The sequence below is a fragment of the Rufibacter sp. XAAS-G3-1 genome, from assembly GCF_013623775.1.
Lineage (GTDB): Bacteria > Bacteroidota > Bacteroidia > Cytophagales > Hymenobacteraceae > Nibribacter.
On sequence record NZ_JABFAM010000010.1, the window covers coordinates 57,672 to 115,342 of the forward strand.

Consider the following 57,671-nt stretch of genomic DNA (forward strand, 5'->3'; position numbering starts at 1 on the left):
CCGTTGTCAATCAAAATAAGCCGGTTGCCGGCTTCCACCAGCAGGCAGCGCATGGCCCAGGAGCAGAGGTTGTTTTCGTCTGCCGGGTTGGTGCGCTGCCAGATGGATTTAGGAACCACGCCAAACATGGCACCACCGTCTAATTTGAAATTTCCGGTATGAATGGGATACAGATTCAAGGCCATGCCTGGGTATTTTTAGTCTGTTTTCTGAAAAAGAGGGCTAAAATAGAATTACTCTGTAACCACGCCCATCTCGCCGAACTTCTCAATGCGTTGCATGATACGGTCTTCGGGCGAAAAGGCTTCCAACTTTTCAAGGGTGGAGAAAATCTTTTTCTGCAGAGTCCTGATCATTTTCTCGGGGTCAACGTGTGCGCCTCCCAGCGGTTCTTTGATGATGCCGTCAATTAATTTATTGCCCAGCATGTCTTTGGCTGTGAGTTTCATGGCTTCCGCAGCCTGCTCTTTGTAGTTCCAACTTCTCCAAAGAATTGTGGAACAGTTTTCCGGTGAAATCACCGAATACCAGGTATTTTCCAGCATGAAAACTTTATCGCCAATGCCAATGCCCAGGGCTCCGCCCGAGGCACCTTCGCCAATGACAATGCAGATTACCGGCACCTTGAGCATGAACATCTCTTTCAGGTTACGGGCAATGGCCTCGCCCTGTCCTCTTTCCTCCGCTTCCAAGCCCGGGAATGCGCCCGGGGTATCAATGAAAGTAATGATGGGCTTGTTGAATTTCTCGGCTAGTTTCATCAGGCGAAGCGCCTTGCGGTACCCCTCGGGGTTGGCCATCCCGAAATTACGGTACTGGCGCTCTTTGGTGTTCCGGCCTTTCTGCTGACCGATGAACATGACCGTTTTGCCGTTGATCTCGCCAAAACCACCTACCATCGCTTTGTCATCGCGCACATTGCGGTCGCCGTGCAGCTCTATAAAGGTGGGAGAAAGTCCCTTTATATAATCTAAGGTGTAGGGTCTCTCTACGTGCCGGGAAAGTTGTACCCGTTGCCAGCGGGTAAGGTTGGCGTAGGTCTCTTTCTTAAGCGCCTTAATCTTCTCCTCTAGTGCCGTAACCGCCTCGCTCACGTCCACCTGGCTCTCAGAGGCCAGCTTTTTCATTTCGGCTAATTTTCCTTCCAGAGAAGCAATGGGTTGTTCAAAATCTAACAGCATAGTAATGCCCCTTACGTTTAGCTAAAGTGTGACTACAAAGGTAAACGAAACTTGCAAAGTTTAGTAGTACGAGTTTTTTCAAGTTTTTGACTTAAAATTTTCGGTTTGACAGTGAACCGGTTAGCATTTAGTACCTCTTTCTTTTGGCCTTTTTTAGGGGTATTTGTTGTGCGGTAACAATCTGCCCCCCATATTTGCATCATCAAACGGAGACAACGGGTCTCCGGAAGATGTTGGTCCGGTAGTTCAGTTGGTTAGAATGCCGCCCTGTCACGGCGGAGGTCGCGGGTTCGAGTCCCGTCCGGACCGCAGTTTAAAAGAGTCCCTTCACTTCTTGTGAGGGGACTCTTTTGTTTTAGGTGCCTTTGGCTCCGCTCAAACGGCTTGATGCTTGTTTAGCGAAGGCGTTAAATGCTTTAAGCTGTTTAGAAGCCTCTTTTCAGAAAACAGCCCTAAAACAGACACTTTCTTAATAAGGGTGGCTTTATAGACACTGATGATACATGTGAAATACACCTATGGGGCCAGAGGCGAGCTAAGGAAATCTTTAAAGGTCTTGCGAATGAATCACAGGCACACAAAATAGTGTAACCAGTTAATTGCCAAGGCAAAACCGAGTCTTCACACTATATCAATAGAGAGTAAAGCACTTACTCATTCTCCTGAAACAGCTTCTCTATTTTAATATTTGGAAACTTTATGTTGCATCGTAAAAATTAACTCTACATATTTGCAGCATCAAACGGGGACAACGGGTCTCCGGAAGATGTTGGTCCGGTAGTTCAGTTGGTTAGAATGCCGCCCTGTCACGGCGGAGGTCGCGGGTTCGAGTCCCGTCCGGACCGCAGTTTAAAAGAGTCCCTTCACTCCTTGTGATGGGACTCTTTTGTTTTAGGTGCCTTTGGCTCCGCAAATAAACGATTGAACCACCTCAGAGTTTTTATGTTTAAATTTCATCTTTGCGCTGCAAATGACCATAAAAAGAACCTGCGGTTGCGTCGCATCGTGGCGCTGCTACGCTGCTCAAAAACGCTTCTGCAGAACCTTTCTCTGGTTAACTGAGCCAGCAAACCTCAAAATTAAACAAGCTCTAAGGACTGGTTTCAATACTAAGGAGGAGCATCAAAGTAAAACATACAGATTGTCATCCTGGAAGGATTCTGTGGGCAAGCGAGAGAGTCATTTGGTTAGCACTACTGCCGTTCGCCACCAAGATCCTTCCAAGATGACAGTAAAAAAGAATGTTCCTTATTTCTGACCTTGTACTTAACCCTGATGTTACGCGGGAGCCTAGCCCCCCCCTGCGTAGAAGAGGAGCTAGGCTCCTGCGTTTGGGGGCTGTTTTGCGAAAAATGAGCCTAAAACGAAGAAACCTAACCTATAAGGTCTTTAAGACTCACAGGTGTGGAACCCACTATTGTTGTGCGTAGAGTTAGCCAGAGCGCTCTACGCACCTTTGGACAGCCAATCTCCTGATGGGCGAGCCATCGGCGCAGACGCTCGCAGGTCTTCCAGACGCTACGAGGCCTTATGGAGCGAGGTATTACAGGGGAGTAAGCCAACAAAAAACTGGCGCAAGTCTCAGAACTCGTGACAAAGGATGAAGCGCGTCTCCAGACTCGCCGGGAACCACTGGCACGTTTGCGTAACGGCCGTTAACTTTAGGATAAGAGCTTGTTTGAATCTTGGCTTCGTAAGCTCAACTAGCTAGAGTGAGGTTCTGCGGATTGGTTTCTGAGCCTCGTAGCAGCGCTACGAAAGAAAGGAAAGCGTTTTCGCAGGTTCTCTCTATGGCCGTTTGCAGCACGAAAGACAAAATTTAAACATGCTCTAACAGGCATAAAACCGTGCTATTAAGAAGGATCAAAACTTTCGAAGCTTCCGTCTGAGTAGAAAAGCATCACCTTCACTAGCCTTTTAGTTTCTGCGTCTTTTACATCTTTTATCGCAGAACCCGCCCTTTCACTTCTTTGCCCCCTACCTCTATCCTGATCTAAGGAATTGGACACCCCATTTCTGACGTGGGCAGACGGCTGTTCCTTATAGTTTGCCCCCCTATTAGAAGTAGACGGTATGCCACCTAACATGTCCCCTTCACCTGAGAGGAGCCACATGGGAGAGATGTCAGGAAAACGGGAAATCATTTTCTGCACCACCTCCAGACTGGCCTTGTTCCTGGCAGATAGAATGTGGCTAATGACAGGCCTTGCGACGCCAATCTCATCAGCAAAAGCAGTCGGCCCTAAAGAGCTCCAACTAATTACTTCCTGAATTCTAGATAATAATTCTGACACGTTAACTTGATATTAAAAGCAAACCAAATGTAAACAGATTTTACTTAATGCTGCGTCATGCAAGGTGGAATTTACAAAATATTTTCAAAACATAAGTAAATTTCTTTTATGAAACACAAATGTAAACTGACGTTAATTTACATTTATGAACTACAAAAATAACAAATATTTACCTTTATTTAGTATTTACATAAGTTAATTAACTAATAGTTTACATTTGTTAAGCACATTCTCCCCACGATTATAGCCTATCCTGCTGGATCACATCAACAGAAAAACTTTCACCAACAGCATCAGGCACTCCTGCATTCTATGAACCTGTTTAGTATTTTTCATTAACCGGCATTTAACGCCGTTTCTCTGCGGCAAGTGTTCGCTGGTGCCGTCGTTTTTAGGCTATTTTCATGAAAACAGCCTAAAAACAAATGGTTTATCTGTGCATTATTGCATACATCCGCTGGCACCCCGTTTATAGGCTTCTTTTATGAAAACAGGCCAAAAACTCTAAACAGCTTCTATGTTTAACCTGAAGATTGAAGAAGAACTTCAGCAGAGGTCTACAAACGAGATCAACTTTTGAAGACACAATTTAATAAAAGCTGAAGGAAGCAGTTTGGAGCCTGCCATTTTGTTTCTGGCGCAAGCGCCCGCTTGTGTCCGCACGCATTGCATATCTCTGCTCCAGTTAAGGCTGTTTACAGCCTACTTTTGGGAAAACAGGCTGTAAACAGATTCAATTAATGATTTGATGAGGACGCTTGCCCCAGAAATTGCTTGCAATACAGCTATTGCATGATGTATGCGCCTTGGAAGGAGATGGTGGAGCGCCAGAACCCACCCTTACTCCTCCAAGAGGGGAATACGCCTTCGCCGGGGATTACATTTTTGGAAAGATAGGAATGCGTGGCAGTGACAAGGCAGTACCTAGTCTCTACAGGTTCTATCATCACCACTATTGCTACTTCTTCCAGTTCCAGTCTTCCCCGAGCGCGCCTCGCTTTTGGCCCTGAACAGACACCAACTAAGAGCGAATATCTTCTCAGGCCGAAAGGGCAGTGCGAGAGGGGAAGACGGGGCCCCGCGGCCGTGAGCGCATACCGCCAAAGATGAAACAATACAGTACTTGCACCCACGCAAAAGCAGCCATGCCAAGGGAACAGCAAAAGGCGTGCACCCACCAATACCCACGCAAAAGCGGGCAAGCCAAGACAACACCGTAAGGCGGGCCCCACCAATCTCCCTAATGAAGCCAGCCCCGGGCAAAAGCCAAAGTGCAGAAAGAAACCGACAAGGGTCTAAATCGGCTTTTGAAACCCTAAACAGGTTAGTTGCTGATTCCTACCCTACAAAACCTGAGCCTAACAGCAGTGGCTTATCAGCCTTTAGATATATATTTTACACCCTGTAGAGACCACATGAAGCCGGTAGGGCCACCCACTTGCTTAAACTATAAGCAAGTGGGTGGCCCTACTGGTGGTACCTGACTTCAAGTAACTTATCTAAAATAAGCCATCTCTAAGTCACGGTCATGGTTGTAGATATCATCGCGGAAGTGGATAGCACCGTTGTCATCTACCCATGCCGTGAAATACACAATGTACACCGGCACTTTGGCCGAGAGGTTCACATACTTCTCTTGCCCGCCGTGCATGGCCGCTTGAATAGCAGAGGGTGTCCACTGTTTCTGGTCTTTCAGCAGGTACTGGGCCATCTCAAAAGGCTTCTCAATCCTGATACACCCGTGGCTGAACCCACGCTCCGTTTGGTTGAACAAATGGTCTGCAGGCGTATCATGAAAGTACACGTTATGCTCATTGGGGAAGATAAACTTCACGAATCCCAAGGGGTTCTTACTGCCCGGACGCTGCCGCACCCTGTATTTGAACTTCTCATCTACGGAGTACCAGTCCACCGATGACGGGGAAAGCACTTCTACTTTATTATTGCCAATGTCTTTCACCAATTCCATGTCATTACTGGCTAAGTAATTGGGGTTTCTGGCTTGGGCTGGAGCTATTTCTTCGGCCAGAATCTGGGGAGTGACGTTCCAGTAAGGGTAGAAAACAATGTACTCCAGTTTGTCACTGAAGACGGGCGTGGCGTGCATTTCTTTTCCTACCACCACTTTCATACTCAGCACTTCCTTCTCTTTCTCATACACGTGCAGCATGTACTCCGGAATATTGATGAACACATACTTGTCTTCAAAGCGCTTGGGCACCCAGCGCCAGCGTTCCATATTGATGATGATCTGGTCAATCCGTTCCTCAATGGGGATATTCATCACCCGCAACGTCTCTCCGCCCACTACGCCGTCAGGTTTCAGGCCATGGCGTATCTGGAAGCTTTTCACCGCCGTAGCCAAGGCAGGGTCATAGATTCTGCTCTGGGGAGAGTTGTCACCCGGTTTACCAAGTATTCTGTGCCGAAGCGTCAAAACCGCCGTGGCAGAGTCGCCGGGCTTTAGCATTTTAGTTTCAAGCTGAACCTTGGGCCAGCCCCCCTGTTGCTTGACCAGTCTGTACTGCTTCAACGCTTCGCGTAAACGGATGTACCCCGTGTGCAACGCCTCAAACTCATAGTAAGGGTAGCGGCTTTCCCGTTCCTTGAGAATGGTTTGCAGGGCCTTATGCAACTTTATTTTGTTTTTCTTTACCGCCCAATCAATATTATCTACGCTGCGCGGATCTACCGTTCCGCGGTAAAAGTCACTGGCGTAATTGAAATAGGAAGCGGTTAAGGTCACATCCAGTTCTTCCTGCAGTTTGTGGCGCACAGAATCACCCTTGGCCTGCTCCAGCGCCTGAAACATTTGTGTAAGATCCTTTCTGACATAGTCCTTGGGGTCTAACCCTTCTTCGTGGGCTCTTTTGATCACTTCCACAAATTTGAAGGCCTGGGGCACCAGCTCACCGTCTTTAAACCAGGCGAAACGGTATTGCCGTTCCCGGTAAAACAGTTTCATCAAGTCCAGGTGTTTCTTGAACGCAGGATCGCTTTTGGTGAACGTCACCACGTAGACACTGTCGGTCTGCTGGGGAAACTCTTTGGACGCCGCCAACGCTATTTTCTTTTGTTGCTTATCGCCAGACTTCGCGCAGGCCGTCACCAGCACCAAGGTCATCATCAAAAGCAGGAGAAGAGGAAAAAGTGATCTATTTGATTTCATAAGGGTTGATTCTATCATAGAGATGTGGTACTTATACCTTCAAAGACCTAAAAAAGTTAAGTGACAGCAAGAGGATATAATTGGACTAAAATAATAATTCCTGTAGCTACACTCAACCAAACGCAAGAGGAGGATCTCTTAAGCCAAAACGATGCCAGACATGTGACTGAAGCACAGAAACCTTTCTTTTCAAAAGTTTTATTCTTGCCTCTGCTTCCGTGTCAGCTTAGTTCTCTCCTGTAGGGCTCTACCTCTATGATCGCTCACTTAATTTAATTAAAATGGATTTTAGCAACAATCCCCAGACCAAACCGTTCCAAGACCCGCACAGCTTTTCAACGCCCGAAGAAGCTGTACTCCAGCATGTAGACTGGCACCTGACCGTAGATTTCCGGCGGAAGAAGATTACCGGCACCGGCGTTTACCACATCCAACATCGGCAAGCCGACCAGATCATTTTTGACATCCATCACCTGCAGATCACGCACGTCTGGCTGGAGGAGGAAGAAAAGGAAACGGAGTACACCTTCACAGAAGAAAAGCCGTTTCTGGGCCAGGGATTGAAAATACCGCTGAAACCAGAAACCAGGAAAATTCAAATTGGTTTTGAGACTACGCCGGGCTCAGCGGCTTTGCAGTGGCTGGAACCTTCCCAAACCGCCGGTAAAACGCAGCCCTTCCTGTTTACCCAGTCGCAGGCCATTCTGGCGCGCACCTGGCTCCCGTGCCAGGACAGTCCCCGCGTTCGGTTCACCTACACGGCCCGGGTGCAGGTGCCTTCTCACTTGCTGCCCCTCATGAGCGCCCACAACCACCAGGAGAGAAACAAGGACGGAATCTACTTCTTCCAAATGGCGCAGCCCATTCCGTCTTACCTCCTTTCTCTGGCGGTGGGAGATCTGGTTTTTGCCCCCCTTGGCGAACGGTGCGGGGTGTACGCAGAACCAGCCACCCTGGAAGCCGCTACGTATGAGTTCGCGGAGACCGAGCAGATGCTGGCCGCCGCCGAGCAGTTGTACGGCCCTTACCAGTGGGGACGGTATGACCTGCTGATATTACCCCCCAGTTTTCCCTTCGGTGGCATGGAGAACCCCAAACTTACCTTCGCCACGCCCACCATCATAGCCGGAGACCGCTCCCTCACCAGTTTGGTGGCCCATGAGTTGGCGCATTCGTGGTCGGGCAATCTGGTGACCAACGCGACCTGGAATGATTTCTGGCTCAACGAAGGCTTCACCGTTTACTTTGAGCGCCGGATCATGGAAGCCCTCCACGGCCGTGACTATGCCCAAATGCTCCACACGCTGGGGTATCAGGAGTTACTGCACACCTTAGACGAACTAAGCAATACCCCGCAGGACACCTGCCTCAAACTCCACCTGGAGAACCGCAACCCAGACGAAGGCCTCACCGAGATCGCCTACGAGAAAGGCAATCTGTTTCTGCGCCATCTGGAGTCTCTGGTGGGCCGGGAAAAGTTTGACGCCTTTGTGCACCGCTACTTCAGCACGTTCCAGTTTCAGTCCATGGACACGGCCCGTTTTGAGCTGTTTTTGGAAAAAGAGCTCCTAAACGAAAACGAAGCCCTTACGCAGAGGTTAAATGCTACAGCCTGGATTCACGCGCCCGGTATTCCTGCGGGAGTTGCCCCGGTAAAAACAGCCCTCTTTGAGAAAGTAGCGACTGAACTGGAAAAGTGGGTAACGGGCACCCCCCCTCAAGAACTCCCCACCACTCACTGGAGCACGCACGAATGGCTGTATTTCCTAACCAACTTGCCCAAGAATTTAACTCTCCCGCAGATGCAAGAACTGGACGAAGCCTTTGGGTTTACCTCCTCCAAAAACGCCGAGATTCAGGCAGAATGGCTTAAACACGCGGTTACGCAGCAGTACAAAGAGGCGTTCCCGGCACTGGAAACCTTTCTGGTACGGGTAGGAAGACGCAAGTTTCTGCTGCCTTTATACAAAACCTTGCTCCAAACAGCGGAAGGAACTGCGTTGGCAAAGGAGATTTACAAGAAAGCCCGCCCCAATTATCACTCCGTTTCCACCAGTTCACTGGACGCGCTTCTTCTTTAGAGGATTTGGCCGTCTTGGGAAAGTAATGGTAAACTAAAACAGAACACTCGCCAGAGGCGAGCGAGTGAAACCATTGCTTTTTAAGGGTTACCAAGAAAATCCCTGTAAAGCAGAACAGCCCGTCAGTATTTACCTAACGGGCTGTTCTGCTTTACAGGAGGAATGGATTAATGATTTTCGGCTTTTCTGTTTACTGTGGTTTCCGCAATCATGGTCAGCTTTTCGTCGGTCATTTTCTCCTGGTTCAGGATTTCTCCTATTTATCTTTCTCCCGCGGGTTGATCCGTAAGGGCCGTTTATGCCGTATAAAAAGCATTTCAGGCAAAAAGCAGTAGCGTACATGACCAAATTTGAGCTGGCCCCCAAAGGCATTCTCATCGCCGTAGGCGGAAGCGAAGACAAAGGCACCTTCCCTAGAGCTAAAAAACGATTCCACTTAAGTTTCTTTGAATTGGGCATTCTCAGGCGCATCATAGACGCCATGGGCGGAAGCAACGCGCGGGTAGAAGTCATCACCACTGCTTCCATGATTCCGGAAGAGGTAGGGGCTCTGTATTTGAAGGCGTTTGAGGCCCTTGGGTGCAAGCAGGTGGGCATTGTGGACATCAGGGAAGAGGCCGATGCCCTGCGCCCAGAATACCTGGAGCGTTTACGGCAAGCCAGCGGCGTGATGTTTACCGGCGGAGACCAATCCCGGCTGTCCCGGATTTACTCGGGCACGGCCTTTCACCAGATTCTGCTAGACCGCTACCAGCACGAAGAAGGTTTTGTGATTGCCGGCACCAGCGCGGGCGCCATGGCCATGTCTGATACCATGATCAAAGGAGGCAGCAGCCAGCACTCGTTACTGAAAGGGTCGGTGAAGCTGGATCGGGGCCTGGCCTTCCAGGAGAACGTCATCTTTGACTCCCATTTTGTAAAAAGAGGCCGTTTTGGAAGATTGATGGAAGCCGTGGCCACGCACCCCTATCAAATAGGCATTGGGCTGGGGGAAGACACCGGCGTGATGATTACCCAGGGGAATTTCATTGAAACCATAGGCTCTAACCTGGTGATTGTGGTAGACGGTCACCACATCAAACACAACAACACCTCCTACGCCGCCCCCGGCACCCCACTCTCCATTGAGAACTTCAAGATGCACGTACTGGCCTTCGGGAATTACTATGACATTAGAGAACGCAAGTTCTGCGTGGGTGTCAAACAGGCTTTATTGGAGTAATTCCTATTTAAAGCGTTACTGCGTCCTACTTAATTTACATATTAATTTATATGTTGAATCTGTTTAGAGTTTTTCATTAACAAGCTTTAAAGCAATTCCTCTGAGGCAAGTGCCCGCTTTTACTGTCGTTTTTAGGCTGTTTTTATGAAAACAGGCCAAAAACAAGAGGTGTCTGTACACTGCCGCAGGCATCTGCTTGTACTGTCGTTTTTAGGCTGTTTTTATGAAAACAGGTGTAAAACTCTAAACAGCTTCGTTTGCTGCAAATGAAACCAAACTACTTAACAATCATTCATTTGTATTGAGGTTTAGGGCTATTTTCAAGAAAACAGGTGGTAAACAGCAATAGAAAAGAACCCACCCTTACCCTCCGACGAGGGGAATCTTGGAGGGGAAAATTAGAAGGTTTATTCTATGGCGCGGAAGTTACTTCCGAGGCTTTCCTAGAATCCCCAAAGTCACGGAAGTAACTTCCGCGCCATTGTACATTGTAGAAGTTGATTTATTTTGTTTGCTCTTTCGGATTTATCAATCCAAACGTACTCTGTCGGGGATTTCCTAATCCCCGCATCTACTCAACCTGCGCGAAGGGGATTCATAAATCCCTGGCAGAGTGGTTCGGGATTAAAAATCCCGAACAGCGTAAAAAACCAAACAGCGAAGCCAGCAAAAGTTCTCCTACTCCAACAAGGTGTGCTGCTGGGAATTAGAACTCAATAACTCCCTGCAGCACCGCTCCGCAAAGTTAAAGCAACTTCCTACTCCTCATAAATCGCCACCACAGGTTCTTGCCCTGAAACCCAGCTGGCGCGGTACATTCCTTCAGAATTGAAAGGCATGGCTACTTCGGCGTTGAAATCTACGGCTACCAGGCCACCTTCGCCCCCTTGCTCTTTCAGTTTATGGTGCACCACCAATGCTGAGGCTTCTGATAAGGACAGGCCTTTGTATTCCATGAGGCAGGAAATGTCATAGGCAACCACGTTTCGCATAAAGTATTCGCCGTGGCCGGTGCAGGAGATGGCGCAGGTGCGGTTGTTGGCGTAGGTGCCCGCGCCAATGATGGGCGTGTCTCCAATGCGGTTGTAGTTCTTGTTGGTCATGCCGCCCGTGGATGTGGCGGCGGCCAGATTTCCCTGCAAGTCCAGGGCTACCGCTCCCACCGTCCCGAACTTCTTATCCATTGCCTCCGAAGAATGATCCAGCATGTAGGTGTCAGAATCGCGGAGGGCCTGCCACTGGTCATAGCGTTGCTGGGTGAAGAAATAGTCATCGGGTTCAAAGGAGAGGCCGTGGTTGCGGGCAAATTCTTCGGCGCCTTGCTGGCAAAGAAACACATGGTCTGAATGGTGCAACACCTGGCTGGCTAATAGAATAGGGTTCCGGACGTTTCTGACCCCGGTCACCGCCCCCGCTCCCAGGTTTTTGCCGTCCATGATGGCGGCATCCATCTCATGGGTTCCCCTTTTGTTGAACACCGAACCTCGGCCCGCATTAAACAAAGGGCAGTCTTCCAAGGAAACCACGGTGGCCTCCACCGCGGCCAGTGACGTTCCGCCTTGCTGCAACACCTGGTAGCCAACGCTTAGCGCCTGTTGCAGCGCCTGCCGGTACGCGTTGTCCATTTCAGGGGTGAGAGAGGCTCTGGTGATGGTTCCGGCCCCTCCGTGCAGGGCAAGGGCAAAACAAGGCTCATTCTTCATATTCACAGGAACAATTTCTACCAGGTTAGGCCTTAGCCACTTAAAACAAAAGCGTTTGAGCCGCTAGCCGGGCATCTTGAAAAAGGGCTGGTTGGAAATAAATTTAAGTCTGTCCGGGGGAATCTTAACCCTCTATTCTTTGTATATTTGTAGAGTTTACTTTACTAATCTTTAAAAATAGCACCTATGTCTTTTGATGTACAAGGAAGATTGCACGAAATCTTTGACGAAACCCAAGTGAGCGAGAAATTCCGTAAACGCGAATTCGTTTTGGAAATCCCAGACGGCTCTTATACGCAATATGCCAAGTTTCAGCTTACCCAAGACAAGTGCGGCATTCTTGACAACTACAAAACAGGCGATGAAGTGAAGGTGGCCTTCAACCTGAGCGGAAAACCATTCACCAAGAACGGTACTACCATGTACTTCACCAACCTGCAGGCCTGGAGAGTAGAGCATGCCGGTAACGCGTCTCAGCCCCAAGCAGCCGGTGGCAACCCGTATGCCGCCCAGCAGCCGGTGAAATCCAGCTCTTCGTTCATCAGCGATGACATGGACAACGACCTGCCTTTCTAAGTTCTGATTTTCCTTCTTTTTTATAAAATGCGGCCAAAAACAGGCCGCATTTTTTTTTGCCTTTTCTGGAAGCATCACGTGCAAGACAGCGAAAAATGCAAAATTTGCGTAGTGCCCAATAGCCAGACTCACTGGAGCAGCACAGTACATGAAAACAGACAAAGCAGGAAAGATAATGGTGGTCACGGGCGCAAGCTCGGGCATAGGCAAAGCCACCGCGCAGGCCTTGGCCAACGGGGGAGCACAGGTAGTGATGGTGTGCCGAAACGAGCGGAAAGGATTAGAGGCCATAAAAGAAATAAAGCAGAAAGTACCGGAAGCCACCCTCAAGCTCCACTTAGCAGATTTATCTTCCCTCCAGGAAGTAAGAAAGGTAGCCGCCGAGCTGAAGGAAAACTACCCGGTCATTGATGTGCTCATCAACAACGCCGGCCTTATTCCGGGTGTCATGCAAACCACGGCAGACGGCTGGGAACTGGCCTGGGCCACCAATCACCTCGCCCCTTTCCTGCTCACCAACTTACTCATGGAGCCATTGCTGGCCTCAGAACAGGGGCGGGTCATCAATGTCACCTCAGAGGCGCATAGATTAGGGCAAATAGATTTTGAGCATGCCGGTAAGCCGCAGAAATACAGTGCCATCACGGCTTACGCCGATTCCAAACTGGCCAACATTCACTTCACGTATGAACTGGCCCGCCGTACGGAATTTACCAATCTGACGGTGAACTGCCTTCATCCGGGCGTAGTGGGTAGTAGCTTCGGGAGCAACAGCAATTTTTTCATTAGAGAATTTTTCCGGTTAGCCCGCTTTTTCATGAAAACACCCGAGAAAGGCGCAGAGACGCCAGTGTATCTGGCTACTTCTCCTCATTTGAAGTTCATAAGTGGCAAATACTTCAAGAACGCCAAGCAAGCGAACTCCGCCGCAGACTCCAACAACGCGCACGTGGCCCGCCGCCTGTGGGACATAAGTGCCGAGCAAACCGGTTTCTAGCCTCTTTTTCAGAAAACACCGCCAAAACCAGACTCCAGCATGCAAGAAATGTATCTGTTGATTTTACAGGGCGAAAGCGAAACGCTGGAATTCAAGAAGACCATCACCCATCCGGCCCGCATTGCCCGCACCTTGGTCTCCTTCGCCAACACCCGCGGCGGACAGATACTGGTGGGCGTGCAGGACGACGGCACCATCTGCGGCGCAGACCCCGAGGAAGAGAAATACTCCCTTGACATTGCCATCTCTACTTTCTGCGAACCGCCCGTGCGGGTCATTTACCAAGAAGTGGAGATGGACGAAGGCACCATCCTGAAAGTGATTATTCCCGAAAGCGGTACCAAGCCCCATTTGGCAAAAGTGAAAGAAGACGATTGGCGCAGCTACATCAGGGTGAAAGACGAGAGCGTGCAGACAAGCAAACTGGTAGAGAAGTCGCTCACGCTGGAACCCGCCGCCGAGACCCTGGAAGAGAAAGTAGACCACCAGCAGGAACGCATACTGGAACTGCTGCGGAAGTACCGCAAATTGACCATCAAAGATTTCATGCACCTAGCCAATCTCTCCAAACAGAGAACCAAACGCTTGTTGGTGTACATGGTACTGCAAGGCCAGATTAGAATGCATGACAAAGAGAAAGAACCGTACTACACGTTAAGCTAAAAATCTTAGCACTAGCTTACGGCCACAGGTACAGAATTTTTGAAAGTGCCTTTTCCTCTTCCACGTTTTGGGTGGCTGCCTGGTACATCACTTCATTCACTTTCAGTTGGTGTTGCTCCAACGCCAACTGTCCTTCTGCGTCCCAAACCGCAGTAGCCCAGCCCAAAACGGATCCTAAAGCAATAGTGAATATAATCTTCATAAAATACTGTTTATAAGCTATTTTTGCTAAACCACCTCTAAAACTACTGTATCTGTTTTCGGCAGGAATCCCACAGTCCTAGCAGGAAAAGCACCAGGCTCCCGGCAAGGCTGTATCCCATCTGCGGCACAAAAACTTGGGCTTCTTTCAGGTTATAGGCGGATGAAAAGTAAGGCCAACTGTACGGGTAGTAGCCAATGTGCTCCCAGCGAGACCCAATGAGGAAGGCTAGGGTGAACAGAATTCCCAGGCCAATACTCAGGGCAATGCTCTTGAACCGGAAGCTGATGCAGAACTGCAGCGTGAAGATGAAGAGCGAACCCACCAAGATGCGGAAGGCGTTCAGGCTGATGCTCTGCACATGGTGGAAGTGCTGAAACCCCAAACCCGGGCGCACCAGCCCTAACAGGTAACCACCGGCCAACACTCCCAGCCAGAAAACCACATAGGCCAGCAGCATCAGCCCGAACTGCAAAAGGAACTTGTTCAGAAACACCCACCACCTGGGCACCGGCAACGCATACAACTGCTTCCACCCGCCGCTTTGATGCTCGGTGCCGTTCACCAGGGCGGTGATTAAGGCCAGATACAGCGGCACCAACAACTGAGCCGTGGCCGCAAAGTTATTCCCCGCCCACATCATCCACGGGTCGGTACCCGGCTTCAGCATCAGGTGCCCTTTGAAAAAGAAAACCAGAAACGTCATTCCAATACTAGAAAGCGGCGCCAGCACAGACAGCCACAAAGCCCAGGTGTTTTTGATTTTCAAGGCTTCCGCCGAAACTCCCCGGCCCAAGTACGTTATAGCTGCGTTCATCTTTTTAGGCGTTTAATGACAGGTGAGGAATAGTTTCAGTCAAAGCAGGTAAAGTGTTTTGCGTTAAAGACAGGAAAACCTCCTCCAGGCTTTGGCTCGCATAAGACAAGCCAAACACCAATACTCCGCCCAGCACCAGGCTTTGGTTAAGAAGGGCTGCTTCTTCTTTTTCCTGCACTGCCACCCGCAAACAACAACGGCTCACCCGCTCTACCGCGTGCCCGTTGGAAAGCAATATCTCTTTTGCCAGCAGCACGTTATCTACTTCCACTTCAATAGTTTTTGCCTGCATGGTGACCTCCTGCAATTCCTGCACCTTGCCCTGAAAAGACAGTTGCCCCTGATGGATGATGCCCACGTGCGTCACCATTTTCTCAATTTCGCTTAAAAGGTGACTGGAGAGGAAGATGGTTTTGCCTTGTACCTGGTTCAACTCTTTGAGTAACTCCCGCATCTCCCTAATGCCGCTGGGGTCTAAGCCATTGGTGGGCTCGTCCAGCATGAGCAATTCTGGGTCAGAAAGCAATGCCAGCGCAATGCCCAGCCGCTGGCACATGCCCAGGGAATACTGTTTCACCGGCCGGTGCGCGTCACGCTGCAGTTGCACAATCTCCAGCACCTCGCCTACCCGTTCTTTCTCTACGCCCAGCATCCGGCCCAGCACCTCCAGGTTGTCTTTCCCAGACAGGTGCCGGTACAGGCTGGGCGTTTCAATCAAGGCCCCCACCCGTTGCAGAATAGGCACCCGTTGCGCCTGCAATTCTTGCCCGAAGAGCCGGATGTTTCCGTTGGAGGGTTTCAGTAAACCTAATAGCAACCGGATGGTGGTAGTCTTTCCGGCCCCGTTTGGCCCCAGAAACCCATAGATGCTGCCTTGGGGAATTTCCAGGTTCAGGCTTTTTAGAATTTCCTGGGAGCCGTAGCGGTAAGTAAGCTGATGGGTGGAGATAAGAGGTGCTTTCATGGCGTTTGGGGTTGGATGAATCAAAAGAACAGCTTCCATCCCCGTGCCGCAACTAAACTAGACCAACCCTCGCTTCTTCCAGACAAAACCCGTTTCCGCCCCCATTAACCCGTTCGTCGATACAATTTGCGGCTTGGTCTATTTCCTGCGGTTTCTGCGCCGGAACCTGCCCTTAATGCTTAGTTTTGGCTTCATTTCTGGAAAACGATGAAAAAACACGTCCCGCTATTATTGCACATTCTGCTGTGGCTTGCCTTGCTGGCGTTCTCGCTCTGGGTTCATTTTAGCGTAGAACGCACGAAATTACCCTTGACGTGGGTAGCCCTGGACGTGGCGCAGACCTTCGCGTTCCACCTGGCCTTATTTTACTTTAACTGGTTTGTGCTGCTGCCCCGCCTGCTGGCCAGAGGAAATGTGCTGGGGTACGCGCTGGCCGTGGTGGCTACCTTAGCGGTTTTCGCGGCGGTGCGCAGCCCTATTGAGATTTTCCAAACCAAACAACAAGCAAGTGCTATCCCCCAAATGGCAGAACAGATCGCCAAACACCCCAATAGCCTGGAATTGAAAAATGTCATGATCCCGCTGGTGATAATGGGAATAATGAACATCTTCCTGAGCTCTTCCTTGAAAGTCACCGGCGATTACCTCCGCAATGAACGCAGGCGCAAAGAACTGGAACTACAGCACACCACCACTGAACTGGAATTGCTGAAGGCTCAGGTAAACCCACACTTCCTATTTAACACGTTAAACAACATATATTCACTAGCTTATCAAAACGCACCAACTACCGCAGATGCTATCTTAAAACTCTCTCTCCTGCTGCGTTACCAATTGTATGAAACCAACACCAACGTGGTGCCGCTGGAGCGCGAGGTGGAACACTTGGAGCACTTACTGGACTTGCACCGCCTTCGCCTGACAGACCCGTCTTTGCTTACGTCTCAGGTAGACGGTAACATCAGCGGCCTTTCCATTCCCCCCATGCTGCTGATGCCGCTGGTAGAGAATATGTTCAAGCACGGCCTTACTTCGGCTCCCATGCACGTGCACGTCTCCACTTTAGATGGCGCACTCACCTTCACCACCCAAAACCGCCTGAAACCCGGAAGTGGCAGTAAAGATTCCTACGGCGGCATTGGGTTACAGAACCTGAAAAGACGGCTGGAACTTCTTTACCCTAGCGGCTATACGTTTTCTACCCGGCACCAGGAACAGGATTTTATCGCGACGCTCACCTTGACCAGACGTTCCTAAACGCTTACCTTCACCAGATGCAACTGACCTGCCTCGCCATTGATGATGAACCGCTCGCGTTAGACATCATGCGCGCTTACATCAGCAAGATTCCGTTCCTGCAACTCATCCAGACCTGCTCCAGCGCCTTGGAGGCCATGACCATTTTGCAGCGGCAGCCAGTAGACCTTTTGTTTCTGGACATTGAGATGCCTGAGATTACCGGGGTTCAGTTTGTGCAGTCGCTCTCCCATCGGCCCGCCATCATCTTCACCACCGCCTATCCGCAGTACGCGCTGGACGGTTTTACCTTGGATGCCGTAGATTACCTGCTCAAGCCCATTCCCTTCGACCGCTTTTTCAAGGCTGTGAACAAAGTCTACGAACGGGCGCAACTCCAACCTAATCCTATGCCGGTTTCGCAGCCCGCCCAACCTCCGGCTGACAGCGAGGATTTCATTTTTGTGAAGGCCGATTACAAAACTTTGCGGGTAAACCTGAAGGATATTCTCTTCATTGAAGGCTTAAAGGACTACGTGATTATCCATACCACTACTAGAAAGATTATCACGCTGTTATCAATGAACAAAATCATTGAGAAACTACCGGAGCAGGAGTTCGCGCGGGTGCATCGCTCTTACATTGTGTCGCTGGCCCACATAGACAGTATTGAGAAAGGCCGCATCAGAATAAAGGAGCAGGAAGTCCCCATTGGCGACAGTTACAAAGAGTCTTTTATGCGCTGGGTGGAAAGCAAAAATATTTAGCCCTGAGGACTAAGTTCTGAGTCTTGGGTCAAGAGATTTGTACCATCCCGTTTCACGTCTCTTTTTCCAAAATCAGCCCCAAAGCAAAACTTTCAAGTCTTTTCAATAAGTTCTTTGGATCATCCACCTCATAACCGAGGGAAAATTTAGTTTCAAGAACCTCCATAACAAACGTTTGTCATGCTCACCAACTAATAGGGCAAATCCGTATCTTTGGAAGATAAAAATTCATCAAAAGAACAGACATGCAAGCATTAAGAGGAACAGGTGTGGCCTTGGTAACTCCTTTCAAAGCCGACCTTTCCGTTGACCTGGAAGCTTTTGGCCGCTTACTTGATTTCAACCTGGATAATGGCGTTGATTACCTGGTGGTAAACGGCACCACCGGCGAGTCGGTGACTACTTCCCCTGAAGAAAGAACTCTATTATTAGCCTTCGCGAAAGAGCGGGTGGCAGGCCGAAAACCTATTGTGTACGGCTTGGGTAGCAATGACACCAACTATGTGCTGGAACAAATCAAAAAGCTGGACTTTACCGGGATTAACGCCATTCTTTCGGTTTGCCCTTACTATAACAAGCCTTCGCAGGAAGGTGTTTTTCTGCACTACACGGCTATCGCCGATGCCTCGCCGGTGCCGGTGATTCTGTACAACGTGCCGGGCAGAACCGGTATTAACATGACGGCGGCTACTACTTTGCGGCTGGCCCAACACCCCAACATCATCGGCACGAAAGATGCCTGCGCTAACATGGAGCAGTACATGAGCATTTTGGAGGAAAGACCTAAAGGGTTCCTGGTGATCAGCGGCGATGACATGCACACGGTTCCTCTGGCCTCCGTAGGGGGTGACGGGATCATTTCGGTGTTAGCCAATGCGTTTCCGGCGCGGTTCAGCCGCATGACGCGCTTGGCGCTGGAAGGAAACTTTACAGAGGCGGGTGCCCTGCAACGCTCCTTCGGGAAGATCAACCCGTTGATGTACGAGGAGGCGAATCCGGTGGGTGTAAAACTAGCCCTGCAACAAGCGGGTATCTGTGAACCGTACGTGCGGTTGCCGCTGGCCCCCGCTTCGGCCAGTCTGGTGCAACGGGTAAAAGAAGCCGCGGCTCCGCTGTTGGCGTAGATTCGTTTTAGGCCTCCCTTTATAAAAACAGATGAAAAACAGAATTCTCTTCCTGCTCCTTGTCTGCCTTGCGGCGAGGCTTACTACGCTGGCCCAAACGACCAACCCGTCCGCCGGCGCCCCCATAGATCTGGCTACCCAGAAAGGGACGATCAAGGGCACCCTGCTTCTGCCAACCTCAGCGGGGAAAGTGCCAGTGGTACTCCTCCTCTCGGGCTCAGGCCCCACTGACCGGGACGGGAACAACCCCATGATGAAGAACAACAGCCTCAGAATGGTGGCCGAGGAACTGCACGCGCAGGGAATTGCCTCTGTGCGGTTTGACAAACGCGGCATTGCCGAAAGCCAAGGCGCGGCCATGTCAGAGTTTGATCTTCGGTTTGACCATTACGTACAGGATGCCGCCGCCTGGGTTCAGAAATTGAAGAAAGACCCAAAATTCAGTAAAGTGGTGGTGCTAGGCCACAGCGAAGGTTCTTTGATTGGCATGATCGCGGCGCGGCAGGCGCAGGCAGACGCGTTTATCTCCGTAGCCGGGGCCGGACAGTCCGCTGATAAAATCATCCGGCAGCAACTCCAGATGCAGCCGAAGGTAGTGACCGATGCCGCTTTCCCTATTCTGGATCAATTAGTACAAGGGAAAGCGGTAGCGGAGGTAAACCCCATGTTAGCTTCTCTGTTTCGGCCGAGTGTGCAACCGTACCTCATTTCCTGGTTTAAGTATGATCCGCAGGCAGAGATCCGGAAACTGACCATTCCGGTATTGCTTGTACAGGGAAATCAGGATTTGCAGGTGAGCATGCAGGAAGCCCAGTTACTGGCAGCCGCAGCGCCTAAAAGCAAACTGGTGGAGGTTGAAAATATGAACCATATACTCAAGGAAACTTCTTCTGACCGGAACGCCAACTTCAGCACGTACTCCAATCCCACGCTCCCGTTGGCAAGCCCATTGATGCCCGCGGTGGTGACGTTCGTAAAGTCTGTCAAATAGGTCTTACCTACAAGCAAATTCGTACACCTTTGAAGCAGAAGGGAATGCGTGGCAGAGACAAGGCAGTGCCTGGTCTCTACAGGTTCTATCATCACCGCTGCCATTACTTTCCCCAGTTCCAGTCTTCCCCGAGCGCGCCTCGCTTTTGGCCTTAGATAGACGCCCACTAAGAGGAGCAAACGGGTCAGGCCGAAAGGGCAGTGCGAGAGGGGAAGACTGGGCCCCGCGGCCGTGAGCGCTTACCGGAAGCTATGAAACAATACAGCACCTGCGCCCACGCAAAAAGCGGGCAAACCAAGGGAACAGCAAACGGCATGCACCTATCATCAAAGCAACAGATAAACGAATCCCCTTAACTTACCATCCACTCGCCAACACATCAGCAATGTGCAGCACTTTAATGGGTTTGTTCTGTTTCTTGCTATAGGCGTCCAGGTGCATGAGGCAGCTGGTATCGGTGGAGACAATGTATTCCGCGCCGGTGCTTAGGGCGTTTTCAACTTTCTGCTCGGCCATGGCTACGGAAATGGATTCAAACTTGGCGGCAAACGTACCCCCAAATCCGCAGCAGGTTTCAGTATCCCGCATCTCCACCAGTTGCAGGCCCTCTACCATTTCCAGCAATTTGCGCGGGCCTTCTTTGATGCCGCATTCCCGCAGGGCACTGCAAGAATCATGATACGTCACCTTGGCGTTGAGGCGGGCACCGGGAATCTGTTTTACCTGGAGCACATCGGTCAGGAATTCTGTCAATTCCAGCATTTTGCGTTCCATGGCCCGGTAGCGCACAAAGTTGGAGGACGTCACAAAGATAGTGGAATAGGCGTTCCGGATCATGCCCACGCAGGAGGCCGAGGGGGCCACAATGTAGTCGCTGTCTTCAGAGGAGAAATCTTCCAGGAATTTATCGGCGACCTGGCGGCATTCCTGCTGGAACCCGGCGTTGTAGGCAGGCTGTCCGCAGCAAGTCTGGCCTGTGTTGTAGCGCACCTTGCACCCCAGAGACTCTAACAGTTTTACCATGTTCCAGGCCGTCTGCGGAAACAGTTGGTCTATGAAACAGGGAATAAATATATCAACTACCGGCTGTGGCATCTGTTTAAAAGGGAATGGAATACGTGAGAGGCCTGTTGTAATGAGCGGGAAAGCGCCTCTTGGTTCAAGCCCAAAGGTACGCCTTTCTCCTGTAAATAAGAGAGCATTTTCTCGGTGGGCATGTTGCCTACCAGCTCGTCTTTGGCCATGGGGCAACCGCCGTACCCCAGCAAAGCGCCGTCCATACGGCGGCAACCACTTTCATAGGCCGCGGCTACTTTCTCGCGCCAGGTGGAAGGGCTGGTGTGCAGATGCGCCCCAAATTCTATGTGCGGGAACGCTGTTATCAGGGTAGAGAATAAGTCTTGGATGGTGGCGGGATTAGAAACCCCGATGGTGTCTGACAGGGAGATGACTCTGATGCCCAGCGCGTCCAGTTGCCGGGTCATCTCCCCGGCCAGCGCGGGTTCCCAGGGCTCTCCGTACGGATTCCCGAATCCCATGGAAAGGTACAGCACCAGCTCTTTGTTGTGTTGCCCGCACAGTTCCTGCATCTGCGCCACTTCGGTGAGGGCTTCAGCGATGCTTTTATTCGTGTTCCGCTTCTGGAACTCCTCAGACAAAGACAGGGGAAAGCCGATGTACCGGATTAATGCCTGCTCCGCGGCTTGCTGCGCCCCCCGTACATTCGCCACAATCGCCAGTAACTTGGTAGCTGAGACGGTGGTATCCAGTTGGGCCAACACCTGGGCGGTATCGCGCATCTGCGGAATGGCTTTAGGAGACACGAACGAGCCGAAATCAAGGGAATCAAAACCCACTTCCAGCAGGGTCTGTAGATATTTCACCTTTTGCTCCGTAGGCACAAACTCCGCTAACCCTTGCATGGCATCGCGCGGACACTCAATTATTTTCATGTAGTTCGTTTTGATTCAATTTGTCAATGATCATAACTCTATTCCGTATGCATGTAGTTGTGGTCGTAAAGTACTAACTTTTGCCATTCCCGTTTTGGCGTGGCCGGAGAAAAACAAAGCAGAAACGCCATTCATCTACCTTATCATTCCTACGTTATGGCTACCTCACATGCTGCACTCTTTTTGCCAGACCCGGTTCTTTCCCAATTGGTGCTTCATGCGCCTGAGCTAAAGGAAACTGCCGTGACCAGACCCATTTACGAGGCCCTGGTCAGTTCGGTCATCTCGCAGCAGTTATCTGTGAAGGCGGCGGCTACCATCAAGGGGCGGTTTTTGGCCTTGTTTCCCGAAAATTACCCCGAACCAAAGATAGTGCTTTTGATGGCTCCTGAGGAAATGCGCGCGGTGGGTTTGTCTCGCCAGAAGATAAGCTACCTCCAGAACATTGCCGAACACAAAGCCGCCGGAAAATTGGAAGACGCGCAACTGGCCCATTTACCAGACGAAGAGTTGATAGCGCAACTGGTGCAGATAAAAGGCATCGGCCGCTGGACAGCTGAGATGATTCTGATGTTTGCCCTGCACCGGCCAGATGTCATGCCGCTGGATGATCTGGGTATTTACAATGCCATGAAACGCCTGTACCAATTTGAGGAAACGCACAAGGCCGCCAAACCGAAGATGCTTTCTTTCTCTGAAGCCTGGCGCCCGCACCGCACGCTCGCCTGCCGCTATCTGTGGCAATCATTGGACAATTCCCCGGTGGCGAATTAGTCCTGAGTCATGGGTTCTGAGTCTTGAGTTTTAGGGCTACTTTCTGAAAAATACACCTAAAACGCCTAGCGCACTTTCTGGCGTTTTACAAGGTAGGCTTGCAGTACTTTGTCAATGGGCTCGCGCAGATCTACTGAGACCAGGTCTATGCGGTATTGGCCGCAGCGCAGCTTTAACTCGTTTTTGAACTGCTGCATGGCCTTCACGTACTCTTCCCTTATTTCGGCGGGCTGCACTTTTATCTTTTCGCCGTTCTCCAGGCTGTGGAACATGAAAGGCTTGTCGGGGAAACGGAATTCCTCTTCGGTCTCGGCGTGGGTAAGATGGAATAACAGGATTTCGTGCTGTTGGTGCCGCAAGTGCTGCAAGGCCAGGAAGATCTCATCCAGCTGTTCGTACTGGCTTAGTAAATCGCTGAAGAGAATCACCAATGAACGTTTGGGCAACTGCTGCGCGATGTGGTGCAGCATGGAAGCCACCCGGGTTTCTTTCTGCGGCGGGGCCGGGTTCTGTAGTTGCTGTTGCAACGCCAGCAGCAGCGTATGCAAATGGGCACCGGTAGACTTGATGGGCGTCTGTAGTTCAATCTGGTCTGAGAAGGTGGTCAGACCCACCGCATCGCGCTGTTTTTGCAAAAGCGTGGCCAGAGCGGCGGCGCTTAAGACGGCATAAGCAAGTTTCCCGTAGTTGTGCGTGGGATAATACATGGAACCGGACACGTCCAGAATCAATTGGCACCTTAAGTTAGTTTCCTCTTCATACCGCTTCACAAACAATTTCTCGGTACGGGCGAAGACTTTCCAGTCCATGTGGCGGGTGCTCTCACCGGAATTATAAAGCCGATGCTCCGAAAACTCCACCGAGAAACCATGGTACGGCGACTTATGCAAGCCCGTGATAAACCCCTCTACCATTCGCTTGGCCAGAAACTCCAGGTTCTGGATGTTCCGGACACTGTCTAAATCAACGGTTATCCTGCTCATGGGCTTTGCTTGCCTTCCTGTAAAACGCGAGGGCGGTTTCTTTGTCTACTTTGGTGAGGGTTACTTTCCCAGAGCCAGCCCCTACTATGCCCAGTTCCCGGGCGGCTTTCTTGGAAACGTCAATCACATAACGTGATTTGCGGCTCATGCGGTCATTTATCCTTACCACCACGCTGCGCCCGTTCCCCAGGTTATGCACCTGCACATAAGAATGCATGGGCAAGGTGGCATGGGCGGCGGTCATTTCATTGGGGTTATAGCGTTCGCCGCTGGTGGTTTTATGGCCTACGTGGGACTTGGCGTAATACGTGGCGTTTCCCTTTTGGGGCGTGGTTTGGGCAAAACTAACCCAGGGCAAAAGGCAGAGAAAAAGGCAGAATAGTTTTATTCTCATGTAGTTTTGTTTTTTACAAACATTAGTACATTGTAATTTAACTATTAAAATTAATCTTAAAAATTTTTAGATGTGAATCTCTTCCTTTAAATTGGCTACTTCAAATAAATAAGGAACCTTCAAGTTATGGTGGAAGAGAACAACGACAAAGCAGAAATCTACTCGCAGAGAGTAAGGGCAGGAAAGCGCACCTATTTCTTTGATGTGAAGTCAACCCGCTCCAATGATTATTATCTGACAATCACAGAGAGCAAACGGAAATTCAAGGACGACAACTACTCTTACGAGAAGCACAAGATTTTCTTGTACAAAGAAGACTTTGCCAAGTTCATGGAGGCGTTGCAGGATACCGTTAACCATGTAAAAGGTGAGTTATTGTCTGAAGAGGCACTGGCGGAACTTGAGCGCTTAGACCATGCGCCAGCAGAAGCAGCGGTGGACGAAGAACTGAAGTGGGAATAACCTCCCGTATTCAACTCCCCCAAGCTCATGCCTCGCGTGAGCTTTTTTTATGCCTTTCTATTTTCTGTTTTAGGGCTGTTTTCAGAAAAGGAGCCTAAAAACGCCTCCCCTATTGCTCTCTAATTAACAGCTGTTTCTTGTTCATAGAGCATGTTTAAAATTTGTCTTTGGTGCTGCAACAGGCCATAGCAAGAACCTGAGTTGGCACTTTATATCGCCTTCGTAGCGCTGCTACGAGGCTCTAAAACTGCTTTCTCAGAACCTTACTCCTGCCAATCCAAAATTTAAACATGCTCTTATTTCACACGGCGTAAACGTACTCAGCACCGCTGTTTTGAGGCCACTTTCTGCGAAACAGGCCAAAAACCTAACCCAATGCAGGTTACTGAGTAGCAGGGCGAAAATAGTTTGCTAAATACATAAGCTCTATTATCCTAAACTCACTCCTGCGTCTCTACCCATCTGGCAGAAACAATTGCTGGCATTTCTCGCAGAAATAAGAAGACCTGCCCCACTTGCCTATTTTGGCTTTCAGTAAGGGAATATGGTCTCTGGGACATTCCTTCCGTTTATAGACTAGCCAGTGTTCCTCAGCCCTGCCTTCCCTGATCCAGTCCAGGTACTCAAAACTGAATGAGGTACAGGCAGCTATGAGCCTTCGTACCTCTGGTTCAGGAATCTCCCCCACCAGGCTTTCAGGATGAATCCGGTTCCTGAACAGCACTTCGTTTTTGATCCCGTTCCCCACGCCCGCCAAGATTGTCTGATCCAGCAGCGCTTCGCCTATGATCCGGTTGGGCTTACGGCACAGTTTTTCCAAGGCTTTATCCGTATCAAAGGAGGCGTGCAGCACATCGGTGCTCCAGTCATAAAGGCTCTCCAGGGGTTCCTGCATGAACCGGCAACCACAGGCATAGAAGTTGATTTCCCCGTTGTCAAAGGCCAGGCCCAACCTGAGCTCCCGGTTCAGTTTCCCGTTTATGGCATACTTCCCGAAAAGCAGGAGGTGAACCCGAACGGCAAAGCCCGGAAAGCAGAACAGGAGCTCTTTGCCGAACGTCTGGATGCTGGTCAGTTCCTGATTCTTTAGTCGGTCAAAAGGAAAACCTCTTGCACTTCCCTCTGCTCTCATCACCGGCTGACCGAGAAATTGCTCGGCTTGTTCTTTCAGGAAAACCATTTCTGGGCCTTCGGGCATCGTAGTATAAGGTGTAGAAAATACAAGATAAAGTTGCCGCTTCTATTGTTCCCAAGAAACAACGCGCGCGGCAACTTTCTTAATCAGTGTTTATAAGTACAGCCTTATTTCATCAAACATTCAAATTGCCCATCTGCGGAGCGGCATAACGCTGGCCTGCAGCAACACCTTTTGGGGCAATAAACTCAATCTCTTCTAGTTCTTCCATTGTTAATGGAACCTGCATCGCTCCTACGTTTTCTTCCAGGTATTTTCTTCTCTTGGTACCCGGGATTGGAACAATGTCTCCGCCCTGGGCCAACAACCACGCCAAGGCCAGTTGAGAAGCCGTGCAACCTTTCTTCGCGGCCATTTCTTCAATCTTCTTTACCAAATCCAGGTTCTTCTGGAAGTTCTCGCCCTGGAAACGGGGCGAATGCCTTCTGTAATCATCTTCGGGAATATCTTCCAGGGTTTTGAACTGCCCCGTCAGGAAACCTCTTCCCAAGGGGCTGTAGGGCACAAAGCCGATCCCTAATTCACGGCAGGCGGGCAGAATCTCATCTTCCACGTCGCGGCTCCAGAGTGAATATTCTGTTTGCAGCGCGCTGATGGGGTGCACGCGGTGGGCTTTGGCAAGCGTGCCCGCCGAGGCTTCTGACAGACCCAAGAACCGCACCTTGCCTTCTTTCACCAGTTCGGCCATGGCCCCCACGGTTTCTTCAATGGGGGTTTGTTTATCTACCCGGTGTTGGTAGTATAAATCAACGTGGTCTACGCCTAAGCGTTTCAGGCTGGCTTCACAGGCTTTCCGCACGTATTCGGGCGTGCCGTTAATGCCCATGAAGTTGCCTTGCTCATCGCGCACGTTCCCGAATTTGGTTGCTAATACCACTTGGTCGCGCCGGTCTCTAATCGCTTTCCCCACCAGTTCCTCGTTGGCCCCTACCCCGTACATATCGGCGGTATCCAGAAAGCCGATGCCCAGATCAAGGGCGTGGTGAATGGTGGCAATGGATTCCTGGTCATCGCGGTTGCTGTAGAAATCTGACATGCCCATGCAGCCTAATCCTAACGCCGAGACGGTTAACCCTTGGGTTCCAAGTTTTCTTTTTTCCATAAGTACACTTGCTTGTTATTATTATAAGAGCTTGTTTACATTTGAGGTTTGCTGGCTCAACTAACCAGAGAAAGGTTCTGCGGAAGCGTTTTTGGAGCAGCGTAGCAGCGCTACGGTGCGAGAAAAAGGTGAACGCAGGTTCTTTTTATGGTCGTTTGTAGCGCAAAGATGAAATTTAAACAAGCTCTAAGAGCCAGGTTTATTTTTCTGTACGAGTCCTTCTCATTTGTGGCTGCTTTTCCAAAAAGAGGCTCTAAACCAAATATTGATGTGTCATGGAAAGTAAGTCACGTGAAAAGGAGTAGCCTTTGCTCCTGAGTTAGAAGCCCTTTACTATTATGGCGGTAGACCGCTCAGGATTGCGTATATTTGCACCCGCTTCTAAAAATGGGTCTTGGAAATTCCCGAAAGACCGGAAGCAGCTACATCAACCTTGATTTTAGACCAACCTTATTTATATGGGACTTCGTTGTGGAATAGTGGGATTGCCAAACGTAGGTAAATCTACGCTGTTCAATGCCTTGTCAAATGCCAAAGCAGAATCGGCTAACTACCCTTTCTGCACCATTGAACCCAACGTGGGCGTGATTACCGTGCCAGATGAGCGCCTGCAGATTCTGGAAGAGCTGGTGCACCCAGAGCGCGTGCTGCCTACCGTGATGGAGTTCGTAGACATTGCCGGTTTGGTGAAAGGCGCGAGCAAAGGCGAAGGCTTGGGCAACAAGTTCCTGGCCAACATAAGGGAAGTAGACGCCATCATCCACGTGATCCGGTGCTTTGACGACCCTAACATTGTGCACGTGGCCGGCGGCGTTGACCCCGTGTTTGACAAAGACGTGATTGACACCGAGCTTCAGTTGAAAGACCTGGAGTCCATTGACAAGAAGATTGCCAAGGTAGAGCGTACCGCCAAGTCTGGCGATGCCAAAGCCAAGAAAGAGTTTGCGAGCCTGCAGCGTTTCAAAGACCACCTGGAAAGCGGCAAGAACGCCCGCTCCCTTGATTATACCGAAGAAGACCTGGAGTCTGTGGAAGACCTGCAGCTGTTGACCATCAAACCGGTGATCTACGTAGCCAACGTAGACGAAGCGTCTATCCAGACGGGCAACAAATTCTTGGATGCCCTCAAAGAGCACGTGAAAGACGAGAAAGCCGAGGTGGTGGTTATTTCCGCCGCCATTGAAGAGCAGATCGCCGATTTCACCGAGCCAGAGGAAAAAGAAATGTTTCTGGCAGAATATGGCTTGCAGGAATCTGGCTTGAACCAATTGATCAGAGCCTCCTATGCCCTGCTGGATCTGGTGACGTATTTCACCGCTGGGGTGAAAGAAGTACGCGCCTGGACTATCCGGAAGGGCTGGAAAGCGCCGCAGGCCGCTGGGGTCATCCACACAGACTTTGAGAAAGGTTTTATTAGGGCAGAGGTCATCAAGCTGAAGGATTATGTGGAGTATAAAACCGAAGCCAAGATAAAAGAAGCCGGTAAAATGGCCCTGGAAGGCAAAGATTACGTGGTGCAAGACGGTGACATCATGCACTTCAGGTTCAATGTATAACTGATTTACAGCATTTTACAAAAAAAGGAGAGCCATTCGCTCTCCTTTTTTTGTAACTACATCGCCCTACCCTTCTATCACTTTTAAAAGCGAAGGGCCCTGCTTGAAGAAGAATTCTGTATGGGAAGTAGAATAATTATAACTTTTATGAAAAATAATCGTCTGAATATGTGCGTGTTACCTAACATAAGAATTCCTTTTTATTTGGAACAGGCAACATTTTATCGTAAAAGCTGTAAATATGTGCAGATTACTATATTACAACTCTTAAAAACTATGAAAAAAACAGTACTTAAGGCTTCTGTACTCGGCGCGTGGCTGCTGTCTATGGTTGCTCCATCAGAAACAATGGCCCAGTCCGCTGATAGACCGTGGGGGTTATCTATCTATGCGAACGCCATCCAGGCCCGGACTAACATGCGAAATGATATCTGGGATATGAGTAACTCATCTTGGGGCGGAGGTTTAGGTATTAACCGCTATCTCTCTCCCACGTTTGACGTGGCGTTGCAGTTAAACTATTTCAACCTGAAGCAGGATGCCAACCCCGTAACCTACAACGTGACTGGGTTTGGCGCGGGCAGTTTTGATGACGAAATCGGGACTGCCAACCTGGGGCTGAAACTGAAACTGAACAACGGCAAAATCCTGAGCGAGACTGCTTTCTTACAGCCGTACCTGATTGGTGGTATTGGTGCGCAGTACGCCAGCGTGGAAGCTTACCTGCCGGTAGCGAGAGCCGCCACCCCTACCAGACCAGGTGGAACCGATCAGTTCAAGTATGACGAAGGCATTCTTCGCATGAACTACTTTGGTGGTGCCGGTATCGGGTTCAAAATCACCGAAGGAATCAGCCTGTTCGCGCAGACCACCTTCAACTACCCATCTACCAACCTGATTGACGGTATCAAGCCGGGCAATTCAGATGAGTTGAACGACCGCTACCTACAGCACCAGTTTGGTTTAACCTTTGGGTTAGGCAAAGCCACTGACACAGACGGTGACGGTGTTTCTGACCGCCGCGACAAGTGTCCAGACACTCCGGCCGGGGTACAGGTTGACAAAACCGGTTGCCCATTAGACGGTGACGGTGACGGCGTGGCCGATTACCTTGACAAATGTCCTACTGAGGCTGGTACTGCCGCTTTGGAAGGCTGCCCAGACAGAGACAATGACGGCGTACGTGACTCAGAAGATGAGTGTCCAGACCAAGCCGGCCCTGCCGCAACCAGAGGTTGCCCAGATGCAGACGGTGACGGTGTAGCTGACAAAAACGACACATGCCCCAACACCCCAGCCGGTACCCGCGTGGATGCCAGCGGTTGCCCAGTGGTGGTTGACCGTGACAATGACGGTGTAAATGATGACGTTGACCGTTGCCCAGATGTAGCTGGTTCTGCCGCTAACATGGGTTGCCCAGGCTTAGACGTAGAGGATAGCACCTACATGGCCCGCGTTCCTAAGATTGAGTTTGAGTTCAACAGAGCCGTTCTGAAGAGAACTTCTTACCCAACTCTGGACAGAATGTCAACCATGTTGTCTAAATATCCGCACTACAACCTGCGTATCTCTGGCCACGCTGACCACATTGGTTCAAACGAGTACAACCAGGAGCTTTCTGTTCGCAGAGCAGACGCCGCTAAGTCTTACTTGACAAACCAAAAAGGAGTAGCATCTGACCGTATCATCACCGAAGGTTTCGGCGAAGAGCGTCCGGTTGCCCCTAACACCACCAACGCCGGCCGTGCCAGAAACCGCCGCGCTGAGTTCCGTCTCTTCATTCAATAATAGAATAAGAGAATAGATCATAAGAAATGCCCGGTCAATTGACCGGGCATTTCTGTTTTAGCGCTAGTTTATAAAAACAACATGGAAAACGAACAGAAACTGGAAGTCTGGCTAAGAGGCCCCCTGCCCAATGTTCCTGCCTTATTGCAACCAATTGCCCATGCCCTATTGCAAGCGGTGGAAGAGGTGGAGTCAAATCTGCTCGGTTTCCCGGAGCATCTGCTTTGGGAAAGACCGGCGGGTGTGGCATCCGTAGGTTTCCATTTGCAGCACCTCACAGGCGTGTTGGATCGGCTGTTCACCTATGCCCGCGAAGAAGCTTTGTCACCAGCGGCACTCTCCTATTTGAAAGGCGAAGGTGCCCCTCCAGCAGCCGGCACTTCCGTCCCAGAACTGGTAAGGGCTTTTGTGGAACAGGTTGCCAAAGCCATCGGCCAACTTAAGAGAACTGACCCAGAAACCCTCCCAGAGACAAAAGGCGTAGGCCGAGCGCAGATTCCTTCTACCGTGGGAGGACTTCTCTTCCACGCTGCAGAACACACGCAACGCCATGTAGGGCAACTCTTGGTCACCGTAAGAATTCTGCAGGCAGGATAGTCATTGAAAAGTAGTGAAAGGCTAAATCAGAACACTCGCTCGCCTCTGGCGAGGGAGGTCATTACTTTAAAGTACTTTCCCAAGCTGAAAAATAATTAGACCGTTTTCAAGGCGTTTTAACCAAAACAGCCCTTAGAGCATGTTTAATTTTCATTTTTGCGCTACAAACGGCCATAAAAAGAACCTGCGTTCGCCATTTTCGCCGACAAACCTGAAATTTAAACAAGCCCTTAAACAGAAAATGCCTGACGTTGAGCAGGCATTTTCTGTTTAAGGGCTTTTTTCCAAAAAAGAAAGCAAAAACAGGAGATTGTACAACTAGTATGTAACCAATGGTGGAAGATACTTTAGGTGATTGGGTTAGTTGTAATGCGGCAGCAAGTTGTACACCTCGCCGTACTCCAGCATCTGCTGCGTGAAGTTGTCTGGGTACACCAGCAGTACGTCTACAATTTTACCGTCCTTCACCACCGGAGTGAGTTTAGGCTGAATGAAGCCGTTATACGGAGCAATGTTTAGTTTGCTGTACCGCTGCAAGACTTCCTTGTGCAAGGCCTCATCTACGTTCACCCCGTAGGTTTCCACCAGCTTCTCGGCGGCCTTGAAGTCACCTTCAGAGGTAATGCGTTGGGTTTCGCGCAGCAACTGCCCGAAGAGTTCTCTCAGTTTCTGGTAGTCATTGACCCTGAAGTAGGTCTTGCCCTGGCGGGTAACACGCTCAATCACGTTGTCTTTCTTGCCTTTCTCAAACGCCCAGGCGGCCACCATCTGCCGGTTGCGCATGTGGTCTTCCTCAATCTTTTCGCCGGGAGCCAGACGCGAAAGCTGGGTCATCAGCCCGTTCCGGATGTAGGCATCGTATTCGGCTTTGCCGGCGTCTAAAGAAGGCATGACGCCTATCTGTACCAGCTTAGGATCCATTGCGTAATAAAGCGCCACCAAATCGGCGCGGCCTTCTTCCATGGTGCTGGCGTAGTTTTTCAGGGTCTGCTTGGGCGTTCCCACGCCCGGATTGATCTGGCCTGAGGCGTGCCCGATCACTTCGTGCATGTCGGTATGCAGGTCGCTGGCCAGGGAACCGTACTTTTTGGCGCGGTCAATCTCCTCCTGGCTGAAGGCGAACTCACTCAGCGCGCTTCCGCCCGTGTTCGCCGATTCATTGTACGCGTGGACGATGTTGCCCAGGTTCACCGATTTGGAGCCATGTTCTTTTCTGATCCAGTTCGCGTTGGGCAGGTTGATTCCTATCGGCGTAGCCGGCGCCGCATCGCCGCCTTCCACTACGGTGGTAATCACTTTGGCCGTGATGCCTACCACGTTCTTTTTCTTGTGCTGCGGCAGCAACGGCGAGTTATCCTCAAACCACTGCGCCTGGTCGCCAATGGCTTTGATGCGCTTGGTAGCCTCTTCATCCCTGAACGACACCACCGATTCATAGGAGCCTTTCAGCCCCAGCGGGTCATCGTACACCTCTATAAAACCGTTCACCACGTCAATCTGCGAGTTCACGTCTTTCACCCAGGCAATGTTGTATTCGTCAAACGTCTTCAGGTCACCGGTGCGGTAAAACTCGGCTAGTTTCTGGAGCGCGAGGCGTTGTTGGTCGTTTTCGGCAACGGTTATGGCTTTGTCTAACCAGAACACGATGCGTTCAATGGCCGGGCCGTACATGCCGCCCACTTTCCAGACCTTCTCGGTGATCTGTCCGTTCTCTTTGACTACTTTGGAGTTCAAGCCATGTGATACCGGTCGCGGGTCGTTCTTGTTGTCTTTTTTCGCATAGAAGGCTTCTACTTCTTTCTGGGTTAAACCTTCATAGAAGTTCACGGCCGAGGTCTTGATCAGGTCTTCGCCGGAGGCTTTGTTCACCTGTTTGGCGTCCAGCTTGGGGTTAAACAGAATCGGCGTGAGCCATTTGATGAAGCTTTCTACACTCTCGCCTTGCTTTAGCGGCAATTTGGAAGCCGGTACCCGGCGGATGGATGCGGCCAGATACTCTTGGCTGAACTCGGGCAGCATCTTGTTGGCGGAGTAATGGTGATGGATGCCGTTGGCGAACCACACGCGCTTGGTGTACTCCATGAACTTCTCCCAGTCGGGCGACGTGGATTTATCCCGCTTGTTCTGCACCACCGCATCTAGCGTGCGCCGGATGCGCAGGTTGTGCTTGTAGTTCTGGTCATAGATAATGTCCCGGCCCGACAAGGCCGCCTCATAAAGGTAATACAGCAGCTCCTTCTGCTTGGCAGACAAGTTCTCGAAACCCGGTACGCGGTAACGCAGAATGCGCAGATCGGCGAATTGCTCGGTCACGTAGTTGAAAGCGGAATCTCCTTGGAGCACCTGCGGGGGCGATACCTGGGTCACGTTCACTACATCCTGGTTTCTGACCGCGCTGGCCTCGCCGGGCATCATGGAAGCGGTAGAGGCAGCAGTGGTCGTTTTTTTCGTACAGCTGCCCGCCAGCAAGGAAGCCAGCAAAAGCGCCGATACGGCTATGGGTGTTTTCTTCATGTTGTTCTGATAGGTAAGATCCCTTAAAATTAAGGAATAAGTGAATGGATGGCAAAAACCACACCGTTTGTAAGCGAGACAGGCCTTCACGCCCATTTTAAGCCTCTTTTGTGAAAATAAGCCCTAAAACGCAGAAGCTGTAAGTTAAACGTTCTGGCACCTGTGGCTTCTTGGAGAAAACACACTGAAAACCCATAACCAATTAAACACCAATACCTTTTATCATTTTGTCCTCCTGAAAGGATCTTGTGGGCGAACTAGAAAAGCTTCTGAAGAAGCGTAATTACCCTTCGCCACCAAGATCCTTCCAGGAGGACAGAGAGGGGGTCGTTTAAACTAATTTAGTCTTGCTACTAAGAAAGAAATATCTTTAAATCTAAAAGCACTTTGGCAGAGAGAAAACCTTCCTGCTTCACACTAAAAATGACGATCCGGACAAACCTTTTCTTACAGAGCCGTCTTCTTCCGCTCTCTATTATAGTTGTTTTGTTTTTGGTCTACGCCTTGTTCCCTACCCAGAACCCCACCTCAGATGCCTATGATTATGCGGCGTGTGTGCGGTGGCAAGTTGATTTGTGGCAGCCGCACCATTTGCTGTACAACATCACCGGCTTGGGTATTTACACGCTTCTGAAGGAATTTAAGATGCATGTGCCGCCGCTGGAAGTAATGCAGTTCTTGAACAGTGTCTTTGCAGGCGCAAGCCTTTTGGTTCTTTGGCGCATTCTGGCCCAATTGCAAAAAGAGGGGAAGGTACAGGCTGGTTTGCTTTTGTTGGCGGGTGCCAGCCTGGGAACCATGCGGTACGCCACCGAAAATGAAACGTACATCATCCCTCTCTTCTGCTCTTTACTTGGTTCTTATTTTTGGCTGCGTTTTCATCTAAACGGCCAGAAAACGGATGTCCTTTGGGGCGGTTTCTGGGCGGCTTTCGCTTGTCTGTACCATCAGGTACATTTCTTTTGGTGGCTGGGTTTATCCCTTTCTTTCCTGCTTTCTCCCCAGCAGAATGGAAAGCAGCTTCTTTGGTTTCTGCTGCCCGCGTTGGTGGTGCCGCTGGGCTATGCAATAGTGTTGTACCTCCAGCACATCCCCTTCTCGCAGGCGCACCGTTTCGTTTTCCTGGACTTTTACAAAGGCGAAGTTGAAACCACTATTACTTCCAGGCACTTCCTGCTCACGGGTATCTCTTTCCTCAGAACGTTTCTGGAAGTACACGGCCGCCTGTATTTTCTGGTAAAGCAGCACATACTTTACATAATTCCTGCAATAATTACCTTTACAGTGTTGTTTATACCCTGCCGGAACCTTCTTTTAAACTGGAAGAACACTTTCCTACAACACAAGGCTGTTTTCAGGACGTTTGCCTTCATTCTGGTGCTACAGGTACTGTTTGCGTGGTATGCGGTGGGCAACGCGGAGTTCATGGTCATGGTGCCGGTACTCACGGCTATTCTGGCCGGGTGTTTTACCTACCGCAGCAGCCAGTATTTGTTTCTGGCAGGTGCGGGGCTTTTCGTGTGGAATACGGTGTACGCAGTGCTGCCCAATTACTTTTCTACCTATACCAACCATGCCTGCGTTCTTAGGCTGGTGCAGCAACAGCCTACCGCCGTTCTTTTGCTGCAGGACAAGAATGCGTTTGATGCTTACCTCTTCTATCACACCGGCCAATATCATTCCAACGCCTATGAGATTACCGCCAAGCCACAGGTTCTAACCAAGGCCATTACTCAGGCCCAGACGCGTCAACAACCCATTGTGACAGATTTCTCAACCGGGGCAGCAGTCCTAAACCGCGCCTGGTTCCTGAATGACAGTTCCCCCAGTCAGTTCTTTCGGCAGTTCCAACTTCAGCCCATTACCTCTTGTCCTACTTTCTATGGTGAAAAGGAATTGAAATCAATTTCCGTTCTCCCGGGTGCCCATTAGTTAGATAGAACTTCCGGTTGGCTGTTGGCTTGTTCTGATCTACAAAGCCAAAATGCGGACATGTCTTAAAGTAAAATACTAAGTACAAGCTATTAACTTCATGTAACAGAGCCCATAGGTTGAAGTATAAAAGAGACATGGCTGCTATCCAACACCTGCTAGACGTGTACGCCGAGAGCCACCGCAACGGCACCCATAAACTCATTCACCTGCTCTGCGTTCCGGCCATCATGACCAGTCTGGTGAGCTTGATCTGGGCTATTCAGGTGCCGGAGTTCTTCCAGAACCTGCTTTTCGTTTTCAACTGGGGAATTCTGTTTGTGCTGCTGCGCATGGCCTATTCCGTGGCCCTCTCCAGGCTGGCCCTGGGCATGATCCTGGTCACCTAGTTTTTCCTTTGGATTGTGTAGCAGTTAGATCAGGTACAACAACTGCCGCTTTGGGTTTTATGCCTGCTCATTTTTGTGGTGGCCTAGGTAGGGTAGTTTATAGGGCACAAGATGGAAGGCGAGAAACCTTCGTTTTTAAAAGACCTCCAGTTTCTGCCCATCGGCCCGGTGTGGCTGCTAAGCTTTATCTACCAGAAAATAGGAATCAGGTATTGAGTTTGCCTGAATTCAGCCTAGTTTTAGTAAAACAGCCATAAAACGAAGCTTCTTCCTGTCAGATTATCTTAGAGCTTGTTTAAATTTCATCTTTGCGCTACAAACGACCATAAAAAGAACCTGCGTTAACCTTTTTCTCGCACCGTAGCGCTGCTACGCTGCTCAAAAAACGCTTCCGCAGAACCTTTCTCTGGCCGTTTTCGCCAGCAAACCTCAAATTTAAACAAGCTCTTAAATCATCTACAAGTTGTTTGGTTGTCCTGGAAAAGAATTTGTTTTACTCGCTCGCGTCCCGCGAGCGTGATTCTGGTTTAAGGTTTTTTTTTCTTCACTAAGGCTTATTGTTTTTACTTGAATATCAGCTTTTTACTTTCTGGTTTTCAACCTCATTTCATGAAATATGATTAAGAAACCGGAAATACGTTTCCTAACCCATTGAGCAGGTTTGAAGACGATAACCATGGGATAGAAATTCAGATTTATATCGCTAAATGTCTTCGGCCAGCGTTCTCATGAAACAAAATCTTCGCAATTCCATAATAGAGTTAGTTCCCGGGTTACTACCTTTGCGTTGCCGTTAAACCCTTGAAGAGATTTGCCACCATATTGCTTGTAGGCCTGATGCTGACCACGGCGTTCAGCAAAATCTTTATTGTGCTGGATTATGAGGCAAACAAAGATTTCATTTCAAAATTTCTTTGCATTAACCGTGCAACTCCCAAGCTGCAATGCAACGGGAAGTGCTACCTCGTTAAAAAAATGAAGAAGGCAGATCAGGACGGAAGTTCTTCTGCCAAAGACCAAAAAGAGAAGCAGGTAATTACCCTGTTCTATCAGCCGCTGGCAAGCCCAGGCGCAATTCCGCGAATTCCCCAAACCATTTCCTATGCGGTTTCACCGGAAGACCGTCCGGTTGGAGTGCCGCTCTCCATTTTCCATCCGCCAAAGCCTACGGTATAGGGTGAAGTGAACGTGGGTGTAACCCACCCAGGCGCTAGCTGCTACGGGGTATTTCACCCCGCAAATACGGCTGCACTTGCTTTTTACAACCGTCAAGGCTTTTCTATGCAAAAATTTATATCAGGATTCATCCTCTGTGTGATGTTGTCCTTCCATGCGCACGCCCAATTCACGGTGAAAGGGCGGGTAATAGACGCGTATACCAAAGAAGCGCTGGTGGGTGCTTCCGTCTCTCTAAACCAAAGCACCACGGGTACCGTCAGTGGCCGTGATGGCAGTTTCACCGTTTCTACCAGCCAGCCGCCAGCCTCTCTGCTGGTTTCTTATCTGGGGTACATCACCCAGGAGATGCAGGTGAAGGGGGAATTTGTGCTGGTGTCACTGGTGCCCTCGGCCAACCAGCTGAACCAGGTGGTGGTGTCGGCCAGCCGGGAGGCGCAGGTTCGTACCCAGACTCCGGTGGCCATCAGTTCCATCTCCAGCCAGGTGCTGCATGACACCAAGGCCACCACGCTAGACCAAGTCCTCAACAAGGTGAGCGGCGTGTACATGGTGAACCTGGGCAACGAGCAGCACACCATGGCCATTCGGCAACCCATTGGCTACAAAAGTCTGTTCCTTTATTTGGAAGACGGCATTCCCATCCGTACCTCCGGCGATTTTAACCACAACGCACTCATTGAAATCAACATGGCGGCCTTGAAAACCATTGAGGTGATCAGGGGGCCGGCTTCGTCGCTGTACGGGAGTGAGGCCATCGGCGGAGCCGTCAACTTCATCACGCAGGCCCCGGCCTCGGTGCCCACCGCCAAAGTACAACTGGAAACCAGTAACCAGGGCTACCGAAGAACCGATTTCAGCGCCTCCAACACCTTGGGGAAAGTGGGAATTTACGCCGGGGGCTATTACGCGGCGCAGCGCGACGGCATCATCAGCCACAGCGATTTCGATAAACTGGCTTTCACCCTGCGGGCCGATTACCGCATCAATGACCGCAGTAAATGGGTCACCTCGGCCACACTGGTAGACTACCAAACCGACCAGACCGGCGGATTGGACAGCACCCGTTTCTTCCGGAAGGAATACAGCAGCCAGCAGACGTTCACGTACCGCAAGGTGAACGCCCTGCGCCTGAGAAGCACGCTGGAGCACGCCTGGGATGCCACAAACCACACCCAAGCCACGCTGCTTTTCCGGCAGAACGCCATTGGGCAGAACCCGTTTTACGCCATTTCCAATGTGCGGGGTAATCCCCTGAAAGCGACCGGCGAGATCAATGAAGATGCGTTTGCCAGCTACGGGTTTATTGCCCAGCACCGCAAATCGTTTCCGTTTCTGAACGCCTCGCTCATTGCCGGCCTTTCCGCCGATTATAGTCCGGCCACCTACACTGCTCGTTTCATTGACGTAGACCGCAGCGAAGCGGGCGTTTACACCGGCTTTACGGCTAGTGACTCGCTGCTCACCCACTACGCCGTAGATTTGCTGAACACTGCCCTCTACACCCAGGCCGAGATTTCACCGGTAGACCAGTTGAAACTGGTGGCGGCCCTGCGGTACGACCGGCTGGATTACACGTTCAACAATTACCTGCCGCCCTCGGCGTTTACCGGCGCGCCAGACGAAAAGAATGGCTACAAGCAGTTCTCGCCCAAGCTGGGCCTCACCTATGATTTCGGGAAGAGCAACGGGGTTTACGCCAACTACAGCCTGGGTTTTGCGCCGCCCCAAATCACCGAACTGTACCGCGGCGTACAAGTGCCCACGCTCCAGCCTTCAGACTACCGCAGCTACGAAGTGGGCGGCTGGTGGAGTTTTCTGCAGCACAAAGCCTACCTGGACGTGAGCGTCTACCAAATGGAAGGCACCAATGAAATTATATCGGTACGGCTGGACGATGGCTCTTACCGAAACCAAAACGCCGGCAGTACCCGCCACCGGGGCGTGGAATACACGCTGCACTACACGCCCCTGGAAGCGCTTTCCCTCAGAGGCAGCGGCACCAACGCCCGGCACTGGTTTCTGGAGTATGTAGAAAGAGGGGCAAATTACTCGGGCAATGAAATGGCCACCGCGCCCAACTTTATCTGTAACGCCGAGGTGACCTACAAGCCCGGTTTTCTGAAAGGCCTACGGCTTAACCTGGAGTGGCAACGCGTTGGCGAATACTTCATGGACGCCGTTAACAGCGAATCTTACAAGGGCTACCATCTGTTCAACGCCCGGGTGGGCTACACGTTCCGGGGGTTTGAGGCCTGGGTGAACGCCATCAACCTCTCCAACGAACTCTACGCCACCACCGTGGACAAGTACTCCTATGGCAAAAGCTACCGACAGGGTATTCCGCGCACGTTCAATGTGGGCATCGGTTACCAGTTCACTGCTAAAGGACAGTAATACTACACAGCCCTAAACAGCTATGCAGCCATTCCCCTAATCCAGCATTTTGTCCATCCTGAACGTATCTTGTGGGCGAACTAGAAAGACATCAAATAAATGCCTTTGCCGTTCGCTCACAAGTTCTTCAAAATAAAAAAATGGGTTTATGGGCTGTTTCTCTGATTTTAGGGCCAAACAGCACCAACCGGTTTTAGGCCTCTTTTCCCAAAAACAGCCCTTAAACGAATTTCTCCAACAAAAAACCTTTCCGTTAAGACACGCATGAAATCATTTTGTATCAAGCCAATTGCCTTTTTAAGTGTACTCGTTCTTTTACTAACCGGCTGCCAGCCGAAGCCTGCGGAGGAGGAACTAACGGTGAAAAGGATTTCCCTGGCGAACCTGAAAGCCTCCTGCCCTTACCTCACCAAAGACCACCAAGGCAACCCGGTGTTGTGCTGGGTGCAGGCGCAGGACACGACGGGGAACTTTCTGTTGATGTACGCCCGCTCCGCGGATGGCGGCAAAACCTTTGGGCAGGCAACAGCCATTCCTACCTCTGTCGGCGTTTATCCGCACGATGAGAATCTATCCAAGCTGCTGTTCAAACCCAACGGCGACCTGCTGGCCATGTTTGCCGTGCAAAATCCGAACCCCGAGAACACCTACGCCGGTCTGGTGAAATACTCCCAGTCTTTTGACGGCGGAAAAACCTGGACGGCAGCCCGCCAATTGGCGCAGGATGCCCAGAACAGCATTGATGAACGGTACTTTGACATCGCCCTGCTGCCCACCGGCGAAGTGGCCGCCATCTGGCTGGACTCGCGCAAGAACACGCCCAAAGAAGGCTCCAGCCTTTATTTCTCCAGCACCAGCGGCCGCCACGGGTTTACCTATGAGAAAGTGATTGACCAACAGCTCTGCCAATGCTGCCGCACCGATTTGTTTGTAGACGGAAACGGCCAGCTTCACGCCGCCTACCGCGCCATCCTCAACGACAGCATCAGAGACATGATGCACCTGGTTTCGGCTGATAACGGCCAAACCTTCATGCCGCGCGAGCGCATCAGCCCAGACAATTGGGTGATTGATGGCTGTCCGCACACCGGCCCTACGCTGGCCTGGAACCAGAATGGCTTGCATGCCGCCTGGTACACCATGGGCGGGGGCAGGGGCGTGTTTTACAGCCATAAAAACGGAGAAGCCCCGTTCGCCCCGCGCGAGGCCGTTAGTCAGTTGCCCTCGGCCAAACACCCGCAACTCACCAGTTACGGCGAGAACCAACTGGCCTTGGTGTGGGATGAACAGGTACCTACCCCCGGCAAATTCAGCAGCCGGATTGGGTTACAACTCAGAGACACCTCGGGCAAACCCATCAAACATGCATACCTCACGGCTGACTCCACCAACACCACCCACCCCGTCATTCTGGGCCTGGACAATGCATCTATCCTGGTAGCCTACACCCAGAAGCAGGAGAAAAACAGTGAAGTTTGGTACCAGGTAGTAAAGCACGAAAAAACCAACTAATCCTTTCCTCAACTTCCTTCTGAAAGCAAGAGCGTTTCAAGTCTGTTTTTTGGAAAACAGACTTGAAACGCTCTTTGGGTAAATAGTAGTCATACCTCTATTTATTGAATGAGTGAATGAATGAGTGAATGGAGTGCGTTGGAAAGAGTTGGTGGAGCGTCAGAACCCACCCCCACCCCTCCGAGGAGGGGAATACGCCTTTGCTGGGGAATAGCGGCATTACAATTAATAACCGCTACTACGGCGCGGATTTACTTCCGTGACTTATGGAAGCATTATCGAAAGTCACGGAAGTAAATCCGCGCCGTAGTGCCATAGAAAAAGGGTTTTTCACTTACTTTCCCCAGTTCCAGTCTTCCCCGAGCGCGCCTCGCTTTTGGCCCTAGATAGACAAAATAGAAGAGAGACAAACCTTTCAGGCCGAAAGGGCAGTGCGAGAGGGGAAGACGGGGCCCCGCGGCCGTGAGCGCTTACCGCCAAAGATGAAACAATACAGCACTTGCACCCACGCAAAAAGCGGAAAAGCCAGGGGAACAGCAAGAGGCGTGCACCCACCAATACCTACGCAAAAAGCAGACAAGCCAGGGGAACAGCAAACTGCATACACCTATCTCTCCAAGGAAGCCAATCCCAGGCAGAGGCTAAACCGCAGAAATAAACCCATAAAAGTATAAAGAGCTTACTAAAGCAGGCCCTTCACCTTTTGCACTTCTGGCCTGTTTTTCAGAAAACAAGCCAAAAACAGGCTCCCACTACCCTTCAGACCGCAGCACTTCCAGCGGTGACCGGTTCACCACGGCTCGGCTGTTGAACAGCCCAATGAATACCGTTAGAGAGGAAATGAGCAGGAATAACAAAAGCACCGGCCAAAGTTCAGGCGTAAACGTGGTCTCAAAACTATACTTTGCCAGTGCCCAACTGCCAATCAAAGACAGGACAATGCCCGTTCCGGCAGCCAGGCCCCCTAAAAAGAAGTACTCCAGAGCGGTGATAAGGAAAATCTGTTTGCGGTTGGCGCCTAAGGTGCGGAGCAAGACACTTTCCTGCCTGCGCTGGTACTTGCTGATGAGCACCGAGGAAATGAGCACCACCAGTCCGGTAATGATGCTGAACCCGGCCATAAACCTGATTACAAAGCCAATCTTATCCAGCAGTTCATCCATCACACTCAGAATCAGTTCCAGGTCAATGATGGAAATATTGGGGAATTGCCGTACCACCGCCTGCTGAAATCTTGCCGAAGTTTCAGCGGTGGGCACTTTGGTCATGAGCACATGGAACTGTGGGGCGGCTTCCAGCACGCCTATTGGGAAAATCACCCTGAAATTGGTTTGGATGCGGTTCCAGTCTACTTCCCGTAGACTCCCTACCACCGTGGGAATAAGTGCGCCTTGCACGTTGAACACAATTTTATCGCCCACCTCTACCCTAATCCGCTCGGCGTAATTCTGGTCTAAGGAAACGTAGACGGTGTCTTCCGGGGAAAGTACTTTGCCGTGCCAGGTTCCTTCCACCACCCTTTCGGCATTAGTGAGAGTACTTCTAAAAGTAGATCTAATTTCGCGCTGGAAGGCCCGGGGGGAAACGCCGGCGGTGCTGTCTTCTTCCACCTGGTCGGCCGTGAGGCCGTTGATTTCCTCCATGCGCATGGTCACAATGGGCACCTCCTGCAGTACCGGCAATCCCTGTTGTTTGGTGAGCGCGGCTACGGCTTCCCGCTGCCCCTGCTGGATGTCAAACAAGACCATGTTGGGCTGGTTCTCGCGGGCCGACAGCGTCACTTGGTTCAATAAAATAGTTTGCACAAAATACAGCGTACTGATGAAGGCGGTGCCCAGCCCGATGGAAACAATAAGGATCAGCGTCTGGTTATTGGGCCGGAACAGGTTCGCCAGCCCCTGCCGCCAGAGGTAACTCCACGACTCGGGAAAGAACCGCCGCACCGTCCACATCAAGCCCCAAGCCATTCCGGTCAGAACCAGAAATCCGGCCAGAACACCTAAGGTAAAGTAAGCCGCCTCTCTCAGTTTTTCGGTCTGCAGGTACGTGAACCCGAAGATGAACAGCAGAATAAGGCCATATACCAACCATTTCAGCGGGTCTCTGAACATGCCGGTACTCTCCAATGACAACCGCAGTGTATTGAGCGGCGACACGTTTCTGATGCTTACCAGCGGCAGTAGCGAGAACAACAAGGAGATCATCAGCCCCAGTCCGATGCCCTGCAGAATGGCCAGCCACGAGATGGCGACGGTGATCTTAATGGGTAACATATCTTGCAACACCTGCGGCAACAACTGCTGCACCAAGGTTCCCAGCGCGGCCCCCAGTATAGACCCCAGCAACCCGATGCCCAGTATCTGAATCACGTAAATCAGGAAAGCCTGCGTGGCACTCACGCCCAGGCACCGCAGAATGGCAATGGAACGCAGTTTCTCCCTGATGTACACGTGAATGGCACTCGCCACGCCAATACTGCCCAACAGCAAAGCAATGAACCCTACCAAGGCCAGAAAACTGGTGAGATCCTTGAAAGAACGGCCCATGTCTTCGCGCTGCGTCTCAATGGTTTCGGTGTTCAGGGCTTCTTTCTCCAGCCGGGGCTCCAGCTTGTCTACCAGTTGCTTGATATTTGTGGGTGTATCATACTTGTAGTAGAAGAGGTAATTGATGCGGCTGCCCTTCTGTTCTAATCCCGTTTGCGGCAGAAAACGCAGTGGAATATACACCGCCGGAGCCACCGTGGCCGAAATGCCCGTCTGCCCCGGCGCTTTGTTCAGGATGCCGGCAATCTGGAACGTCACCTCGCCCACTTTGATGGAATCGCCAATCTGGGCATTAAACTGAAGCATAAGGGTTTTGTCTACCAGCGCCTGTTGTCCGTTCCGGAAGCTTTGGGCCGCAGAGGCGGGTACCGTCTCCAAGGCTCCGTAGTAGGGGAATTGACCTTCCAACGCCCGTATCTGCACCAATCTGGTGCCCTGACTTTTGGGGAACAGAATCATGGAGGCGAAGCTCCGTTCTCTGGAGCGGCGGTTGCCCAAGGAGTCTAGCAGCGGCAACATCTTAGGATCAACCGGCCGGTTACTCGATATCACCAGATCGGCCCCGATCAATTCCTTGGCCTGGTTGTCAATATCTGCGCGCAGGTTGTAGCCAAACGAGAAGATAGCCACCAACGCCGCTATGCCCAGTATGATGGACGAGATGAAAAGAAACAGCCGTGAACGGTTCCGGCGGCTATCTCGCCACGCCATCTGCACCAGCCACGGAAAATTGAGTTTATACATTCAGATAAGATCCTAATTACTAACTTACTACTTTGCAGCAGCACTTTAGCTTTTTTAATTTACAACGTTAATATTTAACCGCCAGAAGAAAGACTTTCTAATGCCTCACAAAAGGCAGCATCTTCAAATCTCCTAATTTTCAAATCTTCAAATTTACACCCCAGTCAGTTCATCAGACACCAGCTTACCGCCTTTTACCCGCAGAATGCGTTGGGTTTTGGAGGCTAGCTCAGCGTCATGGGTTACTAAGACCAGGGTGGTGCCCGCTTCGCGGTTGAGGTCGAAGATGAGTTTGACTATTTTCTCGCTCGTCTCGGCATCCAGGTTACCGGTGGGTTCATCGGCGAAAAGGATTTTGGGTTTGTTGGAGAAAGCCCGGGCCAGCGACACCCGCTGCTGCTCGCCACCCGATAGTTGGGAGGGATAATGGTGGGCCCTATCCGTCAGGCCTACTTTGTCCAGCAGTTCCAGGGCCTGGGGTTTGATGTTCTTCTCCCCCCTGAGTTCCAAGGGCACCATCACGTTTTCCAGGGCCGTGAGGGTGGGCAGGAGTTGGAAGTTCTGGAAAATAAAGCCCACGTATTGGTTTCTGACCTGCGCGCGCGCATCTTCACTGAGGGTGTCTAACCGGATGCCATTTAGCTCCACCAACCCTGAACTGGAACGATCCAGCCCCGCACACAAGCCCAACAGTGTGGTTTTCCCGCTGCCCGATGGCCCCACTATAGAGATGGTGGCTTTTTCCTCTACGCTGAAGTTGATGTTGTCCAGTACCGTTAAGGTGTGGCCGGTACTTTGGTAAGTTTTGGTAAGATCCTGAATATGCAGAATGGGTGTCACAAGCAATGGTTTGAGTAAGGATAAGATTAGTTCACTTGCCGTACAAGCAAACGGCAAATTACAGAACAGGATTTAAAATCCTTTGTTTAAAACCCAAACGGCAGAAACTAGTTATAAAGTACTTTCTTTGCTTGTGAACAAGAAAACGAAGCAACATGTATAAACCAACTTTCATTTACCTGCTGCTCTTAGTTTGGTGGGGTACTGGCTGCGCCGAAAAAGGCAACACGCAGGACAAAACGAACCCCGGAACCAATCAGGAAACCACTAACAAGGCCCCTCAAGCTATGAAAAATATCCTCTTCTTCGGTAACAGCCTCACCGCCGGGTACGGCCTTAACTCGTCTACAGAGTCCTTTCCGGCTCTTATTCAGAAAAAGATAGATTCGCTGGACTGGCCGTACAAAGCCATCAACGCGGGCTTAAGCGGCGAAACCTCGGCGGGCGGCAAAAACCGGATCGACTGGCTTCTACGCCAACCGGTAGATGTATTTGTGCTGGAATTGGGGGCCAATGACGGACTTAGAGGTATCCCTCCCTCAGAAACGAAGAAGAACCTGCAAGCCATTGTAGACAAGGTACGCGCCAAATACCCCGAGGCCAAGTTGGTCATGCTGGGCATGGAAGTGCCCCCCAGCATGGGCGGTGCTTACGCGGGCGAGTTCCGGGTGATTTTCCGGCAATTAGCCAATGAAAACAACATGGCCCTGGTGCCTTTCCTGCTGGAAGGCGTGGGCGGAGTCCGCTCCCTGAACCAACCAGACGGCGTACACCCCACCGCCGCCGGACAGAAAATCCTGGCCAGCAATGTGTGGGAAGTACTGAAAGACGTACTGTAACGTACTTGCATCCCATACAAAGCCCTTCCGTTTAGAGGCTGATTTCATGAAATCAGCCTCTAAACGGAAGGGCTTTGTATGGGTACTTTTTAGAAAATCCGTTGAAAAGGGAACTGCTTTATTGTCTAGTCCATAAAACCTTTAAATTGAAACGGAAAGTGTAAAGCTTTAAAGTATTATTGCAGAAGTAAAACACCCCTATTTTTTATAATCCCGTCAAAGTGCAGATAACCGGAGGTGGTATGTTTATATTGTAGTTGGTGGTAATTTAAAGAATGAAAGAAGCCCATATTAGCTTTCGGGATTGGAAGCTTAATGCAGACAAAGAACTGACCGCACAAACCTACTTGGAATTTGAACATTCCAGTGCTGAAAGTTGCGGCTGTGATTACTGCAAGAATTTCGTAGAGCAAAGAGAACAGATTTTCCCCGAAGAAGTGAAAAAGCTGTTCTCAAATCTTGGGATAGACTTTAAAAAGGAAATAGAAGTAAGTGAGTTCGCAAAGCTTGAGAACGGACTACATTATTACAGCGGCTGGTTTCATTTCAAAGGCGACTTTGAAGGGAAAGACTGTACTGTGCCTCTGCAAAACGGCGGACACACACTCGAATTAACAAGTATCACGGAGAACTTCAGCATCGGATTCCGTCGCGACAGCGCATTGACACCTTTTAAGGACACTGACAGAATAGTTCAGATTGAGTTTGACTGTAACATTCCTTGGGTCTTGTCAAATGAGCCGGAGTAAAAAGAAAAACTAATGCCAACGCCTGGTATAAAAGTCAGCATCGGCCGACGGCCTAGCACGTTTTTTATACTAACCATTGGCGGCATGTAAATCATAAAAAGAAAGATAAATATTCTTTACGAGACAGAATTACTCTTAATAGAGAGAGCTACAAAAGTTGCTTCCTCCGTGGCCCAAAGGTTTTCTTGATCCTTGCTCCATAAAAGCCTCAAAAAGCACTTGCCGGTCAGGCCTTGGCAGTGCCATGACAGCAGTTTGAGCTCTATTCGGGGTGAAGCGCAGCAGTTTCGGCAGGTTGTAGGCCGCAGCGCTAACTGCATTCCTTTCTGTGCCTGTCTGATGCCCCTGGTGTTGATCTTCGCAACAGCGGCCGAAGTGGCAAAAGATACTCTACTCGCCCTTTAAGGGTCATAAAACAAATTAAAAGTTCATAAACATGAGCAAACTTACCTTGATTCCTGTTTTAATTTTTGCATTAACCTCTTGCAAGGATGACGAGATAGAAACATACGAGACTACGATGCGGGTGAACTCCTATAGACAAGCCTGCCAAGCAGTTGGTGAGATGAATTGCTATCTGGTACAAGAAGGCAATCAAATAGGAACTAGCGACTGGAGCCTTTTTTATAACGGGATAGTAGGCTTTCAGTATGAAGAAGGTTTCATCTACACTTTGAAAGTAAGAGTTGAAAAAGTGGAAAACCCACCTGCTGATGGGTCAAGCCGCGGGTATACGCTTATAGAAGTTATATCTAAGGAAAAGGTATAGTTGACTCAGGAACATATTTCCATTCTGTTTTTCTGAAATTAAGGCAAAACCAGATGCGTCCTTGTCCTTACATTCAAGAAGAAGAACAGATGGCGCTGGAAACTCTTTTTCGAGCTCTTTTCCTGAAAACAGGCCAGAAACGAGAAAAACTGCACGATCATTGCAGAAGAAAAACTAAACTTAGCTTCGTGTAAGCGGCAGCTACGGCCTCCACCGCCGCTTACACGATAGCCTCAACTTTCTTGAGGCCATCGTCTTACTAAAAAGCTATACTTCAACTAAGCTACTAACTGGCCACCAACTGCCAAGAGGCCGGAATCTCCGCTACCGGTAGTCCTTCTCTTTCCAGTTTATCCACTAAACGGGTCAAATCTGAGAAGCTTTCCAGCACGAAGTAGGCCTCCGGTGTTTCTCCGGCTTTGTATGGCTGTCCTAGTAAGTCTTCCAACACCATAGGTCTCCAGGCGTATTCGCTTTTCATGGCTAATTCGGCTACCGGGGCGTTTGAAAGTAAGTTGGCACCAAACAAGGTCACCTTTCCGTGTTCATCGCGCAAAAGTCCGTTGCCCAGAACATGCTGCGCCAGACGCCATAGCAGGTCAGTAACGGTAGGGTCTTTGTGCGGTAAAGACAACTGTCCCAACCGCTGCATGAAATCGGCTACCTCGGGCTGAAGAAGCCAAGGCAAATGGCTGAACAAATCCTGGAACATATCTTTCTCGCCCTGCAAACGCAAATCCACGTCTGGGTGCACGCGCAGCGAAGTGACCGCCGGAAACTTCTGCCTGGCCCATCTTGCTAATACTTGTCTCGGGCGCAAAGGCTCCTCTACTGCCACCAACTCCCATTCGGTGAGCCGCCGTAAGTGAAAGTTCACCTTAGTGAATTCAGGAATAAAATAAGCCTTCAGTTCCAGCGCGTTGACCCCGTTCCAAAAAGGCGCGGAGACCGCGGCAGAAAGTGCTTCTGCCCGCTTGGTGTACAAGATGTTCCAGGTTTGCTGCTGCCGGATGGTGTACTGGTGGTACTGTTGCTGATACATGGCGTTGGTACATAAAAAAAGCCTGGTTCCGTTTACCGGAACCAGGCTTTATAGTGGGTTATATTCTTTCTAAGTCATTCAGTTAGAAGTAGCCCATACAGTCCTTGCTCCGGTACGCGGCGCGTACGGTTTGCAATTGACCATAATGAGTGAAAGGGCTAATGTTCTCATAACTGAAACTAATATAGAGACTTTCCTTTATAAAAGCAATAGTTTTTACGAATATTTTGAATTTGGGTTCAAGCCAGTCAGTAAAGAAGCAAGGCATTTCATCTCAACGGCTTCTGCGTTTTAGGCCCGTTTTCCCTAAAACAGGCCCTAAACGCGTCAGAAAACCTCCCCTCTCTGCGGGAGCGCATTTCTTTGCTTGCTGTTCGGGAGTTCTACTCCCGAACCTACCTGCTGCGGAGTGGAACTCCACCAGGAGCCACGGGCAGGTGTCGCATAAAAAGGAGAGTAGAACTCCCCGGCAGGTTGCTTCCGGAGTTCCACTCCGGAAGAGCAGTTCCCGCGTTTACGGCCTGTTTACCTCAAAAGAGCCCCTAAACGCATCTGCAGGCTGGGGTGAGATATGATCAAAATTGCTTAGGCCAGTTCTTTCCTAAGCGCAAACGTTTTCCGCATTTTCTTGATCAGGCGCTCAGATTCCGTGAAACTGAGGGTCTGGGCTCCGTCTGAGGCGGCTTCTTCGGGCTTCTCGTGGGTTTCATAGATGATGCCATCGGCACCGGCCATGATAGCCGCCAAGGCCATCGGCTCCACATATTCCCTTATGCCGATGCCGTGCGAAGGATCAACAATCACCGGTAAGTGGGTTTTCTCTTTCAGGATGGGAATAGCGTTCAAGTCCAAGGTGTTGCGGCTGGCGGTTTCGTAGGTTCTGATGCCGCGTTCGCAGAGCATCAGCTTTTCGTTGCCGCCGGAGAAGATGTATTCCGCGGAGTACAGCAGTTCATCAATGGTACCCGAGATGCCGCGCTTCAGCAAGACCGGTTTGTCCACTTTTCCCAGTTCGTCCAGCAAGTTGAAGTTCTGCGTGTTGCGGGCTCCCACCTGGAACACATCGGTGTACGGTTCCATGTCGGCAATCTGTGACACCTGCATGACCTCGGTGACAACCTTGATGCCTTGGGCCCGGCACATGTCATAAAATAACTTCAGGCCTTCAATCCCGAGTCCGCGGAAGGAATACGGCGACGAACGGGGCTTGAACACGCCGCCGCGCATGAAACGCACGTTGTTGGCCACCAAATGCTGAATGGTTTTCTCAATCTGGGATTCGTTTTCAATGGAGCACGGGCCGGCCATGATGGTAAAATCGCCTTCCTGCACCTTCAGCCCATCGCCAAAATCAATAACGGTGGGGTTTACCTTCCATTTTCTGGAAACCAGCCGATAATCATCAGAGACAATGTGGATGTCTTTGATGCCCCGCAAATTCCCGATGGCCCGCACGTCAAACTCGGCTTTGCCGGTACCCACCAGGTAATGCCCCGCCTGGGTCACCACCTCAGTGGTTTTGTACTTCAATTCTTGGGCCTTGTGTACAATGGCCGCTTTGTCCTCGGGACGTATATCTGAATGTAGTTGGATTAACATTTTTGTTGATTTGGAGATGAGGTGATTTGAAGATGTGAAGATTGGGTAATGAGGAGATTTGAAGATGTGGAAATTTGAAGATTACAATAAATACATCAACTTCTCATTTCCAAATCTCCTCATTACCCAATCTTCACATCTATTTAAGTGTTTTTAGGAAAGAACGGACGTTTTCGCGCACTTCCTGGGGTTGCTGCAAGGCCTTGATGAAGGCGCTGCCGATGATGGCGCCGTGGGCGGAAAGGCAGGCCATTTCAAACGAAGGCTTGTCGCTGATGCCAAAGCCAATGAGCAACGGGTTTTTCAAACCGAGCTTCTGCACTTTGGAAAAGTACGCTTGCTGCGAATCGCTGGCTTGCACCTGACTGCCGGTGGTGCTGGCGCTGGACACCATGTAAATGAAGGAGTTGGTGAGCGCGTCTATCTGCCGGATTCTCGCCTCTGAGGTTTGCGGGGTAATCAGGAAGATGAGGCTGAGGCCGTGTTTCTCCAGAATGGGCTTGTATTCTTCCTCGTACTCGGCAAACGGAAGGTCGGGGAGAATGAGGCCGTCTACGCCAACGCGGGCGGCGTCTTCGCAGAAGCGCTCGAAGCCGTACTGCATCACCGGGTTCAGGTAGCCCATGAGAATAATGGGGAGCGTTACCCTTTCTCTGACTTGCTCTAATTGCTGCAATAACTTCTTGATGGACATCCCGTTTTCCAATGCCACCTGATTGCTGGCTTGAATAGTGGGCCCATCGGCGAGCGGGTCTGAGAAGGGCATTCCGATTTCCACCAAGTCTGCGCCAGCGGCTTCCAGTTCTTCCAGAATAGTCATCGTATCTTCCAGTTTAGGATAACCGGCGGTGAAGTAAATATTCAGTAGATTTCCGCTTTTCTCCTGGAACAGGCGCGTGAGTCTATTTTGAGGCATCTTGTTGTTCAAAGTAAGTGAGAATGGTACTAAGGTCTTTGTCGCCGCGGCCCGAGAGGTTCAGCACGACTACGTCATCGGGGCCCGCCTGTACTTCTTTCAATGCCGCTAAGGCGTGCGAGCTTTCAATGGCGGGGATAATTCCTTCCAGACGGCTTAACTCACGCAGGGCTTCCATGGCATCGGCGTCGGTAATGGCAATGAAACGGGCACGTCCGGTTTGGGCCAAATGCGCGTGCTGCGGGCCAACGCCCGGATAATCCAGTCCGGCGGAAATGGAATACGGCTCGGTAATCTGACCATCGTCGGTTTGCATGAGCAGGGTCTTGCTGCCGTGAATAATGCCCGTTTTCCCTAAAACAGAGGTAGCCGCCGAATGACCGGAATCCACGCCCAAACCAGCCGCTTCTACGGCAATTAATTGCACACTTTGTTCATCCAGGAAATGGTAAAAGGCACCGGCCGCGTTGGAACCACCGCCCACGCAGGCCACCACATAATCGGGCAACTCGCGTCCCTCCTTCTCCAGCAGCTGTTTTCTAATCTCTTCTGAAATAACGGACTGGAAACGGGCCACCATGTCGGGGTACGGGTGGGGGCCTACGACGGAGCCGATGATATAATGCGTGTCCTCGGGATGGTTTATCCAGTCGCGGATGGCTTCGTTGGTGGCGTCTTTCAGGGTTTGGGAACCGGAAGTGACGGGCACCACGGTTGCTCCCAGCAGGCGCATTTTCTCCACGTTGGGGCGCTGCCGCTCGGTGTCTATCTTGCCCATGTACACAATGCACTCCAGCCCGGCCAAAGCGCACACCGTGGCCGTAGCCACGCCGTGCTGACCGGCTCCGGTCTCCGCGATGATGCGGGTCTTGCCCAGACGTTTGGCCAGCAGAATCTGACCCACCGTGTTGTTGATTTTATGGGCGCCGGTATGGTTCAGGTCTTCCCGCTTCAGGTAAATTTTGGTGTTGTACTTTTCAGAAAGGCGCTTGGCGTGGTACAAGGGCGTGGGTCTGCCCACGTAATCCCGCAGGAGTTCCTGCATCTCCTCCTGGAAGGCAGGTTCCTGAATAATGGTAAGGTATTTTTCCCGCAGTTCTTCTACGTTAGGGTACAGCATTTCCGGGATGAAAGCCCCTCCAAATTGGCCATAGTAGCCGCGTTCATTTACTCCGTATTCCATTCCTTTGGTTTTAAGTTCTGAGGTGCCTTCCCATGAAAAAAACATCTCTTAACTTGTTGTACAATAAAGGTTAACCTCTTATCTCTTCTATAAACAGTTTCAGTCGGTTCATGTCTTTTAAGCCCGGCTGAATCTCAAACTTACTGTTCAAATCAAGGCCGTGCAGTTGCGGCAAGCGCAAGGCTTTTATCTCCTCCACATGCTCCAGGTCAATGCCGCCGCTCAGGAAAAAAGGAACATCCAGGGTGTAGTTTTTCAGCACTTCCCAGTTAAACCGAACGCCGTTGCCGCCGGGGTTAGCGCCGCTGGCATCAAACAGGAAGTAATCACAATCATGCGCGTACTGCTGCAATTGCCCGAAGTCAAAATCCTCGCCTACCCTAAACGCTTTCATCACGGTGAGGCCGGTTTCTCTCACTTCCATGCACAGTTCCGGCGATTCATGCCCGTGCAGCTGCACCATGTCTAAGCCCAACTCCGTGGCTTTCTGCAAAACCCCTTCAGCGGTCTCGTCCACAAACACGCCCACTTTTCGGGTTGTTTTCGGGAAAACAGACGCAAAAACCGCCCACTGCGTGGTGATGAACCGGGGCGACTTTTCATAAAAGATAAACCCCACGTAATCTGGTCTCAGTAACAGGAGTTCTTCAATGTTCTCGCTGTACTTCATGCCGCACACTTTTATCTTAAGCGAATTTTCTGACATTTTATCTGTACTAATAAGCTGCATTTCTGAAAAAGACAAAGAAAGAGAATGACTCAGAAAATGTCGTTTGTTCGCGTGTGCGTTCTCGGCTCGTTTTCCTGAAAACAGGCTTAAAGCGACGTAACATCCTTTTAATTATTTGGACAGGAAGGACTATCTCCTCTCTTTGTCATCCTGAAAGGAACTTGTGGCGAACTAGAAAAGCTTTAAACAAGCGCAATTACTGTTCGCCCACAAGTTCCTTTCAGGATGACAAAATGATAGTTGCATTTGTTCTGCTCCTTTTAGCAAATTTACGCTATAAACCACTTACTTAGAAAAACTTACCTGATTAACGGCACTCAGTTTCTTTAACTCTTCCACAAACGCCAGACAAGCTTTTTCGGGGCGGCTGTGGCGCATGAAGGTCTCTCCTATCAGGAAGCCTTCATAGCCGTGTTCCCGAAGTTCCAGAATGCTTTTCGCCTCGCTTAACCCGCTCTCAGATACTTTCACGAAGTCATTGGGAATGTACTGGGCTAGGTCAATGGACGTTTGCAGGCTCACCGAGAAATCATGCAGGTTGCGGTTGTTCACACCAATCAAATCTACGTGCGGCGTGACGGTGCGCTCCAGTTCCTCGCGGTCATGTACTTCCAACAACACTTCCAAACCCAGCGAATGGGCAAACTGCGCCAATTGGCTTACCTCCTCTTTAGAAAGCACCGCCGCAATCAACAAGATGGCATCAGCCCCAATGGATTTGGCTTCCAGAATCTGATATTCCTCCACCACGAAATCTTTCCGCAGGATGGGGCAAAAATTGAATTTACGGGCGGTAGTCAGGTCTTCGTTCTTCCCCCCGAAGAAATTAGAATCCGTCAGGATAGACAAGGCCGAAGCGCCCGCCTGCATGTACCCGATGGAAGTGCGTTCTACCGGCGCATACGCGTTGATGGTTCCTTTGGAGGGCGACTTCCGTTTGAACTCGGCAATGATGCCGGTCAGATCGGGGCGCTGCACATACTTGCGGAGCGATACCGGCTGCGAGCCAAAATAAATGCTGCGCTCCAACAAAGCGGTAGGCACCAGAGTTTTGCGATCAGCTACTTCCTGCCGCTTGTGGGCGATGATTTTATCTAAGATGGTGGATGACATATAAGGGGTTAAGCTAATAAGGTTCTAAATGTTTTCAGGGCCAGGCCGGTATCTAGCGAATGCCGGGCCTTTTGCAAAGCCTCCTGCAAGGAAAGACGCTCATCTGAGCAGTAAATCCCCAGTCCGGCGTTGGCGATGACGGCATCCTGTTGGGCAGCTGTTCCGCGGCCTTCCAGCACGTTCATGAAAATCGCCGCAGAATCTTCCACGGTGTTGCCGCCGGCCAAGTCACTTTCCTGGTAGGTAGGCAAGCCTAAGTCTGACGGCTGTAGAATCTGCTCACCTTCTGGCGTAACCATTTTAAACGGCCCGGTGAGGGAAACCTCGTCATACCCATCCAGCGCGTGCAGCAGCACAAAGCGTTTGCCGGTCTGTTGGTAAAGGTACGTATACAGACGCAACAGTTCTAAACTGAAAACCCCTACCATCTGGAAATGCGGCTTAGCCGGATTTATCATGGGCCCCAGCATGTTGAAGAACGTTTTCACGCCCAAATCCTTCCGGATGGGGGCCACTTCTTTCATGGCCGGGTGAAACAGCGGGGCATGCAGAAAGCAAATGTTAGCCGCTTCCAGTTTGTTTCTGAGTGCGGTGCTGTCATTGGTAAACGAATAACCCAAATGCGCCATCACGTTAGACGAGCCGCAGATAGAGGAAACGCCGTTGTTTCCGTGTTTGGCTACTTTGTAACCCGCTCCCGCTACCACAAAAGACGCCAGCGTAGAGATGTTGAAGGTGTCTTTGCCGTCGCCGCCGGTGCCGCAGAGGTCAATTACCTGGTCGGTGCCCAGTTCGGGGAGCAGGCACAGTTCCAGCATGGCTTCCCGGAAACCTTCCAGTTCGTGCACGGTGATGTTGCGCATGAGGTACACGGTCATGAAAGCGGCCATTTGGCTGGTGTTGTACTGACCCCGGCCAATATTGATAAGCACCTGTTTGGCGGTGTCTTTGGAGAGCGCTTTGTGCTCAATCAGTTGTTGCAGTACTTGTTTCATAGGGCAAGGGAGGCGGCAAAAGTAGTCCACTGGTTCACGCGCTTGGTGGGGTTCTGCAACCAATTGTTCAGCATTTCTTTGCCGAACTCGGTGAGAATGGATTCTGGGTGAAACTGCACGCCGCACACATCATACTGGCTATGCCGAATAGCCATCACTTCGCCAGTTTCATCTACGGCCGTGATTTTGAGAGCCGCAGGCACTGACTCGGGCACGACCGTCCAGGAATGGTAGCGAGCCACGCTAAAAGTAGTAGGCAATTGCTTGAACATCGGCTCATTGGTATTCACGACCCGCATGGTGGAAGACACGCCATGAAACACCTCCTTCAGGTTAGACAACTCCGCCCCGAAGGCTTCGGCAATGGCCTGGTGCCCCAGGCAAACCCCCATGATGCGCTTGGTGGGCGCATATTTCTGCAGCAACGCAGGCATGATACCGGCCTCGCTAGGCACTCCCGGCCCCGGCGAAAGCAGAATCACATCATACTTCTCCACCTCTTCCAAACTGATTTGGTCGTTGCGGAATACTTCCAGCTGTTTTCCGTAACCCAGTTCCCGGAGCAACTGCACCAGGTTGTAGGTAAAGGAATCGTAGTTATCTAAGACAAGAATTTTCATGACGGTAAAGGATTTGTCTGGGCTCTGGTTCAGTTCTTCTGGTGGGTGTTTCAGGCCTTCTTTGCTGTAAATAGGCGTAAAACAGCTTTTATCTTTCTTTAGATAGTGGCGGCTTTTTCCAAGGCCTTCCGCAGGGCGGCCAGTTTGTGGTGCACTTCGTTCAGTTCGCTTTGGGTGTCTGACTTGGCCACCACCCCAGCCCCGGCCTGGAAATACAGGGTATTCTTCACGCTCAGGAACGACCGAATCATGATGGCATGGTTGAAATCTCCGCCGAAGCCCAGGTACCCGATGCAGCCGCCGTAATAACCCCGGCCCGTAGGCTCTAGTTCATCAATCAAGGTGAGGGCGCGGTGTTTGGGAGCGCCCGACAAGGTACCGGCCGGAAACGTATCTGCCACCATCTGCACCGAGCCGTGCGCCTGCGGCAGGTTGGCGGTCACTTTGGAAACCAGGTGAATCACGTGCGAATAGTACTGCACTTCTTTGAACACCTCTACCTGCACGTGGTCGCCGTGGCGGCTGAGGTCGTTGCGGGCCAGGTCTACCAGCATCACGTGCTCTGAGTTCTCCTTGGGATCGTCATAGAGTTTCTGCGCCAGTTCGGCATCGGCGGCGTCATTGCCGGTGCGCTTGAACGTGCCCGCAATGGGGTAAATGGTGGCTACGTCGTTCTTGATGGTTAACTGCGCCTCGGGCGAAGACCCGAAAATCTTGAAGTTGCCGTAGTCAAAGTAGAACAGGTATGGTGATGGGTTAATAGACCTCAAGGCGCGGTACACGTTGAACTCATCGCCCTGGAACGACTGCGAAAACCGGCGCGACAACACAATCTGGAACACGTTGCCCAGGTGGCAGTGGCGTTTGCCCTCTTCTATGATGCGCAGGAACTCTTCATCGGTCTGGTTCGTGGTTTCCTCCCCGGCCGTAGCGAAGTGGAAGGCCGGGAAGTTCTTGTTTTGAATAAGCGTCTCCAGTTCATCCAAGCCGTCGTTTTGGGGCTGATTTCCTGAAAAGTGCTCAAAAATGTACAGCTCGTTTTTGAAATGGTCAATGGCAATCACAAACCGGAAAGCCTGGTACAGAATCTCGGGCATCTCGGCGTGCGCCGATTCTTTCTCTTGTAATTCCAGCGTCTCAAAGTATTGCACCGCCTCAAACGACATGTACCCGAACAACCCGTTCTGGATAAACCCGAACGGCCCGGCCTCCGCCTTAAACGACTCGCAATACGTTTGGAGCAGATGCACCGCATCGCGCTTCTGCGCCAATACCTGTTCTTCTACCGTGCCGTCTGGGTAAGAGCGGCGCAGCACGTTGTCTTTCAGCCGGAACTCCGCGATGGGTTCGCAGCAGATGTAGGTGAAACTGTTCTCCTGGCCGTGGTAGTCAGAGCTTTCCAGCAGCAGGCAGTTGCGGTACTTGTCGCGGAGTTGCAGGTAAATGCCCACCGGGGTCACGGTGTCGGCGAGGAGTTGGCGGTATTGCGTTTGTAGGGTGTAGGTCTTCATAAAAGGAATAAAAAAAGGCTTACTGTTTTGGTTGAACAGCAAGCCCTTTAAGGTATAGGCAAGTTTAGATTAGGCAAGGGCCTGCTGTTCACACATTTTCCAATGGGTGCCACCAACACATCATTCCGCTAATCATTTCTCGTTTCATTCTGCTCTTTTATTAGTTGTTCTGAACGCGTTAAAAACACCAAAGGCCCGGGTGAATCCGAGCCTTTGGTTATGGTACATTTCTGCACAGCAAGCGGTTCACCCATCAGTTTTGACGTGCGTGCCACCAGGCGTTGTGCGAAAATTGTGTCTTGTTCATGTTGCAAATGTAGGAGCCAGAAAATGATTCGCAAGAAAAGTGTCAAAAAAAGATGCACTTTCTCAAAAATAGGCTAAAAACCTACTATTTCCGTACTTTTAACCTGTGTTGCACTCCTCTGCCTTTCGGTCTTTCTTCCTGTTCCTGCTGGTTTTTCAATTAGGACTTACTCCTTTCAAGACGAAGGCGCAGTCTACCTATACCCATGAAACGGAGGCCGCGGCTGACACCCTCAACCAATTCAGCCGCCGTCTGCCGTGGCTGGCCGCCGGGGGCGCGACCGTTTACGTGGGCGGCTTGGCCCTGCTGAACCACGCCTGGTACCAGGAAAACAAGCAAACTAGCTTCCATTGGTTTAATGATGCCCACGAGTGGAAGCAACTGGACAAAGCTGGTCATTTCTGGGGTGCTTTCCATGAAAGCCGCCTGGGCGTAGATTTACGGCGGAAAGCGGGCGT

At 50.8% G+C, this 57,671-nt stretch carries 49 protein-coding genes and 2 tRNA genes (2 of these 51 cut by a window edge); 25 read left to right on the forward strand and 26 right to left on the reverse strand.

The genetic code is table 11. The features are described 5' to 3' along the window. Nucleotides 1-185, reverse strand: the start of a protein-coding gene (locus tag HHO50_RS12985) for an MBL fold metallo-hydrolase (protein WP_370457589.1). Its footprint begins 664 nt before the window's first position; only the first 185 of its 849 coding nucleotides appear in the window; it begins with the start codon at nt 183-185; the stop codon falls past the left edge of the window. A 48-nt stretch (nt 186-233) separates the two neighbouring features. Beyond that, nucleotides 234-1,181 (reverse strand): acetyl-CoA carboxylase carboxyltransferase subunit alpha, encoded by a 948-nt coding sequence (locus HHO50_RS12990; protein WP_181306492.1) that lies wholly within the window; start codon nt 1,179-1,181, stop codon nt 234-236. A gap of 235 nt (nt 1,182-1,416) precedes the next feature. Between HHO50_RS12990 and HHO50_RS12995 the strand changes: the two genes are divergently transcribed. Next, a tRNA-Asp gene (locus HHO50_RS12995) sits at nt 1,417-1,490 on the forward strand. Between the two features lie 462 nt (nt 1,491-1,952). Then, a tRNA-Asp gene (locus HHO50_RS13000) sits at nt 1,953-2,026 on the forward strand. Between the two features lie 1,008 nt (nt 2,027-3,034). Here the strand turns inward: HHO50_RS13000 and HHO50_RS13005 are convergent. Together HHO50_RS13005 and HHO50_RS13010 are read right to left on the reverse strand one after the other, a co-directional pair. Further along, nucleotides 3,035-3,475 (reverse strand): helix-turn-helix transcriptional regulator, encoded by a 441-nt coding sequence (locus tag HHO50_RS13005; protein ID WP_181306493.1) that lies wholly within the window; start codon nt 3,473-3,475, stop codon nt 3,035-3,037. Between the two features lie 1,495 nt (nt 3,476-4,970). Further along, nucleotides 4,971-6,644, reverse strand: a complete 1,674-nt coding sequence (locus HHO50_RS13010) for a murein L,D-transpeptidase (RefSeq protein WP_181306494.1) — start codon at nt 6,642-6,644, stop codon at nt 4,971-4,973. Between the two features lie 281 nt (nt 6,645-6,925). Between HHO50_RS13010 and HHO50_RS13015 the strand changes: the two genes are divergently transcribed. Then, the gene (locus HHO50_RS13015) at nt 6,926-8,725 is read left to right on the forward strand and encodes a M1 family metallopeptidase (RefSeq protein WP_181306495.1); all 1,800 of its coding nucleotides are present in this window, start codon (nt 6,926-6,928) and stop codon (nt 8,723-8,725) included. 340 nt (nt 8,726-9,065) lie between these two features. Beyond that, nucleotides 9,066-9,947 carry a cyanophycinase gene (locus HHO50_RS13020; RefSeq protein WP_181306496.1) on the forward strand — a complete coding sequence of 294 codons (882 nt, stop codon included), beginning with the start codon at nt 9,066-9,068 and terminating at the stop codon, nt 9,945-9,947. 758 nt (nt 9,948-10,705) lie between these two features. Here the strand turns inward: HHO50_RS13020 and HHO50_RS13025 are convergent. Beyond that, nucleotides 10,706-11,650: an isoaspartyl peptidase/L-asparaginase family protein gene (locus tag HHO50_RS13025; protein WP_181306497.1), complete on the reverse strand. Its 945-nt coding sequence runs from the start codon at nt 11,648-11,650 to the stop codon at nt 10,706-10,708. 186 nt (nt 11,651-11,836) lie between these two features. Between HHO50_RS13025 and HHO50_RS13030 the strand changes: the two genes are divergently transcribed. The 3 genes from HHO50_RS13030 (at nt 11,837) to HHO50_RS13040 (ending at nt 13,886) form a co-directional block, all read left to right on the forward strand. Then, nucleotides 11,837-12,226: a DUF3127 domain-containing protein gene (locus tag HHO50_RS13030; protein ID WP_181306498.1), complete on the forward strand. Its 390-nt coding sequence runs from the start codon at nt 11,837-11,839 to the stop codon at nt 12,224-12,226. A gap of 148 nt (nt 12,227-12,374) precedes the next feature. Further along, a complete protein-coding gene (locus tag HHO50_RS13035) occupies nt 12,375-13,223 on the forward strand; it encodes an SDR family oxidoreductase (protein WP_181306499.1) in 849 nt (282 codons plus the stop codon). 39 nt (nt 13,224-13,262) lie between these two features. Further along, on the forward strand, nt 13,263-13,886 hold the full coding sequence (locus HHO50_RS13040; RefSeq protein WP_181306500.1) for a helix-turn-helix domain-containing protein: 624 nt from the start codon (nt 13,263-13,265) through the stop codon (nt 13,884-13,886). Nucleotides 13,887-13,902: 16 nt separating this feature from the next. Here HHO50_RS13040 and HHO50_RS13045 read toward each other — a convergent pair whose 3' ends face one another. Genes HHO50_RS13045 through HHO50_RS13055 form a run of 3 tightly spaced genes read right to left on the reverse strand, consistent with a single transcriptional unit; the run spans nt 13,903 to nt 15,869 of the window. Further along, nucleotides 13,903-14,088 carry a hypothetical protein gene (locus HHO50_RS13045; protein WP_181306501.1) on the reverse strand — a complete coding sequence of 62 codons (186 nt, stop codon included), beginning with the start codon at nt 14,086-14,088 and terminating at the stop codon, nt 13,903-13,905. 43 nt (nt 14,089-14,131) lie between these two features. After that, on the reverse strand, nt 14,132-14,905 hold the full coding sequence (locus HHO50_RS13050; RefSeq protein ID WP_181306502.1) for an ABC transporter permease: 774 nt from the start codon (nt 14,903-14,905) through the stop codon (nt 14,132-14,134). 4 nt (nt 14,906-14,909) lie between these two features. Continuing rightward, a complete protein-coding gene (locus tag HHO50_RS13055) occupies nt 14,910-15,869 on the reverse strand; it encodes an ABC transporter ATP-binding protein (protein WP_181306503.1) in 960 nt (319 codons plus the stop codon). A 207-nt stretch (nt 15,870-16,076) separates the two neighbouring features. On the opposite strand from HHO50_RS13055, the gene HHO50_RS13060 reads away from it, so the two are divergent. The 4 genes from HHO50_RS13060 to HHO50_RS13075 all read left to right on the forward strand — a co-directional run bounded on the left by HHO50_RS13060 (nt 16,077) and on the right by HHO50_RS13075 (nt 19,987). Beyond that, entirely contained in the window at nt 16,077-17,126 is a 1,050-nt protein-coding gene (locus HHO50_RS13060) for a sensor histidine kinase (protein ID WP_181306504.1), read from the forward strand. 17 nt (nt 17,127-17,143) lie between these two features. Next, nucleotides 17,144-17,872: a LytTR family DNA-binding domain-containing protein gene (locus HHO50_RS13065; protein ID WP_181306505.1), complete on the forward strand. Its 729-nt coding sequence runs from the start codon at nt 17,144-17,146 to the stop codon at nt 17,870-17,872. 245 nt (nt 17,873-18,117) lie between these two features. After that, entirely contained in the window at nt 18,118-18,996 is an 879-nt protein-coding gene (dapA, locus tag HHO50_RS13070; RefSeq protein WP_181306506.1) for a 4-hydroxy-tetrahydrodipicolinate synthase, read from the forward strand. A 31-nt stretch (nt 18,997-19,027) separates the two neighbouring features. Next, nucleotides 19,028-19,987, forward strand: coding sequence for an alpha/beta hydrolase (locus HHO50_RS13075; RefSeq protein ID WP_181306507.1), 960 nt, complete (start codon nt 19,028-19,030; stop codon nt 19,985-19,987). Nucleotides 19,988-20,344: 357 nt separating this feature from the next. Here the strand turns inward: HHO50_RS13075 and HHO50_RS13080 are convergent, their stop codons facing one another. Then, nucleotides 20,345-21,082 (reverse strand): (Fe-S)-binding protein, encoded by a 738-nt coding sequence (locus HHO50_RS13080; RefSeq protein WP_181306508.1) that lies wholly within the window; start codon nt 21,080-21,082, stop codon nt 20,345-20,347. After that, nucleotides 21,067-21,939, reverse strand: a complete 873-nt coding sequence (locus HHO50_RS13085; RefSeq protein WP_181306509.1) for a hydroxymethylglutaryl-CoA lyase — start codon at nt 21,937-21,939, stop codon at nt 21,067-21,069. Before HHO50_RS13085 ends, HHO50_RS13080 begins: the two co-directional genes overlap by 16 nt. A gap of 156 nt (nt 21,940-22,095) precedes the next feature. Here HHO50_RS13085 and HHO50_RS13090 point away from each other — a divergent pair, with 156 nt between their 5' ends. Next, the gene (locus HHO50_RS13090; protein WP_181306510.1) at nt 22,096-22,713 is read left to right on the forward strand and encodes a DNA-3-methyladenine glycosylase; all 618 of its coding nucleotides are present in this window, start codon (nt 22,096-22,098) and stop codon (nt 22,711-22,713) included. Between the two features lie 65 nt (nt 22,714-22,778). On the opposite strand, the gene HHO50_RS13095 is transcribed toward HHO50_RS13090, so the two are convergent. Both HHO50_RS13095 and HHO50_RS13100 read right to left on the reverse strand, forming a co-directional pair. After that, nucleotides 22,779-23,696, reverse strand: a complete 918-nt coding sequence (locus HHO50_RS13095) for a DUF58 domain-containing protein (protein WP_181306511.1) — start codon at nt 23,694-23,696, stop codon at nt 22,779-22,781. After that, a complete protein-coding gene (locus HHO50_RS13100) occupies nt 23,677-24,090 on the reverse strand; it encodes a septal ring lytic transglycosylase RlpA family protein (protein ID WP_181306512.1) in 414 nt (137 codons plus the stop codon). Before HHO50_RS13100 ends, HHO50_RS13095 begins: the two co-directional genes overlap by 20 nt. A 129-nt stretch (nt 24,091-24,219) precedes the next feature. On the opposite strand from HHO50_RS13100, the gene HHO50_RS13105 reads away from it, so the two are divergent. After that, nucleotides 24,220-24,552: a DUF3276 family protein gene (locus HHO50_RS13105; RefSeq protein ID WP_181306616.1), complete on the forward strand. Its 333-nt coding sequence runs from the start codon at nt 24,220-24,222 to the stop codon at nt 24,550-24,552. A gap of 454 nt (nt 24,553-25,006) precedes the next feature. On the opposite strand, the gene HHO50_RS13110 is transcribed toward HHO50_RS13105, so the two are convergent. Both HHO50_RS13110 and HHO50_RS13115 read right to left on the reverse strand, forming a co-directional pair. Next, nucleotides 25,007-25,750, reverse strand: coding sequence for an endonuclease (locus tag HHO50_RS13110; protein ID WP_181306513.1), 744 nt, complete (start codon nt 25,748-25,750; stop codon nt 25,007-25,009). A gap of 112 nt (nt 25,751-25,862) precedes the next feature. After that, nucleotides 25,863-26,849, reverse strand: a complete 987-nt coding sequence (locus tag HHO50_RS13115) for an aldo/keto reductase (RefSeq protein ID WP_181306514.1) — start codon at nt 26,847-26,849, stop codon at nt 25,863-25,865. Nucleotides 26,850-27,307: 458 nt separating this feature from the next. On the opposite strand from HHO50_RS13115, the gene ychF reads away from it, so the two are divergent. The 3 genes from ychF (at nt 27,308) to HHO50_RS13130 (ending at nt 30,790) form a co-directional block, all read left to right on the forward strand. After that, nucleotides 27,308-28,405: a redox-regulated ATPase YchF gene (gene ychF, locus HHO50_RS13120; protein WP_181306515.1), complete on the forward strand. Its 1,098-nt coding sequence runs from the start codon at nt 27,308-27,310 to the stop codon at nt 28,403-28,405. A gap of 276 nt (nt 28,406-28,681) precedes the next feature. Then, nucleotides 28,682-30,193 (forward strand): OmpA family protein, encoded by a 1,512-nt coding sequence (locus tag HHO50_RS13125; protein WP_181306516.1) that lies wholly within the window; start codon nt 28,682-28,684, stop codon nt 30,191-30,193. Nucleotides 30,194-30,274: 81 nt separating this feature from the next. After that, entirely contained in the window at nt 30,275-30,790 is a 516-nt protein-coding gene (locus HHO50_RS13130; protein WP_181306517.1) for a DinB family protein, read from the forward strand. A gap of 360 nt (nt 30,791-31,150) precedes the next feature. On the opposite strand, the gene HHO50_RS13135 is transcribed toward HHO50_RS13130, so the two are convergent. After that, nucleotides 31,151-33,304: a dihydrofolate reductase gene (locus tag HHO50_RS13135; RefSeq protein ID WP_181306518.1), complete on the reverse strand. Its 2,154-nt coding sequence runs from the start codon at nt 33,302-33,304 to the stop codon at nt 31,151-31,153. 423 nt (nt 33,305-33,727) lie between these two features. Between HHO50_RS13135 and HHO50_RS13140 the strand changes: the two genes are divergently transcribed. The 5 genes from HHO50_RS13140 to HHO50_RS13160 all read left to right on the forward strand — a co-directional run bounded on the left by HHO50_RS13140 (nt 33,728) and on the right by HHO50_RS13160 (nt 40,710). Beyond that, nucleotides 33,728-35,236: a hypothetical protein gene (locus HHO50_RS13140; RefSeq protein WP_181306519.1), complete on the forward strand. Its 1,509-nt coding sequence runs from the start codon at nt 33,728-33,730 to the stop codon at nt 35,234-35,236. A 137-nt stretch (nt 35,237-35,373) separates the two neighbouring features. Continuing rightward, on the forward strand, nt 35,374-35,625 hold the full coding sequence (locus HHO50_RS21325) for an Mpo1-like protein (RefSeq protein WP_255478728.1): 252 nt from the start codon (nt 35,374-35,376) through the stop codon (nt 35,623-35,625). A 975-nt stretch (nt 35,626-36,600) separates the two neighbouring features. Continuing rightward, a complete protein-coding gene (locus HHO50_RS13150; RefSeq protein ID WP_181306520.1) occupies nt 36,601-36,801 on the forward strand; it encodes a hypothetical protein in 201 nt (66 codons plus the stop codon). A 105-nt stretch (nt 36,802-36,906) separates the two neighbouring features. Then, entirely contained in the window at nt 36,907-39,198 is a 2,292-nt protein-coding gene (locus tag HHO50_RS13155) for a TonB-dependent receptor (RefSeq protein ID WP_304621532.1), read from the forward strand. A gap of 264 nt (nt 39,199-39,462) precedes the next feature. Continuing rightward, a complete protein-coding gene (locus HHO50_RS13160; protein ID WP_181306521.1) occupies nt 39,463-40,710 on the forward strand; it encodes a sialidase family protein in 1,248 nt (415 codons plus the stop codon). Between the two features lie 752 nt (nt 40,711-41,462). On the opposite strand, the gene HHO50_RS13165 is transcribed toward HHO50_RS13160, so the two are convergent. Together HHO50_RS13165 and HHO50_RS13170 are read right to left on the reverse strand one after the other, a co-directional pair. Then, nucleotides 41,463-44,000: an ABC transporter permease gene (locus HHO50_RS13165; RefSeq protein ID WP_255478730.1), complete on the reverse strand. Its 2,538-nt coding sequence runs from the start codon at nt 43,998-44,000 to the stop codon at nt 41,463-41,465. A 153-nt stretch (nt 44,001-44,153) separates the two neighbouring features. After that, nucleotides 44,154-44,840, reverse strand: coding sequence for an ABC transporter ATP-binding protein (locus tag HHO50_RS13170; protein ID WP_181306522.1), 687 nt, complete (start codon nt 44,838-44,840; stop codon nt 44,154-44,156). Between the two features lie 155 nt (nt 44,841-44,995). On the opposite strand from HHO50_RS13170, the gene HHO50_RS13175 reads away from it, so the two are divergent. The 3 genes from HHO50_RS13175 (at nt 44,996) to HHO50_RS13185 (ending at nt 47,197) form a co-directional block, all read left to right on the forward strand. Beyond that, on the forward strand, nt 44,996-45,679 hold the full coding sequence (locus HHO50_RS13175; RefSeq protein WP_181306523.1) for an arylesterase: 684 nt from the start codon (nt 44,996-44,998) through the stop codon (nt 45,677-45,679). A gap of 275 nt (nt 45,680-45,954) precedes the next feature. Continuing rightward, entirely contained in the window at nt 45,955-46,428 is a 474-nt protein-coding gene (locus HHO50_RS13180; protein ID WP_181306524.1) for a hypothetical protein, read from the forward strand. A gap of 436 nt (nt 46,429-46,864) precedes the next feature. Then, nucleotides 46,865-47,197, forward strand: a complete 333-nt coding sequence (locus tag HHO50_RS13185; protein WP_219921546.1) for a DUF4377 domain-containing protein — start codon at nt 46,865-46,867, stop codon at nt 47,195-47,197. Nucleotides 47,198-47,483: 286 nt separating this feature from the next. Here HHO50_RS13185 and HHO50_RS13190 read toward each other — a convergent pair whose 3' ends face one another. The 9 genes from HHO50_RS13190 to HHO50_RS13230 all read right to left on the reverse strand — a co-directional run bounded on the left by HHO50_RS13190 (nt 47,484) and on the right by HHO50_RS13230 (nt 56,906). Beyond that, nucleotides 47,484-48,239, reverse strand: a complete 756-nt coding sequence (locus tag HHO50_RS13190) for a hypothetical protein (RefSeq protein WP_181306525.1) — start codon at nt 48,237-48,239, stop codon at nt 47,484-47,486. A 585-nt stretch (nt 48,240-48,824) separates the two neighbouring features. Continuing rightward, entirely contained in the window at nt 48,825-49,838 is a 1,014-nt protein-coding gene (gene aroF, locus HHO50_RS13195) for a 3-deoxy-7-phosphoheptulonate synthase (protein ID WP_181306526.1), read from the reverse strand. Nucleotides 49,839-49,977: 139 nt separating this feature from the next. Beyond that, nucleotides 49,978-50,754 carry a tryptophan synthase subunit alpha gene (gene trpA / locus HHO50_RS13200; RefSeq protein ID WP_181306527.1) on the reverse strand — a complete coding sequence of 259 codons (777 nt, stop codon included), beginning with the start codon at nt 50,752-50,754 and terminating at the stop codon, nt 49,978-49,980. Next, a complete protein-coding gene (trpB, locus tag HHO50_RS13205; protein ID WP_181306528.1) occupies nt 50,741-51,937 on the reverse strand; it encodes a tryptophan synthase subunit beta in 1,197 nt (398 codons plus the stop codon). The genes trpA and trpB overlap by 14 nt, the downstream gene beginning before the upstream one ends. Before the next feature lie 70 nt (nt 51,938-52,007). After that, nucleotides 52,008-52,643: a phosphoribosylanthranilate isomerase gene (locus HHO50_RS13210; protein ID WP_181306529.1), complete on the reverse strand. Its 636-nt coding sequence runs from the start codon at nt 52,641-52,643 to the stop codon at nt 52,008-52,010. A gap of 309 nt (nt 52,644-52,952) precedes the next feature. Continuing rightward, complete coding sequence (trpC, locus tag HHO50_RS13215; protein ID WP_181306530.1) at nt 52,953-53,780, reverse strand: indole-3-glycerol phosphate synthase TrpC; 828 nt, start codon at nt 53,778-53,780, stop codon at nt 52,953-52,955. An 8-nt stretch (nt 53,781-53,788) separates the two neighbouring features. Then, complete coding sequence (gene trpD / locus HHO50_RS13220) at nt 53,789-54,775, reverse strand: anthranilate phosphoribosyltransferase (RefSeq protein ID WP_181306531.1); 987 nt, start codon at nt 54,773-54,775, stop codon at nt 53,789-53,791. Then, nucleotides 54,772-55,395: an aminodeoxychorismate/anthranilate synthase component II gene (locus HHO50_RS13225; RefSeq protein ID WP_181306532.1), complete on the reverse strand. Its 624-nt coding sequence runs from the start codon at nt 55,393-55,395 to the stop codon at nt 54,772-54,774. The genes trpD and HHO50_RS13225 overlap by 4 nt, the downstream gene beginning before the upstream one ends. A 98-nt stretch (nt 55,396-55,493) precedes the next feature. After that, nucleotides 55,494-56,906 carry an anthranilate synthase component I family protein gene (locus HHO50_RS13230; protein WP_181306533.1) on the reverse strand — a complete coding sequence of 471 codons (1,413 nt, stop codon included), beginning with the start codon at nt 56,904-56,906 and terminating at the stop codon, nt 55,494-55,496. Nucleotides 56,907-57,318: 412 nt separating this feature from the next. On the opposite strand from HHO50_RS13230, the gene HHO50_RS13235 reads away from it, so the two are divergent. Continuing rightward, nucleotides 57,319-57,671, forward strand: partial view of a DUF2279 domain-containing protein gene (locus tag HHO50_RS13235; RefSeq protein ID WP_370457593.1) — the beginning only. The gene runs 589 nt beyond the window's last position; the window shows 353 of its 942 coding nt (coding positions 1-353); its start codon is at nt 57,319-57,321; the stop codon falls past the right edge of the window.

Bases quoted from the DNA above. Each gene is read 5' to 3' on its own strand.
- aroF (WP_181306526.1), bottom strand. From the start codon at position 49,838: ATGTTAATCCAACTACATTCAGATATACGTCCCGAGGACAAAGCGGCC.
- HHO50_RS13050 (WP_181306502.1), bottom strand. From the start codon at position 14,905: ATGAACGCAGCTATAACGTACTTGGGCCGGGGAGTTTCGGCGGAAGCC.
- HHO50_RS13025 (WP_181306497.1), bottom strand. From the start codon at position 11,650: ATGAAGAATGAGCCTTGTTTTGCCCTTGCCCTGCACGGAGGGGCCGGA.
- HHO50_RS13020 (WP_181306496.1), top strand. From the start codon at position 9,066: ATGACCAAATTTGAGCTGGCCCCCAAAGGCATTCTCATCGCCGTAGGC.
- HHO50_RS13080 (WP_181306508.1), bottom strand. From the start codon at position 21,082: ATGCCACAGCCGGTAGTTGATATATTTATTCCCTGTTTCATAGACCAA.
- HHO50_RS13165 (WP_255478730.1), bottom strand. From the start codon at position 44,000: ATGTATAAACTCAATTTTCCGTGGCTGGTGCAGATGGCGTGGCGAGAT.
- HHO50_RS13075 (WP_181306507.1), top strand. From the start codon at position 19,028: ATGAAAAACAGAATTCTCTTCCTGCTCCTTGTCTGCCTTGCGGCGAGG.
- HHO50_RS13110 (WP_181306513.1), bottom strand. From the start codon at position 25,750: ATGCCCGAAGGCCCAGAAATGGTTTTCCTGAAAGAACAAGCCGAGCAA.
- HHO50_RS13210 (WP_181306529.1), bottom strand. From the start codon at position 52,643: ATGTCAGAAAATTCGCTTAAGATAAAAGTGTGCGGCATGAAGTACAGC.
- HHO50_RS13095 (WP_181306511.1), bottom strand. From the start codon at position 23,696: ATGAGCAGGATAACCGTTGATTTAGACAGTGTCCGGAACATCCAGAAC.
- HHO50_RS13140 (WP_181306519.1), top strand. From the start codon at position 33,728: ATGACGATCCGGACAAACCTTTTCTTACAGAGCCGTCTTCTTCCGCTC.
- ychF (WP_181306515.1), top strand. From the start codon at position 27,308: ATGGGACTTCGTTGTGGAATAGTGGGATTGCCAAACGTAGGTAAATCT.
- HHO50_RS13155 (WP_304621532.1), top strand. From the start codon at position 36,907: ATGCAAAAATTTATATCAGGATTCATCCTCTGTGTGATGTTGTCCTTC.
- HHO50_RS13175 (WP_181306523.1), top strand. From the start codon at position 44,996: ATGTATAAACCAACTTTCATTTACCTGCTGCTCTTAGTTTGGTGGGGT.
- HHO50_RS13085 (WP_181306509.1), bottom strand. From the start codon at position 21,939: ATGAAAATAATTGAGTGTCCGCGCGATGCCATGCAAGGGTTAGCGGAG.
- HHO50_RS13225 (WP_181306532.1), bottom strand. From the start codon at position 55,395: ATGAAAATTCTTGTCTTAGATAACTACGATTCCTTTACCTACAACCTG.
- HHO50_RS13180 (WP_181306524.1), top strand. From the start codon at position 45,955: ATGAAAGAAGCCCATATTAGCTTTCGGGATTGGAAGCTTAATGCAGAC.
- HHO50_RS13130 (WP_181306517.1), top strand. From the start codon at position 30,275: ATGGAAAACGAACAGAAACTGGAAGTCTGGCTAAGAGGCCCCCTGCCC.
- HHO50_RS13040 (WP_181306500.1), top strand. From the start codon at position 13,263: ATGCAAGAAATGTATCTGTTGATTTTACAGGGCGAAAGCGAAACGCTG.
- HHO50_RS13100 (WP_181306512.1), bottom strand. From the start codon at position 24,090: ATGAGAATAAAACTATTCTGCCTTTTTCTCTGCCTTTTGCCCTGGGTT.
- HHO50_RS13035 (WP_181306499.1), top strand. From the start codon at position 12,375: ATGAAAACAGACAAAGCAGGAAAGATAATGGTGGTCACGGGCGCAAGC.
- HHO50_RS13090 (WP_181306510.1), top strand. From the start codon at position 22,096: ATGGCTACCTCACATGCTGCACTCTTTTTGCCAGACCCGGTTCTTTCC.
- HHO50_RS13185 (WP_219921546.1), top strand. From the start codon at position 46,865: ATGAGCAAACTTACCTTGATTCCTGTTTTAATTTTTGCATTAACCTCT.
- HHO50_RS13230 (WP_181306533.1), bottom strand. From the start codon at position 56,906: ATGAAGACCTACACCCTACAAACGCAATACCGCCAACTCCTCGCCGAC.
- trpA (WP_181306527.1), bottom strand. From the start codon at position 50,754: ATGCCTCAAAATAGACTCACGCGCCTGTTCCAGGAGAAAAGCGGAAAT.
- HHO50_RS13135 (WP_181306518.1), bottom strand. From the start codon at position 33,304: ATGAAGAAAACACCCATAGCCGTATCGGCGCTTTTGCTGGCTTCCTTG.
- HHO50_RS13010 (WP_181306494.1), bottom strand. From the start codon at position 6,644: ATGAAATCAAATAGATCACTTTTTCCTCTTCTCCTGCTTTTGATGATG.
- HHO50_RS13150 (WP_181306520.1), top strand. From the start codon at position 36,601: ATGAAGAAGGCAGATCAGGACGGAAGTTCTTCTGCCAAAGACCAAAAA.
- HHO50_RS12990 (WP_181306492.1), bottom strand. From the start codon at position 1,181: ATGCTGTTAGATTTTGAACAACCCATTGCTTCTCTGGAAGGAAAATTA.
- dapA (WP_181306506.1), top strand. From the start codon at position 18,118: ATGCAAGCATTAAGAGGAACAGGTGTGGCCTTGGTAACTCCTTTCAAA.
- HHO50_RS21325 (WP_255478728.1), top strand. From the start codon at position 35,374: ATGGCTGCTATCCAACACCTGCTAGACGTGTACGCCGAGAGCCACCGC.
- HHO50_RS13015 (WP_181306495.1), top strand. From the start codon at position 6,926: ATGGATTTTAGCAACAATCCCCAGACCAAACCGTTCCAAGACCCGCAC.
- trpD (WP_181306531.1), bottom strand. From the start codon at position 54,775: ATGAAACAAGTACTGCAACAACTGATTGAGCACAAAGCGCTCTCCAAA.
- HHO50_RS13060 (WP_181306504.1), top strand. From the start codon at position 16,077: ATGAAAAAACACGTCCCGCTATTATTGCACATTCTGCTGTGGCTTGCC.
- HHO50_RS13160 (WP_181306521.1), top strand. From the start codon at position 39,463: ATGAAATCATTTTGTATCAAGCCAATTGCCTTTTTAAGTGTACTCGTT.
- HHO50_RS13045 (WP_181306501.1), bottom strand. From the start codon at position 14,088: ATGAAGATTATATTCACTATTGCTTTAGGATCCGTTTTGGGCTGGGCT.
- HHO50_RS13055 (WP_181306503.1), bottom strand. From the start codon at position 15,869: ATGAAAGCACCTCTTATCTCCACCCATCAGCTTACTTACCGCTACGGC.
- HHO50_RS13190 (WP_181306525.1), bottom strand. From the start codon at position 48,239: ATGTATCAGCAACAGTACCACCAGTACACCATCCGGCAGCAGCAAACC.
- HHO50_RS13030 (WP_181306498.1), top strand. From the start codon at position 11,837: ATGTCTTTTGATGTACAAGGAAGATTGCACGAAATCTTTGACGAAACC.
- trpB (WP_181306528.1), bottom strand. From the start codon at position 51,937: ATGGAATACGGAGTAAATGAACGCGGCTACTATGGCCAATTTGGAGGG.
- trpC (WP_181306530.1), bottom strand. From the start codon at position 53,780: ATGTCATCCACCATCTTAGATAAAATCATCGCCCACAAGCGGCAGGAA.
- HHO50_RS13125 (WP_181306516.1), top strand. From the start codon at position 28,682: ATGAAAAAAACAGTACTTAAGGCTTCTGTACTCGGCGCGTGGCTGCTG.
- HHO50_RS13065 (WP_181306505.1), top strand. From the start codon at position 17,144: ATGCAACTGACCTGCCTCGCCATTGATGATGAACCGCTCGCGTTAGAC.
- HHO50_RS13115 (WP_181306514.1), bottom strand. From the start codon at position 26,849: ATGGAAAAAAGAAAACTTGGAACCCAAGGGTTAACCGTCTCGGCGTTA.